Origin of the sequence: Nocardia sp. NPDC059236, from assembly GCF_042754085.1 — a bacterium.
In the GTDB taxonomy this organism is placed as follows: Bacteria; Actinomycetota; Actinomycetes; order Mycobacteriales; family Mycobacteriaceae; genus Nocardia.
This window is the reverse complement of sequence record NZ_JBHZAF010000014.1, coordinates 1-57,671: the sequence shown is the minus strand read 5'-3', so window position 1 is coordinate 57,671 and position 57,671 is coordinate 1. Positions and strand designations below refer to the sequence as shown.

Genomic DNA, 57,671 nt, shown 5'->3' with positions numbered 1-57,671 from the left:
CCTGGTGCACCAGCTCCCCGAGCGTGCGCAGATCGATGTTCCGCTGCAGGAACAGCTGATCGTCGAGTTCTACTCGAAGTAATAGGTGCGCGTACGCGCGCCGCTGGTTGCGGCCCCGGTGTAACCGCCAGGGCCGCAACAGTTCCCAATCGTGAGCGTCAAATGGTGGGCGCTCGAAGGAGGAAGAAATGCTGATTTCACAGCGACCGACGCTGACCGAAGAGGTCGTGTCCGAGAACCGGTCGCGGTTCACCATCGAACCGCTGGAGCCGGGCTTCGGTTACACCCTCGGCAACTCGCTGCGCCGCACGCTGCTGTCGTCGATTCCTGGTGCCGCTGTCACCAGCATCCGCATCGACGGCGTGCTGCACGAGTTCACCACCGTCCCGGGCGTGAAGGAGGATGTCACCGACATCATCCTGAACCTCAAGGGCCTGGTCGTGTCGTCCGAAGAGGACGAGCCGGTCACCATGTACGTGCGCAAGCAGGGCCCGGGCACCGTCACCGCCGGTGACATCGTCCCCCCGGCGGGCGTGACCGTGCACAACCCGGATATGCACATCGCCACCCTGAACGACAAGGGCAAGCTGGAGATCGAGCTCGTGGTCGAGCGCGGTCGCGGCTACGTCCCGGCCGTGCAGAACAAGGCGTCGGGTGCGGAAATCGGCCGGATTCCGGTTGACTCGATCTACTCGCCGGTTCTGAAGGTGACGTACAAGGTCGAGGCCACCCGTGTCGAGCAGCGCACCGACTTCGACCGGCTCATCCTGGATGTCGAGACCAAGAACTCGATCTCCGCGCGGGATGCGCTGGCGTCGGCGGGCAAGACCCTGGTCGAGCTGTTCGGTCTCGCGCGCGAGCTGAACGTCGAGGCCGAGGGCATCGAGATCGGCCCCTCGCCGGCCGAAGCGGACCACATCGCTTCGTTCGGCCTGCCGATCGAGGACCTGGATCTCACCGTGCGGTCGTACAACTGCCTCAAGCGTGAAGGCGTGCACACCGTCGGCGAGCTGGTCGCCCGCACCGAGTCGGACCTGCTGGACATCCGCAACTTCGGTCAGAAGTCCATCGACGAGGTCAAGGTCAAGCTGCACTCGCTCGGCCTGTCCCTCAAGGATTCTCCGGCTTCCTTCGATCCGTCCTCCGTCGTCGGCTACGACGCGGCCAGCGGCACCTGGAGCGACAGCGGTTCGTTCAGCGACACCGACAACGGCGAGCAGGACTACGCCGAGACCGAACAGCTTTAGGTCATTCGGGGTGTAGCGCCCCGAATCGGCCTTCAACACAGGAGATTCAAACAATGCCCAAGCCCAAGAAGGGTGCCCGCTTCGGCGGGACGGCGTCGCACCAGAAGGCGATCTTCGCCAACCTGGCGACGGCGCTCTTCGAGCACGGTCGCATCACGACCACCGAGGCCAAGGCCAAGGCGCTGCGCCCCTACGCCGAGAAGCTTGTCACCAAGGCGAAGGGCGGCACCCTGGCCGACCGTCGCGAGGTCATGAAGGTGATCCGCTCCAAGGACGTCGTGCACGCCCTGTTCGCGGAGATCGGTCCCTCGTTCGAGGGCCGTGAGGGTGGCTACACCCGCATCATCAAGACCATCCCCCGCAAGGGTGACAACGCTCCGATGGCGATCATCGAGCTGGTCCGCGAGAAGACCGTGACCAACGAGGCCGACCGTGCCCGTCGTGTCGCCGCTTCGCAGAAGGCTGCCGAGGCTCCGGCCGAGGCCAAGGCCGAAGAGGCTGTCGCCGAGGCTCCGGCCGAAGAGGCTGTCGCCGAGGACAAGGCCGCGGAGTAAATCCGGTCCTTCGGACTCGACAAGGGGTTTCAGGGGCATCCCCTGAAACCCCGAGGGTGAGATTCCATGAGTGAGCCCGCCGTCCCCTCCGGGTCGGCGGGCTTTCTCCATGTTAACCAGGAGATCGCTGTGACCGTGGAGGATCCGACGCCCGAACCGGTTTCGATTCGGGTACGGCTGGACATCAGTTACGACGGCACCGATTTCACCGGCTGGGCGCGCCAGCCCGGCCTGCGCACCGTGCAGGGCGTCCTGGAGGATGCGCTGAGCAAGGTGCAGCGCGAGCCCATCCAGCTCACCGTGGCCGGGCGCACCGACGCGGGCGTGCACGCGGAAGGTCAAGTCGCGCACTTCGATACGCACACCGAGGTGGACGGCCCCAAGCTGGTGCACCGGCTGGCGCGCTTCCTGCCGAAGGATGTGCGCGTCAAGGCGGCCCGCCTCGCGCCGCCCCAGTTCGACGCCCGCTTCTCCGCCATCCGCCGCCACTACGCCTACCGTCTGACCACGGCTCCCTTTGGCGCGGAACCGCTTCGGGCGCGCAGTGTCGTCCCCTGCCGCCCGGGCCCCGATATCGAGGCCATGCGTGAGGCGTCCCGAAAACTGTTGGGCCTGCACGATTTCGCCGCCTTCTGCCGCCGCCGTGAGGGCGCGACCACCATCCGCGAACTGCAGCGCTTCGACTGGGTCCAGGAGGGCGACCTGCTGACCGCCTATGTCAGCGCCGACGCCTTCTGCTGGTCCATGGTCCGGAGCCTGGTCGGCGGTGTACTGGCCGTGGGGGAAGGCCGCCGCACGCCCGCCTGGATCGCCGGTCTGCTGAACGAGCGTGAGCGCTCGAGCTCCGTCACCGTGGCCCCGGCCCACGGCCTGTCGCTGATCGCGGTCGACTACCCCGACGACGCCGACCTGGCCGCCCGCAATGCCCAGACCCGCGAGGTCCGCACCGTTCCCGACCCCGAAGGTTGCTGCGGCGACTGACTCGTCCTGAACCCGTGTGGCACACGCCAACCGGCCTGCCGAATACTGACAAGCGACCGCGCTGACGCCGTGTTCCACCAACTGGTGTGCGGTCTCGGCCGTTTCGGCCTTCGGAAGCAGCCGCGCACCAGGGCCGGACCACATGCGTCGGCTGCATCGTCCAACCACAGGTTGGTCGGCGGCGCGTTCGGCCGCACCGTGAGTGGGCACGAAATATAAAGGGCGACCTTCTTTTTGGTTCGGGGGTGCGAAGTTTCGCTTTGCGGCGTGTTGGCCGGGGTGCGGGCGGATAGTCCTCGGTATGGGGAAATCGAAGCGAGGCCGTGGGGGTCGAAAGCACAAGGGCGGGCGTGGCGGCGTGCGACGGCCGGAGCGGGCGCTCGTACCGGACGAGGATGAGTTCGCCCGGTTCGACGGACAGGGGTTCGATCTGCGGGAGCCGATCGACCGTGTGCTGGCGGAGGCTGCCGAGTTGGCGGACGACACCGATCCTCTGGAGGTCGAATTCCTGGTCGCCGGTCTGCTCGCCGGGGGCGACGAGGATCTAGGCTTCGCCAAGCTGTTCGGCGCGTGGGCTGTGCTCGTGCTCGAGGAGCGGGCGACCTCGGATGCCTTGGGCACGCTGCGCGCCCTGGCCCGGCTCTCGACCGCCGAGCTGTCGCGTGCGGCACGAGCCGCGGCGGATCGGCTCGAGGCGCAGGGGGTGAGCGTGCCGGTCTGGTCCGTCCGGTCGGCCGCCCCGCTGCGGGCGGTCGCGTGCACCCGCTCGACTGCCATCGGCGCTTCGGTGCTCGTCGGCAGTTTCGAACGCGCGGACCGCATCCATACCTTCCTGGTCTGGATGCTCCATGACGGTGAGGAGACCGCGGAGGTCATCGACCTGCTCCCGGGCGATCGGACGGCCGTGGCGCAGCAGTTGGCCGGCGCGGACCTGCCCGGCGTCACGGAGCGGCTGTCGCCGTGGGAGTTTCGCCGGCAGGTGGAGGCGGCGCTGGATCGGCGGGCGCGTCGGGAGCGTGCGGCGCTGATGGCGGATCTCGACGTGTTCGACAACCCGGACGACGACGACCCGGAAGCCGATCTGCCGCCGTATGCGCTCGCCGCGACGGTACTGCGCGCGCAGCTGCGGACGATCGACGCGACCGTTCGATGTGGTCCGGCCTGCACGGCGGGCGGGGCGGCGAATTCGATGTCGGGTGGAAATGACAGGCATGTGATTGCGGATGGGGGTATGAGTGAAAGTGCAAGTCCGGGATGAAGATTCGTGGTGCGAGTTGCGGGGAATGGGGAAATTCGGGCGATGTGATGAAAGTTGGATGTTGTTAAGGGAATTCGCGGATCGGGGCGGGCGTGGGGTGCGAGAATCGGGCGATGAGGGGCGGCGTCGAGCCCGCGGTGATGGAGGTTCGGTCCACACCGGAGGTTTCGCAGCAGGAGACTTTCGAGGAATGGGAGGCCGTTGTCGCAGCGGCCTACGTTCCGCTGGTGGTGACACCGGTGCGGTCGGGGGAGTTCCGGGCGCGCATCGTGCAATCGCGATTCGACGGCATCGATGTGTCCATGGTGACGGCCAGCGGTCAGCACCTCAGCCGGATACCGCGGCTCCTCCACGAGCCCGAGGAACCCATTCTGTTCGCCAGCGTGACCACGCACGGGCACGGCTGGCTGGAGCAGGACGGGCGGGTCGGGGAACTCGCCGACGGCGGGCTCACCCTGCACGTCAGTTCCCGGCCCTTCAGCGCGCATTTCGAGCAGTCCTGGGGCGTGGTGGCGGTGCAGGTGCCGCTGGCGGAGGTGGTGGGGGCGTCGGGGGTGCCGGCGGACCGGCTGCCGACCGCGGTGCGCTTCCCGCCCGAGGGGGCGGCCGGCATCGTGGGCCGCTTCTTCTGCGGCCTGGCGCAATTGCAGTACACCGCACCGGACCAGGCGGCGGTGCTGGCCAAACACGGTACGGGACTGCTCGCTTCGGTGGTGCAGCTGGCGGCGGGCGATCTGCCGCGCGACGAACCCGCGCAGGCGCTGGCCAAACAGCGGGCGCTGGCGTTCATCCAACGCCATTACGCCGACCCGGAACTCACCGTCGATCAGGTGGCCGGCGCCTGCGCGGTGTCACGCCGCACCCTGTACCGGTTGTTCGAGCACGGCGAGGACGGTGTGGCGGCCATGCTCCGGCGCATGCGGATCGAGCGGGCCCTGGCCCTGATCCGCACCGATCCGACTCGGCCGCTGCTGTCCGTGGGCCGGGCATCGGGCTTCGTGTCCGAGCGGCAGTTCTATCGGGCCTTCAAACGCGAGATGGGGATGACCCCTGGCGAATTCCGGTCGAGTCATGCCTGATCAGGAGGTGTGTCGGGGCTGACGTCAATTGGCAGTGATCTGGCACGCGCGGGCAGTCACAGCGGCGCGGCGGATGGGAATACTGGTGAGGCGCCACCCGGTCGCCGCCTTCGAGCCGCCGGCGACCGGGCAGGCGGCCTATCCGGATCGGCTTGATTACCAGGACAATCCGGACGACTGGTCCGTTTTGTCGCATCGGTCGGCTTCATTCGCAGTTTCCCGGCGTCCGGTAATGGAATGATGCACGGTGTGGGTATCGCGTCCACTGCCAGCGCCGAAGTCCGTACGACCTCAGAGGTTTCCGCGCGGCAGGCATTCGAGCAGTGGGAGGCCATCGTGGCCGACGCGGTGCTGCCGTCGATCTGTGAGCCGCTCGGCAAGGGTCAGTGGCACGGCAAGCTGCGCTTCACTCAGTTCGATAACTCCAGTCTCACCATGATGACCTCCAGCGCGCAGCGGGTGGTGCGTAACAAGCGCCAGCTCGATCAGGCCGCTGGGGACTTCCTGCTGGTGAACATTGTTGTGGAGGGCGCGAACTGGACCGAGCAGAACGGCCGGATCACCGAGGGCGGGGCCGGGACCATCGCCTTCTACGACAGCGCCCGCCCGATCGAGAGCCGCACCACCGAGAACGCGGTGTCCACGATCGTGCGCGCGCCCATGAGCGCGGTGCTCGATCATGCCGGGCTGGTGCGCGACGAGCTACCGATCGCCAAGGCGCTACCCGCCACCGGCGCGATGGGCGTGGTGGTCGATTTCTTCCGCGGCATGGCGGCCCTCCCGGTCAAGGAAACCGACCGGGCCGCACATGCCCTCGAATCGCAGATCACGGCCATGCTCTCCTCGGCGGTGCTGCTGGCCAACGGGCAGAACTCGCCGGCGCCGGCCGATTCGCTCTACACGCGCCAGCAGGTGCTGTCGGTGCTGCGCCAGCGCTACACCGATCCGGATCTGACCGTCGATGAGGTAGCGCACGCCTGCCTGGTATCACGCCGCACGCTCTACCGGGTGTGCGAGGACATCGGCGGCCCCGCCGCACTGGTCCGCCGCATGCGGGTCGAGCATGCCCGGCGGCTGTTGCGGGCCGACCCGGCCCGGCCGCTCTCGGCGATTGCCGCGGCTTCCGGATTCTCCACCGATCGCCATTTCTACCGCGCATTTCGCCAGGAAACCGGCCTGACGCCCGGTCAATTTCGGTCACAACTGGACGCAGGCACGTGCGGTCGGTAGCCCGGCACGGTATGTCGCTGTGACCGGTTCACGTTCGGCGAAGGGTGATTGCACATCATCCGATACCCGTCGAAGGAGCCGACGTGCCGACGAAGGTGCGAGTCGCAGCCGTCCAAGCCGAGCCACGATGGCTGGATCTGCGCGCCGGTGTCCAGCAGACCATCGAGTTGATCGAGGACGCGGCTGAGGGCGGCGCGCAGCTGGTGGCCTTCCCGGAGACCTTCCTGCCCGGATATCCGTGGTGGTTGTGGCTGGAATCGGTGAGCTGGGGCCAGGGGTTCTTCGCGCGGTATCGCACGCATTCGATGACGGTGGGCCGCACCGAGTTCCGGCGTATCGCCGACGCCGCGCGGCGGCATCGCATTCACGTGCTGCTCGGCTTCAGCGAGCGCAGCGCCAGCGCGCTCTACATGTCGCAGTGCCTCATCGATGACCGCGGGGTACTGCTCGGAGTCCGTCGCAAGCCCCAGCTGACGCCGCTGGAGCACAAGATCTTCCGCAGTGGCGAGCCCGGCGAGTCGCAGGTTTTCCACACCGGCATCGGCCGCATCGCGGTGCAGGGCGGCTCCGAGCAATTGCATCTGCCGACGCGGCGGGAGCTGGAGCGCACCGGCGCGCAGATCCACGTGGTGTCCTGGCCGGGGTTCATCGTGGCGCGAGACGTGGATTGGGGTGTGCGCGTGAACAATGCGGCCACGCTCTGGTACGCGGTGGTCGGGCAGTTGAACGTGATCGCGGCGTGTGCGGTGATGGATGTGGCGGGCGGTGAGAGCCGCCGGGGTTCGGAGCCGGCCAAGCAGCTGGTACCCGGGCCGGGCGGGCATGCGCGCATCTTCGCGCCGGGCGGCGAGGAACTGGCGTCGCCGCTGGCCGGGCACGAACAGGGTTTGCTGTACGCCGATCTGGAACTGGACCTGAGTTTCGAGTCCGCGGCCTAGTGGTATCACTGCGTACCGCTCGGGGGTATTGGCTCGAATTCCCCTGATCTGACACACTCTCCCGAGTATTCGGCCGTACATGGGCCGACCATTGTCATCGAGGGATGGGGAGTGGAACGGTCAGAAGCGGTCGATCGGATCGAGGTGCGGTCCGGACCGGAGCAGTCGGCGGCGGAGGCGTTCGAGCGCTGGGAAGCGCACGTGAGCGATGCCTATGTGCCATTGGCGGTTTCACCAAAACCGACCGATCGTTTTGTTGGCCATATCGAACACGCTCGATATGGCGACCTCGATCTGACCGTTGCCGGATCCTCCACTCAGTTCATCCGCCGTACCGATCGGCTGATAGCGCAGGCGAATGACGAGTATCTGATTGCGAGTATTCCGCTTTCGGGTCACGCCCGCTTGCAACAGGACGGCCGCGTAGCCGACGTCCGTCCCGGTTCGATCGTGTTCTACGACACCACTCGTCCCTATCAGTGGGACTTGCAGCAGGAGTGGGAACAGGTCGTGGTGCAGGTCCCGCTGAGCCGGCTGCGCGATCACTACGGCGTCTCCGATCCCGAAGTCCCCACGGCCACCGTGTTTTCCAGTGGAACCGCGCCGGGAATCGTGGCGCAATTCTTCCGGGGTGTCGCGGGATTGCAGCGCACCGATCCGGCCGGGGCGGCACTGCTGGCCGAACCGGGGATGGATCTGCTGGCGGCGGCGGTGATCGCGGCGTCCGGGCGCACCCCGCACGACCAGTCCGCGGACGCCCTGAATCGGCAGCGGGTGCTGGCCTTCATGCGCAGCAACTGTGCGGATCCGGATCTCGGAGTCGATCGAATCGCCGAGGGCTGCCGCATGTCGCGGCGTACTCTCTACCGGGTGTTCGGCGAGTTCGAGGGTGGACCGGGAACGGTGCTGCGCCGCATGCGAATCGAACGTGCTTGCGACCTACTACGAAATGCGCCACAGTTGCCGCTTTCTGCCGTTGCGAAAGCGTCGGGATTCCTCACCGAGCGTAGTTTCTACCGAAGCTTCCGTTTGGAAATGGGCACGACTCCGGGGGCTTTTCGTACCCTGGCATGATCAGTCGGTGATTCGGCACTCGTCGCCATTGTCTGGCCGGATACTCTTGGCAAGCATCACGTTCCATGAGGGAACAGCGATGAGGATTACGGTGCGAATCGCCGCCGTCCAGGCCGAACCCAGCTGGCTGCGGCTGTCCGACGGCGTGGAACAGGTCGTCGGACTGATCCGAGCAGCAGCGACGCAGGGCGCGCGGCTGATCGCATTCCCGGAGGCGTTTCTCCCGGGATATCCCTGGTGGCGCTGGATCGATACCAATCAGTGGAATGTCGAGTACTCGACTCGGTGTCGCGAGAATTCGATGACTCGGGATGGCGTGGAAATGCGCGCGATCACCGGGGCCGCCGCCGCGCACGGCATTCACGTCGTCCTCGGATTCGGTGAACGGCAGGATCGGCGAATCTATATGTCGCAGGCCGTGATCGACGATTCCGGCGAGTTGCTGTCCGTACGCCGCAAGGCCGGGTTGAACAGCGTGGAACGCAAGATATTCGCCTCCGGAACTCCGAATCTGCCTGCGGTGCAACACACTCCGATCGGCAAGTACGGCGCGCTGTCCGGGCAGGAGAACCAGCGGCCGCTGCTCACCCGTGCGCTACGCGCCGACGAGGAGCAGATCCATGTGGCCGCCTGGCCCGGCAGTCCGTACGCCGATGCGGCAGGGCCGGATTCGAGCATCACGGTCAGCCGGATGTACGCGCTGGAGGTCGGCGCCTTCGTGCTCGCGCCCACCGCGGTGGTGGGGGAGCGGGCGTTCGACGGTATGGGCGGCGCCCCTCGGGTCAGCGGCCCCACCGGCCGCGCCCGCATCTATGCCGCGGACGGCAGCGAAGTGGTGACCCCGCTCGAGGAGGGCGAGGAGGGCATTCTCTACGCCGATCTGGACCTGGACGCCGGCAGCGGCGACACCCAGCAGTGCGAACCCGCCCCGGCCGCGCGTGACCGCAAGGACCGCGTCCCCGTCCGCCGCGGGTCCCGTCGGCTCGCCTCCGGCTGGCAGTCCGGCCCGGATCGCTGGGCGCTGCCCGTGTCCTTGGGTAGGTATCCCGGCGGCATCGCCGCCTGCTGAGGGCTAGCTCCGCACCAGGCGGGCGATGGCGTCGGTGGCTTCCTTGATCTTGGCCTCGGCCTCGGGGCCGCCGGCGACGGCCGCGTCGACCACGCAGTGGCTGATGTGATCCTCGAGCAGGCCCATGGCGACGGCCTGCAGGGCCTTGGTCATGGCCGAGACCTGGGTGAGGATGTCGATGCAGTACTTCTCCTCGTCGACCATGCGCTGCAGGCCGCGGGCCTGGCCTTCGATGCGGCGCAGGCGCTTGAGGTAGTCGTCCTTGGCGGTGATGTAGCCGTGGGTGGCGTGGTCGTGGCAGGACTCGGCGGTTTCGGCGGGTGCAGCCGGGTCTGTGGTCGCGGTCTTGTCGTTGGTCACCTGCGCTGTCCTCACTCCCGGGCGTTAATACCCCCCTAGGGTACATGGTTTGCCCTGGTCCCACCACTCGTGCGCGGATGCGCGAGAATCGTGGGCATGAGTGAGGATCCACGGGCAACGCTCGCCATCATCGGAGGCAGCGGGTTCTACGACTTCTTCGGCGATGATGCGACCACGGTCGAGGTCGAAACCCCCTACGGCGCGCCGAGCGCGCCCATCACCATCGGTCAGGTGGAGGGGCGGGCGGTGGCGTTCCTGCCGCGGCACGGCCGCAAACACGAGTTCTCGCCGCACACCGTGCCCTACCGCGCCAATTTGTGGGCCCTGCGTTCGCTGGGCGTGCGCCGCATCTTCGGCCCGTGCGCGGTCGGCAGCCTGCGTGCCGACTGGGGCCCGGGCACCGTGTCGGTGCCGGACCAGCTGGTGGACCGCACCTCCGGTCGCGCCCAGACCTTCTACGACACCGGCGGGGTGCACGTGGCCTTCGCGGACCCGTACTGCGAGGAGCTGCGTTCGTCGGCGATCGGCGCCCTGGGCGACGAGCTGCCCGCGCACGATCACGGCACCATGGTCGTGGTGGAGGGCCCGCGCTTCTCCACCCGCGCCGAGAGCCGCTGGTACGCCGGACAGGGCTGGGCGCTGGTCAACATGACCGGGCACCCGGAGGCCGTGCTCGCCCGCGAGCTCGAAATGTGCTACGCCGCAATCGCTCTCGTGACCGATCTGGACGCGGGCCTGGAGACCGGTGAGGGCGTCAGCGCCGCGGCCGTCTTCGCCGAGTTCGAGCGCAATCTGGTGCCCTTCAAGGCGCTGGTGCGCCGCGCCGTCGCCGCCGTCGAGGGCGACGACACCTGCGACAAGTGCTGCGTGCTGACGGGCACCGGCGTCCAGCTCCCCTTCGAGCTGCCCTGAGCTCCCCCGCCTCCCCGCGCCTTCGGCGGACGGCTGAGAGCCGTCCGCCGTTGGCAACCCGTGCCGACGGTTGGGTGCGAAACCGATTCTGGGCGTCCCCGGCGAGTTACCCTGATCGGCGCGAAATCAGTTGTTGCGTCTGATTCGAAGAGACCTGAATGAGAATGTGGTCGCGACGTTGTCCAGCGGACCTGAGCGTCGGAGGCCGGTCGAATAGGCTGGAACCATGAATGCGGGCGGTCCCGACCCCGTGCGCGTGTTGCTGACCGGTGCGGCCGGTTACTTGGGCTCCCATGTGCACCGCGCTCTGCTGGCGGCCGGTCACGAGGTCGTCGCGATCGATGCGTTGCTCGACAGCGTGCACGGTGCGAATGCCGCTGGCCCCGAGGATGTTTCCCGCCTCGATGTCCGTGATCAGGACGCGCTCGAACCCCTGCTCGCCGATATCGACGTGGTCTGCCACCTGGCGGCGGCCGTGCCGCTGCCGCCGTTGCGGGGCGCGATCGAGCTGGTGCCCGCCGACTCCTCGAATCTCGCGGCCTCGCAGGACCTTCCGCATCTGGGCCGCGTCTCGGTGGACAGGAAGCGCGGTCGCGACGATGCCGCCCGGGCCGGCGCGGCGCGGCCGGGCGCGGAGGGCATGCGCTGGGCTGCGCTCTACGGTGCGCACAATGACGTCGGCACGGCCGTCCTGCTGGCCGCCATGGAACGGGCGGGGGTGCCGCGGCTGGTGCTCGGGTCCTCGGTGGCCGTGTACGGCGAGGGCCGGTATCGGGGCGTGCGCAGCGGACCGTTCTATCCGGGGCTGCGGCGGCGCGGTGACCTGGATCGGGGACTGTTCGATCATCGCGCGCCGCGGTCGGGGGAGGTGCTGACCTGGGAGCCGATCGGGGAGGACGCACCGCTGCGGCCCCGGAGCGCCTATGCGGCAAGCAAAGTCGCACAGGAGCACTACGTGCTGGCGTGGGTGGCCAATACCGGCGGGGATGCCGCGGTGCTGCGGTATCACCAGCTCTACGGCGAACCGGTGGCGGACGGCCGCAGGGTGCGGTCGGCGGAATCCGGTGTGGTGGCGCGTTTTACGGCCGAATTGGTGGCGGGCCGCCCGCCGCAGGTGTTCGAAGACGGCGGTCAGGTGCGGGATTTCGTGCATGTGCGGGACGCGGCGGTGGCCACCGTTGCGGCTGTGGAACGCCGACTGCCCGGTTTCGTGCCGTTGAATATCGCCTCGGGACGGCCGCTCACGCTGTGGGAGGTGGCCTCGGCCATGGCCAACGCGGTGGACGGGCCGACCCCGGTGGTGACGGGGCAGTGCCGCGTCACCGATATCCGCCATATCGTCGCGCATCCGGAAAGAGCCCGGCACGCGCTGGATTTCACCGCGCGCACCCAGCCCGCCAAGGGGTTGGCCGACTATGCCGCGCGCGGGATCGGGCGGCGCTGACGGCCCAGCCGATAGGCTCCCGGCATGGACACCCCGCTGCGGCTCGAGGTCATCATCGCCAGTGTGCGTCCCCAGCGGTTCGCGCCGGTGGTCGCGGACTGGTTCCTGCGTCGCGCCCGCGCCGACGCGGATTTCGAGGTGGGCGTCATCGACCTCCTCGACACCCCGCTACCGCTGAACCTCACGGATTCCCCGGAGGTGCAGGCGTTCCGGCAGCGGGTCGGGGCCGCGGATGCGTTCGTGGCCGTCACCTCCGAGTACAACCACGGCTACCCGGCCTCGCTGAAGACGGCCTTCGACAGCGTCAAGCGCGAATGGCGCGGCAAGCCCATCGGTTTCGTCAGCTATGGCGGTCTGTCGGGCGGGCTGCGCGCGGTCGAGCAGCTGCGGCAGGTGGTCGCCGAGATCCATATGGTCTCCATTCGCGAGACCGTGAGTTTCCATGAGGCCAAACGCAAGTTCGACGCCGAGGGCGAGACCCGGGACGGCGCGGCCATCGACGCCGCCGATCGCATGCTGCGCCAGCTCGCCTGGTGGGCGGCGGCGTTGCGCACCTCCCGCGCCGCGGATCCGTATCCGGGCAGCTAGCGCGCGAGCGCGACGGCGGCGCGGGGCTGTCCGATGTAGGTGGACTCGCGGGGGATGGAGACCAGGGTCAGGGGCACCTCGGTGGTTCCGGTGCGCAGGACGATCCGGTTGCCGGCGGCGGCGGGCTGGTGGATGGACAGGTCGGGTCTGGTGCCGGGCCAGCCGAGCGGGTCTCCGGTCAGGTAGATGGTGGTGACGCCGGCGTGGGGTGCGGGAGCCAGCACGCCGTCTACCAGGGTCGCGGTGAAATCGGCGTCGGACTGGTGGGTTTCTATGGCGACGGTGAGGCGGTCCGGATTGCCGATGGTGGTGACCAGCTGCTGCCAGGCCTGTGGGCGGTCGGTGCGGATGAGGATGCGTTCGCCGACGGCCAGGGCGCGGAAGACGATCTGCTGGGCGAGATAGAGCTCCCCGGCCAGATGGACGCTCGAAATACCCTGCCCGACAAGGCGGATGGCGACGCCGTTGCCGTCGTCGTCGGAGCCGAGCAGCTGGCCGCATCCGGCGGAGGGCAGCTGCAGGGCCCCGATGCCGGCGATGTCGCGGATCTCGGTGGGCACGGTGGTGTCCAGGCCCGGTACGGCGAAGGGGAGATGCGCGAGCAGCCCCTCCCGGTGGCGGCCGTTCATGGAGATCATGTGCTGCTGCACCGGTTCCGCGGGCAGCTCCCGGGCGGTGAGCCGCCAGGCCGCGCCGATGCGCACCGTGTCGGCGCTGTGGCCCGGGCGCAGCCGCACGGCCACCGTGGTGCCGCGTGAGGCGGGCACCCACAGCTGGGCGAGCAGATCGGCGGCCAGCTGCCGGGGATCCACGGCCGCACCGATATTCACGCCGTTGCCGAGTTCGGCGTAGCGCCAGCGCTGGGTCAGCGCGCCCGGATCGACGCCCGCGGTGACCTGCAGAGCGGCCTGCCGGATCTCGGGCGCGGTGAGCAGCCGGGCCGAGCAGTCGGCGTCCTCGAGGGTGCGCATGATGCGCTGGGTGGCGATGGTGACCGCCCGGCACGCGCCGGTCAGCCCGCCGCCGCGCCGGGTAGCGGCCTCGGGACAGGCGATCGGGTCGAAAGCGATGGCCAGCCATACCGTGCGGTGCGCGGTGGCGGGCAGCGGGCCGAGCAGGGTGTCGTAGATCGCGCCCGCGGGTGTGCCCGAGCGGCTGCGGAAGCCGTGCGAGACGATGTCGATGCCGGACAGCAGAATGTCGTGCCGGCTCAGGCTTTTCGCGAGTTCCGGCAGTGGCAGCAGGTGGGTGGACTGCACGGTGCGGCGCCCGAGCCGGGTCAGTCCACCCCTGGGTGCGAGCACCTCGACGACCGCCACCACGCGGCTGCCGTCCCGGTAGAGCCCGAGCGAGCGCCCGTCGGGGGCGCGGAAATCGATGAGGTCGGCGGGCGGGTGGCCGCGCCGGGTGCGGAAGCGGCCGCCGGTGGCAATCCAGTCGGAAACGGTGCGTTTGCCAAGAGGTAACAGAAGAATCAGACCGACCACTATGCCGAGAGTGAGTGCGCCCCACCATGCCAGCCCGCACCGTATGCCGAGGACCAGAACGACCAGTCCGGCAACCTGGGCCCAGATCAGGCTCGCGAGGGAGATCCGGCCGAGCAAAGGCCGCGTCGCCGTCTCCCCGGATTCGATTGCCATCGTCGGTCCCCGGCTCCCCGATGTCGGCCGCGCGCGCTGCCCGCGCCGCGGCCGAGTGCGAATGAATGTCCTTGTCAATGTACTGTGTTCGGCGAACGCACCGACTTGCCGGGGACTTGAATGCCTTCGAAACCCACGACGCGATGGCAGGTGAGCGGCTATCGCTTCCTGGTCCGTCGCATGGAGCACGCCCTGGTTCGCCGGGACGTGCGAATGCTGCACGATCCCATGCGTTCACAGTCGCGGGCGTACGCCACCGGACTCATCCTCGCGTGTGTCGCACTGGCGGGTTGCGGAGTGTTGGCTCTGCTGCGGCCGCAGGACCGGATCGGGTCCAACAAGATCGTCATCGGCAAGGACTCCGGTGCGGTCTACGTGGTGCTCGGCAATGTGGTCCATCCGGCGCTGAACCTGGCCTCGGCGCGCCTGGCCGCCGGCGACGCGGTCAAGCCCGCGACCGTGCGGGAGTCCGAGCTGGCCGAGAAGCCGCGCGGGCAGCTGATCGGCATACCGGGCGCGCCGACCTCCTTGAACTTCACCGGCGGCGACGGTCGCAGCTGGACGGTGTGCGACGTGCTGTCCAATGACGGCAGCCGCTCTCTCACCACCTCGGTGCTGGCCGGCGATACGGGCCGGGCGGACAAGGCATCTCCCATGGCATCCGGCACGGCGCTGCTCGTGCAGGGCCGGGACCACACCTACCTGATCTACGACGATCGGCGTGCCCGGATCGATCTGGACGATCGGGCCGTGGTCGATGCCCTCGATCTGCGCGGCCGGACCCCGCGCCCGATCAGCGACGGCCTGCTGAACGCGATTCCCGAAGTGCCGCCGCTGGTTCCGCCGCGCATCGAGAATGCCGGCGCCGCACCGGATTACCCGCTCGGCGATCACCGGATCGGCGATGTGGTGCAGGTGCGGACCGACGACAGGTACTACGTGGTGCTGCCCGACGGCCTGCAGCCGGTCTCGGTGCTGACCGCCGACATCATCCGGAATGCCTACCGCACCAGCGCCGCCGACGACTACATCGCGCAGGCCGACCGCACCGGCGCGCCGGTCTCCTCGGCGCTGCAGGTGTCGAAGTATCCGGACCGGGCCCCGGTCCTGGTGGACGGCAAGGATCAGCCCGTCGACTGCCTCTCGTGGAAGCCGGTTGGTTCCGCCGATACATCCGATGGCAGCAAGCACGCCGAGCTGGCCGTGCTCACCGGGCACGCGGTACCGATTCCCGACCGCGCCAGGCTGGTTCCGCTGGCGCAGGCCGACGGCAGCGGCCCGAATGTGGACAGCTTCTATATGAATCCGGGCTCGGGGGCGTACGTGCAGTCCACCGGTATCGAGCCGGACAGCCGGCGCCACGACAGCCTGTTCTTCGTGTCCGACTATGGAGTGCGGTTCGGGATCAAGAATCAGGATTCCGCCGAGGCGCTCGGCATGGGCCCGGAGCGGGTGCGACCGGAACCGGTGCCGTGGCAGATTCTCGGATTGCTCGCTCCCGGACCGACTCTCAGCCGGGAAGCGGCCATGGTCGCCCACGACGGGGTTGCGGCCGATCCGAATCCCGCCAGGGAGCCGGTGAAAACCTCAGCGCCGAACGGGAACTGAGCTCAGGCGGCGGTCTCACCGAGTCAGGCGTCGGTGTCGCGCACGCCGAACCTGCGGCGCAGGGGGAACGAGGCCAGAAAGCCGAGCACCAGCAGCAGCGCGACGACGCCGGTGCCGATCAGGGCGACATTGCGCGGTGTGCGGTCGGGTGCGGGCGGCGGCGTGGGCAGGGCGAGCTGCCGATTCCGCGGTCCGGCGGGATGCTTGGGCGGCAGGCTGTTTCGCACCTGGGCGGTGAGCGCGGCCACGGGATCGACTGTGCCGTAGCCGATGGACGGATTCCAGCCCTCGCCCGGCGCGTGCGCGGTGGCCTCGATGCGCTCGATGACCTCGGCGGCGCGCATATCCGGGTAGCGGGCCCGCACCAGCGCGGCCACGCCCGAGACCTGCGGTGCGGCGAAACTCGTTCCGTTGTAGGGGACGACCTGTCCCTGATTGGTTACCTTGGCCGTGGTGAGCCCGGTGTTGCGGGGGTCCAGCGAGACGATGTTCTCGCCCGGCGCGGCCACCCCCACCCACGGTCCGGGGACGGTGAACTTCGACGGCTGACCGAAGGCGTCCACCGAGCCGACCGACAGCACATAGGCGTCCCACCAGGCCGGCACCACATACGACGTGACGTGATCCCACGGATCGTCGGCAGGGTGCAGGGGATCCAGGCCCGGATTGCTCGCCTTGCAGGTATCGGTATTGCCCGCCGAAGCCACGATGACCACGTCCTTCTCGACGGCCGCGTACTGCACCGCCGCGCCCAGCGCGCCCATTTCCGCGCTGGCGGGCTCGGTGGTCGGGCAGGCGACCAGGGAGATATTGACGACCCGCGCGCCCGCGTCGGCGGCCCGGCGCACCGCCGCGGCGAGCGCGGAGATCTTGCCGTAGCCGTCGGGCATATCGTCGGGGCCCTTCTCCCGGCCCGCGCCCTTGGGTTGGTACAGCGCGCTGGTCTGGCGGATGGTCATGATCCGCGCTTCGGGCGCGACCCCGGCGAAGCCCTGGCCGCCGACCTCGGAAGCGGCGATCAGGCCCGCCACGATGGTGCCGTGGGCGTCGCAGTCCTCGGTGCCGTCGCCGCCCGCGGCCACATAGTCGCCGCCGGGAATCAGGCCGGGCAGCCGCGGGTGCGGGGACACCCCGGTATCGATGACTGCCACCAATTGCCCTGCGCCCCGCGAGAATTGCCACGCATCGGGGAGGTCGAGGGTGCGCTGGGTGGGCGGAATGGTCGGCCCGCCACCGCCCGCCTGGGTGCTGGAGCACGGCGAGTTCGCGGGGTGTTCGGTCTCGGTCGGCGGCACGGCCGGACCGCCGGGAGGCAGCAGTCCCGCGTCGATGGGCGGCGGCCGGTCCGCGAACGCGACACCCGGCACGGCTCCCGTTCCGACTGCCGTGCCGAGCGCCAGTACCGCCGAGGCCGCCGCGACCCGCAATCCCCGCACGCCGGGAGCCGCAGCGCGATCGCGGGAACCGTTGGCGTTCAGTACTTTATCCGGCATGGCCGACGACAATTACAGTCCGCGTACGAGGGCGTAGAGATCGGCCACCCAGAAGGCCAGCGGCACCACGGCTGCCACGAAGCCGTATTCGAGCAGTTCCACCGCCCGCCGCGCGGGCGGGGTCGCCTGCCGGCGGGGCACGATGATGCCCAGGACCAGCGCCGCGGTGAAAAGCGCCAGTGCCACACCGAAAATCGTGAGTGGCTGTCGCTGGGTGAGGGCCGCGCCGAGGAGCACCAGCAGCACGATGGTGGTGCCGCCCGCGATCAGGACCACGGCTTGTTCCGCGCCCGCATAGGTGCGGCTGCGGAACATCAGCACCACGGCGCAGACCAGCGCGAGGGCCCAGCCCGGCCAGTACGGGGTGCCGGCGCTCGGATCCACGGCGGCGACCGCCCCGGCCACCACCACCGTGGTGGTCGCCGCGACCAATCCGGCCAGATAGTCGCGCGCCCGTTCGGATTTCGCGCGCAAGACCTCCATGGTGGGCAGGGCGCGATGGTCGTCGGGGTCGTCCTCGGTGGGGTCGATCGGGGTGCCGGGTGCGGGGACGGGCGGCAGCGGCAGCTCGGCCAGTAGCATGGAAAGCCTTGGAGCCAGGGACAATCCGGCCAGACCCAGCGCCGCCGCGCCGGCGCCGATGGCGTGCACGGGCAGATCTGTCAGCAGGCCCGCCAGCGTCGCGGGGATGGCGAAGACCGCCAGCGCCGCCACGCCGATGAACAGGCCCAGCCCCACGCCGCTCGCCCGCCAGGCCAGCATCGCGGTGGCCCCGGCCAGGACCGCGCCCAGTAACGCGTTGGCCCAGCCATAGTGGCTCGGCACGAACAGCATGCCCGCGCTGAAGGCGGTGGGCAGTGCGCAGCCGCCCAGCACCAGCGCGCTCGCGCGGTGGCGGTACATGCGGCTGAGCACCGTGCTCGCGGTGACCAGCAGCAGGGTGACGACGGTGGCCACGATCGCGCTCACCCAGCCGGGAAAGGCGGCGGGCGCGGCCAGCAGGCCGAGGCAGCCGGTCAGCATGATGGCCACCGCCAGCGCCGATCCGGTCAGCCGGGCCGTGCATGGCGTCCAGCCGCGGAAGTGGTCGGCGTCGGCGATGGCGACGTTGTCCATGATGTCGTCGAAAAGCGGTGTGGGCGCGATGTGTTCGGCGCACTCCAGCATGAGCAGTTCCCCGTCGCGCACGCCCTGCTCGGTCAGGCTCAGGGAGTTGGAGAAGGGCGGCTGCCCGACGCGGGCCAGCACCCACTCGTGCGGTTCGAACGGTTCGCCGTCGTGGTCGAAGTCATTGACGCGATTGTGCTGATCGACCATGTCGACCACGCTCGGGATGACCAGTGCCACCGGCACATCGACGGGGATGGCCATGTCGACCTGAGTGTGCTTGGCCAGAATGGTGACTCGCGCCAGGTCGGGCGCGCGGACCGTGCCGCGGAGTTCCTCGAGGTGATCGGTCCGCGACTGCGCCACGCCCGCACTGTACGGCATGATGGTTGCCGTTCGTACACTGAGCCGCAATTCAATTCGAATTCGTGGGGGACTTTCCGCGATGAGCACCGTACGGTTCCAGCGCCGGCCGCGCCGGGTGATGCCCCGCTCACCCGGCGGCGAGGTGACCCTGCAACCGCCGCCGGAGATTCCGCGGACGGTTCCGGCCAATCTCTTCACCAAGCTCATGCCGGTGGTGATGGGCGTGGGCATGCTCGGAATGGTCGCGCTCATGATCACCTCCGGGAGTGGTCTCGCCGCCAATCCGATGAGCCTGATGTTCCCGATGATGATGGTGTTCTCCATGGTCGGGATGTATGCGGGGCAGGGCGGCAAGGGGCAGAAGGCGGCCGAGGCCGACGAGGATCGCAAGGACTATCTGCGCTATCTCGACCAGGTCCGCCGGGATGTGGAGGAGACGGCCGCGCAGCAGCGGGCGGTCGTGGAGTGGAGTCATCCGGAGCCCGGGCTGATCTGGATGCTGGCGGGGACCACGCGGATGTGGGAGCGCCGGCCGGGGGACAAGGATTTCTGTCACGCCCGCATCGGGATTGGTAGCCAAAGGCTTGCTACGAGACTGGTCGCCCCGGAAACTGGGCCCGTCGAGGAGCTCGAACCCATTGCCGCGGTCTCGCTGCGGCGCTTCGTGCGCACCCACTCCACCGTGCCCGATCTGCCCACCGCCCTCGCCGTCAAGGGCTTCGCCGCCGTCCAGCTCACCGGCGACCGCGCCCAGGCTCGCGACATGTCCCGCGCCTTGCTGTTGCAGCTGGCCATGTTCCAGGGCCCCGACCAGGTGTTGATCGCCGTGGTCTGCGGACCGGACACCGTCCGCGAATGGGAATGGACCAAGTGGCTGCCCCACACCCAGCACCCCGAATCCGAGGATGGCGTCGGCAGCGGGCGCATGGTGTACGGCTCCATCCGTGAGGCGCACTCCGATCTGAATCCACTGCTGCACAACCGGGTTCGGTACTCCCGCAATCAGCCGCCCAATCCGAACCTGACCCAGATCGTGCTGGTGGTGGACGGCGGACTACTCGAAGCCGAGGAAGATCCCCTGCGGGAGCACGGTTTCGAGGGCGTGACGGTCATCGACCTGTGCGGGTACGCGCCGCGGCTGGCCGGCTCCCGGGGCATTCAAATGGTGGTCGAGAATGGCGAGTGCGCCGGACGCGGAGCCTCCGGAGCGATGGAGCGCTTCGCCGTCGTCGACCGCATCACCGCTCGCGAGGCCGAGCGGGCCGCGCGCCGGCTCGCGCCGTATCGGGCCGCCGTCGCGCGCACCGCCGAGACCAGCGGCGAGGAGGGTGAGGTCATCTCGAGCTGGTCGCAGCTGCTGGGCCTGGGCGATATCGGCGCCTTCACCCCCGAGACGGCGTGGAAGCCGCGCTACGGCCGGGCGCGGCTGCGGGTGCCCTTCGGTGTCGGGGCCGACGGGCTGCCGGTGGTGCTCGACATCAAGGAGGCGGCCGAGGGCGGCATGGGGCCGCACGGGCTGTGCATCGGCGCTACCGGGTCGGGTAAGTCGGAATTCCTTCGGACGCTGGTGCTTTCGCTCATCGCCACGCACTCGCCGGATCAGCTGAACTTCGTGCTGGTGGACTTCAAGGGCGGCGCGACCTTCCTCGGACTGGAGGGGGTGGCGCATGTCGCGGCCATCATCACCAATCTGGAGGAGGAGGCCGATCTGGTCGACCGGATGCGCGACGCGCTCGCCGGCGAGATGAACCGCCGCCAGGAACTGCTGCGCGCGGCGGGCAATTTCGCCAATGTCTCCGAGTACGAGAAGGCGCGGGCGGCGGGCGCGGATCTGGATCCGCTGCCCGCACTGTTCGTGGTGCTCGACGAGTTCTCCGAATTGCTCTCGCAACATCCGGATTTCGCGGAACTGTTCACCATGATCGGCCGGCTGGGCCGCTCGCTGCATGTGCATCTGCTGCTGGCTTCACAGCGGCTGGAGGAAGGGCGGCTCAAGGGGCTGGAAAGTCACCTGTCCTACCGGATCGGCCTGAAGACGTTCTCCGCCAATGAATCCCGGCAGGTGCTGGGCGTGCCCGATGCCTACAACCTGCCCAATAATCCCGGCGGCGGCTACCTGAAATCCGATTCCGGGGAGATTCAGCGGTTCCAGTCCGCCTATGTCTCCGGACCCTATGCCGGCGGCGGGTCACGGCGCGATGCCGCGGTGGCCACCCGGTCCGGCGACGTCGATGTGACCGCACGCCCGTTCACCGCGGGTCGCGTGGACTTCCGTGCCGCCGACCGGATTCCGCTGCCCGACCTGCCGGAACCGATGGCGGCCCCCGCCGACGCGGATCAGATCTCCAACCTGCAGATGCTGGTGTCGCGGGTGCGCGGGCACGGTCGTCCGGCCCACGAGATCTGGCTGCCGCCGCTCGGCGCTGCCTCCACGCTGGATCAGCTGCTGCCGCGGTCGATCCTCACCGGGGACTGGAATCCCATTGCGGCCCTGCGCGCCCCGATCGGCATCGTCGACCGGCCCTACGATCAGCGCCGCGACCCCATGGTGGTGGACCTGTCCGGGTCGCGCGGCAATGCGGCGATCGTCGGCGGTCCGCAGTCGGGGAAGTCGACCGCGCTGCGCGCGCTGGTCATGGCGATGTCCTTGACACACACCGCCGAACAGGTGCAGTTCTACCTTCTGGACTTCGGTGGCGGCACCATGATCGGTCTGGAGGGACTGCCGCACGTGGGTGCGGTCGCCAGCCGCATGGAGGAGGACAGGGTGCGGCGCATCGTGGCCGAGATGGTGGGCATCGTGCGCCGCCGCGAGGCCACCTTCCGGCGGCTCGGCGTGGAGTCCATGGCCGATTACCGGCGGTTGCGCGCCGACCCGGGGGCCGGTGATCGCGCCACCGGCCAGGGAACCGGTCCCACCGCCGCGGGCGTGCACGAGGATCCGTTCGGCGACGTGTTCCTGGTCATCGACGGGTACGGCGCGTTCCGGCAGGAGTTCGAACTGCTGGATCAGACCGTCGTGAACCTTGCGGTGCAGGGACTTTCGTACGGCGTGCACGTGGTGATGTCGCTGAACCGCTGGGCCGAGGCGCGGCCCGCGCTCAAGGATCAGATCGGCACCCGCGTCGAACTGCGGCTCGGCGACCCCATGGACTCCGACCTGGGGCGCAAGTTCGCGGCGCTGGTGCCCATGGGCCGCCCGGGCCGCGGCATGACCGCCGACGGGCTGCACATGCTGACCGCGCTGCCGCGCGTGGACGGCGAACCGGATCCGGTGTCGCTGGGAACCGGTGTGGCGCAAGCAGTTTCTAGCATCGCGCAGTTCACTCCGGGACGTCGGGCACCGGCGGTGCGCATGCTGCCCGACCGGCTGCCGCGCGCGGAACTGGTGCGGCTGGCAGGGGACTGGCCCGCCGAGGTGGATAACACCCAGCCGTGCATGCGCTTTCCGCTCGGCATCGATGAATCCGGGCTGGCCCCGGTGTATCTGGATCTGGCGGCGAGCCGGCATTTCGTCGTCATCGGCGATTCCGAGTGCGGCAAGACCACCCTGCTGCGCGCGCTGGTGCAGTCCATCTGCGCGTCCAATACCACCGATCAGGCGCGCATCATCATGGGCGACTACCGCCGGACCATGCTCGGCACCGTGCCGCAGGGCTATCTCGCCGGCTATGGCACCACCGCCCCGCAGTTCAGCCAGAACATGGCCGACCTGGCCGCGTACGTCACCCAGCGCATGCCCGGCCCCGAGGTGACCCCGCAGCAGCTCAAGGACCGGTCCTGGTGGCGCGGCCCGGAACTCTACGTCGTCGTCGACGACTACGACCTGGTCGCCACTGCCGGCGGCAACCCGCTGCACGCCCTGGTCGACCACCTGGCCCACGCCCGCGACCTCGGCTTCCACCTGATCCTGGCCCGCCGCTCCGGCGGCGCGGGCCGGGCCATGTACGAGGCAACCTTCAACCGCCTCGAGGAACTCGACTCCGCATCCCTGATCATGAGCTGCAGCCGCGACGAGGGCACCCTCTTCGGCAACACCCGCCCCGCCCTCATGCCCCCGGGCCGAGGCACCTACGGCACCCGCGCAAGCGAGGACCTGATCCAAACCGCCTGGCTGCCCGCGGCCGATCTGTGACTGCGAGCTGCCCGAGACGCCCACCTACACGCCTCGCTCTCGACCACGAGCGTCGTCGTTTGATAACTTGAATTGGTTACTCGTTGAACACGAGGTGGTTCCATCGCTATGGTCCGCACAACGTGGTGAACGTCGGCTGCGACAGTCCGGAAAACCCCGCACTGTTGATAGCGGGGGCCATCGACCGGTTTGCTTCCGCGTGGAGGGATCGGGGTTCGCCGCCGGATCCACACGCATTCCTCGCGGAGAGCGGCGGGTATCGTCGAATTCTGCTGATCGAACTCATCAAAGTCGACCTCGACTACCGTTGGGTCCACCACAGATTTCCGAAACGGTTGGCCGACTACCAAGCCGAGTATCCCGAGCTGAATACGGCTCCGTTGCCACCCGATCTCGTTTACGAGGAGATTCACGCTCGCCTCAAAGGCGGCGACGCACCGGATCCGGACGAGTACAGTGCAAACCCCTCTTTGCAGGCGACTCGACTGACGCCGAATCTCGCGGAACCCGATTACCGCAGCACTCTGATCGTGCAACCAGGCATTCTCGACGCGCTCGAGGAATTCGAATCGGGCGGCCGAATTGACGATTTCGACTTGCTGATGAGATTGGGCAGCGGCGCGTTTGCCCGCGTTTTCCTCGCGAGGCAGCGGTCTTTGCAGCGGTTCGTGGCCGTGAAAATCTCACGCAACCACGGCAGGGAGCCGGAAACCCTGGCCCAGCTCGACCACGACTACATCGTCCGGGTATTCGATCAACGAATCCTCCACGACGGTGCCCTGAAACTCATGTACATGCAGTTCCTGCCGGGAGGCACGCTTCTCGACGTGCTGCGCCACATAGAGGCCACGAAGCCCGAGCAGCGGAGCGGTCGACTATTGCTGGAGGCAATCGACGGCACGCTATCGCGTCGAGGCATCGTCGAGCCGGCGGAATCCGCGCTCCGGCGTGAGATAGCAGAACTGAGTTGGCCCGACACTGTTGCATGGCTCGGGGTTCGACTGGCAAGCGCGATCGACTACGCACACCGCTGCGGCATTCTCCATCGCGACCTGAAACCCGCGAACATACTGTTGACCGCCGAGGGCATCCCCAAGCTTGCGGACTTCAACATCAGCTTCAGCCGGCACATTGCGGGAGCCAGCCCCCTCGCCTACTTCGGCGGCTCGCTGGACTATATGTCCCCTGAGCAGCTGCAGGCATGTCATCCCGACATGTCGACGACTCCTGCCGACATCGACACCCGCAGCGATCTGTATTCGCTTGCGGTCGTGTTGTTCGAACTGCTGACCGGTCGTCGACCATGCAGTGACCCACCCGACGCCGGGCTCTCGGCGACATCTCTGGAGCAGATGATCGCGGTTCGCAAACGTGCCATCACCGGCGAGGTCCTGGCGGGCATCCCCTCGGATTGCCCGGCCGTACTTCGCCACACGCTGCTGCGGTGCCTTTCACCACGACCGGGCGATCGCTATCCCTCCGGAGCCGGACTCGCGCGTCAGCTCGAGCTCTGCCTCGATCCACGCGCCCGCGACCTGGTCGATCCGCCATCAGGTACGTGGCGCTCCAGGCTCGCCCCTTGGGTCCTGATCGCGCCGGTCGTGTTGTTCGTAGCCGGCGACGCGATGGGCATGCTGTACGACTTCTTCCACAACTCGCCGATTCTCAACAAGTACCTGTCATCGACGCAGTGGGACTACCTGCGAAACGTTGTCTGGATGATCATCCTGGTAGTCATGCCGCCCGCAACTGGCCTGTATCTGTTCACATGTCGGTACGCGATCCGAGTTCCGCACGGGCTGCGCCGGGGTAGGCAGTACGACTGTGCGACCATCGTTCGTGCGAGAGTGGACCTGCTTCGGCTCGGCGACCGAGTCGCCCTCATGACTCTGGGCGGCTGGGTACTCGGAGCCGTTGTCGCGACCGTCGCCGTCGCCGGGCTTTCAACACTGCGGCCATCATTGATCGCGCATCTGGTTTTCGCGAACATCCTCGGCGGTCTGGTGGCCGTCAGCTACACCTTCCTGTTCCTGACCTTCTACCTGGTCAGGTGTGTTTATCCGCCGCTCCTGCTGCGCAGCGACATCACAGCCGCCGACGTGCACCAGCTCCGCGCCCTCTCCCGCCGTTGCCCGAGCTACCTCGCGATCGCGCTTTCGATCCCGCTCCTGAGCGTCTTCTTCGGGTTGACCTTTGTCGATTCGGCTGATGCGGTGGCTGTTATCGGTCCGATTCGGTGGTTGAGTGTGGGTGCGGTGCTCGGCTCATTGGGTTCGTACCTGCTCTTCCGTCGGTTGGAGGGCGACTTGTCTGCACTCACCCGAGTGGTAGTACGTCTCTGGTTCGACAGTTCTGATCGCCATAACAATTAGTCGGCTCAAAGGTCCTGCGGGGCAAGTCCTTTCAGTTTTCAGAACCCAGCGTGACAATGCGTTCGTATGGCACACGGTTCAACCCGGCAGTGGGGCCCCGGCCCGGGCCGCCCGGCCCGCCCCCCCCCCCCAAACACCCCCGGGGGGTTTGGGGGCCACGCCCCCCAACCTCCAAGGGTTTTCAGGGGCGTAGCCCCTGACGAACTACCGCTCGACGATGGCCACGACGCCCTGGCCGCCTGCGGCGCAGATGGAGACCAGCGCGCGGCCGCCACCCTTCTCGGCCAGCTGCTTCGCGGTCTGGGCGATGATCCGGCCGCCGGTGGCGGCGAACGGGTGGCCCGCGGCGAGCGAGGAGCCGTTCACGTTCAGCTTGGCGCGGTCGATCTTGCCGAGCGCGCCGTCCAGGCCCAGGCGCTCCTTGCAGTACTGGTCCGACTCCCAGGCCTGCAGGGTGGCGAGCACCACGGAGGCGAAGGCCTCGTGGATCTCGTAGTAGTCGAAGTCCTGCAGGGTCAGGCCGTTGCGGGCCAGCATGCGCGGCACCGCGTAGGTGGGGGCCATGAGCAGGCCGTCGGGGCCGTGGATGTAGTCCACCGCGGCGACCTCGGAGTCCACCAGGTAGGCCAGCGGCGACAGGTTGCGCGAGGCCGCCCACTCCTCGGAGCCCAGCAGCACCGCGGACGCGCCGTCGGTGAGCGGGGTGGAGTTGCCGGCGGTCATGGTGGCGTCGCCCAGCTTGGTGCCGAAGACCGGCTTCAGGGTGGCCAGCTTCTCGATGGTGGAACCCGGGCGCAGGTTGTCGTCGCGGGTCAGGCCCAGGAACGGGGTGACGAGGTCGTCCATGAAGCCGCGGTCGTAGGCGGCGGCCATGTTCTTGTGCGACAGGTAGGCCAGCTCGTCCTGCGCCTCGCGGGAGATGCCGAATTCCTTGGCGGTGATGGCGGCGTGCTCACCCATGGACAGCCCGGTGCGCGGCTCGGCATTGCGCGGGATCTCGATGCCGACCATCGAGGGACGCAGCCGGCCGACGAGCTTCACGTAGTCGGAGTTCTTCTTGGCGCGGTTGGCGTCGAGCATCCACTCGCGCATGCCCTCGCTCACGCCGATCGGCGCGTCGGAGGTGGTGTCGGTGCCGCCGCCGACGCCGTTCTCGATGCGGCCCAGGGCGATGCCGTCGGCCACGGTGACGATGGACTGCAGGCCGGTGCCGCAGGCCAGCTGCAGGTCGTGGGCCGCGGTGTAGGGCGACAGGGTGGAGCCGAGCACGCTCTCCCGGATCATGCCGTGCTCGCCGACGCGCTTGAGGACCGCGCCGCCGACGACCATGCCCAGGCGCTCGCCCTGCAGGCCGAAGCGGGCGACCAGGCCGTTCAGGGCCGCGGTGAACATGTCCTGGTTGGAAGCGTGGGCGTACTTGCCGTCGGAACGAGCGAACGGGATGCGGTTACCGCCGAGGATGGCAACCGGGCGGGCCTGCTTGGTGGTCTTGGCCGCGGCCTTCGCCGAACGGGCTTTGGTGGTCACTCGAGTCTCCAGTGTCTCGTCGGTGGGATTTCCGGCACGCGCGATCCGGTGGATGCGCGCCACTCGGTTTACATTAAACTTACTCTGGAGTAAGTTCATTGTCGACACCGTACCCCGCACATGTGCGCAACGCCGCTCCCGAGGCCGGTGCGCAAGGCCCGAGCGGGCGCGGACCACTCACCCACACAAGAGAAGGTAGGAAACGTGGCTGCCAGCAAGAGCAAGGGCGCTCCCAACCTGTACGGATCGTTCGTTCACTCCGCGCCGGGCGCGTTCCTGGCCTCGAAACTGGGCCTGCCGCAGCCGGAGACGCTGCGCCGCTACAAGGCCGGCGAGGCCGCGCTCCCGGGCCCGGTGCTGGTGGGCGGCAAGGGCCGCGTCGCCGATGCCGTGCGGAACCTGCTGAGCGACTACACCTTCGTGGATGCGGTCACCCCGGGCGTGAAGTTCGGCGCGCTGGTCTTCGACGCCACCGGCATCCGCACCATCGAGGAGCTGCAGCAGCTGTTCGAGTTCTTCCAGCCCGCCATGCGCAGCATCGCCGCCTCCGGCCGCGTGCTGGTCATCGGCACCACCCCCGAGCTCACCGATTCGGTCGACGCCCAGATCGCGCAGCGCGCGCTGGAGGGCTTCACCCGCTCGGTCGGCAAGGAGCTGCTGCGCGGCGCCACCAGCAACCTGGTCTACCTGCACCCCGAGGCCGCCACGGCCGCAACGGGTCTGGAGTCCACCCTGCGCTTCGTGCTGTCCGGCAAGTCGGCGTTCGTCGACGGCCAGGTCTTCCGGGTCGGCAAGGACGACTCGACCGCCCCGGCCTCGTGGGACAAGCCCCTGGAGGGCAAGGTCGCCGTGGTCACCGGTGCCGCCCGCGGCATCGGCGCCACCATCGCCGAGGTCTTCGCCCGGGACGGCGCGACCGTGATCGTGGCCGACATCCCGGCCGCCGGTGAGGCGCTGTCGGAGACCGCCAACAAGGTCGGCGCCACCGCGCTCGCCCTCGACGTCACCGCCACCGACGCCGCCGAGAAGCTGGCCGCCTTCGCCACCGAGCGCTTCGGCGGCATCGACATCGTCGTCCACAACGCCGGCATCACCCGCGACAAGCTGCTCGCCAATATGGACGAGGGCCGCTGGAACTCGGTCATCAACGTGAACCTGGCCGCGCCGCACCGCATTACCGAGGGTCTGGTGGCCGCGGGCGCGCTCCGCACGGGTGGCCGGGTCATCGACGTGTCCTCCATCGCGGGCATCGCCGGCAACCGTGGCCAGACCAACTACGGCGCCTCCAAGGCCGGTGTCATCGGCATGGTGAACGCCGAGGCCCCGAAACTGGCCGAGCAGGGCATCACCATCAACGCGGTGGCCCCCGGTTTCATCGAGACCGCCATGACCGCCGCCATCCCGCTGGCCACCCGCGAGGGCGGGCGCCTGCTGTCCTCGCTGCTGCAGGGCGGTCAGACCGTGGACGTCGCCGAGACCATCGCCTACTTCGCCTCCCCGGCGTCGAACGCGGTGTCCGGCAATATCGTTCGCGTCTGCGGCCAGGCCCTGATCGGAGCATGATGACGCAGACCGTCAACCTCACCGAGGTGCCCAAGAACAGCGGCCTGTTCGTCAAGGCCGCCCTGGGCGCGCTGCCGGTGCCGGGTCTGTCGGCCCGCAAGGCCACCCTGCCGGACCGCAGTGTCCGGCTCGAGGGCTTCAAGGTCGACCCGGACCACCTCGCCGCCTACTGCCGGGCCACCGGCCTGCGCTTCAGCGACGCACTGCCGCTGACCTACCCGTTCGTGCTCAGCTTCCCGCTGGCCATGCAACTGGTCGTCGCCCGCGACTTCCCGTTCGTGGCCGTGGGCGCGGTGCACGCGGAGAACGTCATCGAGCGCACCCGCGAGATCTCGGTGTCCGAGCCGCTGGACTTCGAGACCCACATCGAGAACCTGCGCGAGCACCCCAAGGGCCTGCTGGTGGATGCCGTCACCGAGGTCAGTGTGGGCCGGGAGCTGGTGTGGCGTCAGGTCACCACCTTCCTGCACCAGCAGCGCACCTCGCTGTCGGGCGGGCCCAAGCCCGAGCCCAAGCCGGACGAGGTGCCGCCCCCGCCGCTGCGCGCGCTGCGCGTCGATCAGAAGATGATCAACCGCTACGCGGGCGCCTCGGGCGACCACAACCCGATCCACACCTCGGCGCTGGGCGCCAAGGCCTTCGGGTTCCCGAAGCCGATCGCGCACGGCATGTGGTCGGCCGCCACCGTGCTCGGCGCGCTCGAGGGCCGGATCCCCGACCAGGTCACCTACGCGGTGAAGTTCGGCAAGCCGATCTTCCTGCCGTCCACGGTGAACCTGTATGCGGACCAGGTGTCCGGTCGGTGGGACCTGTCCTTGAAGAACCCGAAGAAGGGCTACCCGCACCTGACCGCTACGCTGCGCTGAAACCTCGCCGTGCGGGTAGGGTCGAAAACCCGCAGTGCGAGGAAGTGTCGAGCCTGACACCCGAAGGTTCGGGCGCGGCCGCCATCCGGCGGTCCGCCCGACGGGGGTGAAGAGCCGCACACCGTTTCGAATTCGGATGTCGCCACGCAGGGGTTTCTACATCCGGCCGAAACAGTGTGCGGCTCTTGTATTTCCGGAGCGGGTCAGGCGATGGGCGAGCGCATCGGCGCACTGCTGCCGTCCACCAGCAGCGTCAGCACGTCACCGAGCCAGTCCGGCGTCAGCCCGGAATCGGGACCGGCCGCGATGTGGTGATCCGGCCGGACCAGCAGGGCTTCGCCCGCGGCCAGCCCGGCATGCGTCGCGCAGTCGGCCGCCGGCAGGGCGTGCACGGCCAGGTCGATACCGGTGGCGCGCCGCGCCTGCGCGGCGGCCGTGCGCCACGCCCCGGCCGGACCCGCGACCAGCAGGGTGAAGCCCGGGCCGCACAGGTCCAGGGTGGAGGGGGTCCACCAGCCGGCGTCGACGCACCAGTGCGGGAGGCGGGTTCCCGTCCGGCCCTGCAGAGTCGCGACATACGGGGCTGCGCCGGGAGCGGTGAGGACGGCTGTCGAGGTATAGCGGTAGCGGGTCATCACCGTCGCCGTATCCAGCCTGCGGGCCAGATCGTCGGCATTGCCAGGGGTTTCGATGCCGTAGCGGGTCCGGAAGTCGGTGCCCAGACGCGACTGCTCGACCGCCACCTCGGCGCGCGGGCGGCGCTCGGCCACATAGGAATCCAGCAGCGCCGGACCGGCGTTCCCGTGCAGGGTGGCCGCCAGTTTCCAGACCAGATTGTGCGCGTCGGCGACGCCGGTGTTGCCGCCGTAGCCGCCCCAGGGCGCGTGGCGGTGCGCCGCATCGCCGACCAGGAAGATTCGATCGCGGCGGTACTCGTCGGCCACGAAAGTGCCGGTGTCCCAGGCGCTGCGGGCCAGGATCCGCACCTCGAGATCGGGCGCGCCGACCATGGCGCGAATGGCCGTGACACAGCGCGCATCCGGCCAGTCGGCGGGCGATTCGGTGGCCGGGTCGTATTCGATGTGGAAGGACCATTCGTCGGTGTTGTTCTTGGACAACACGAGTCCGCGCACCGCCGGGCCGGTGATCTCGCACTGGCTGAAGGCGCGGCCGTCGAGCAGGCCGGTGAGGTCGGTGCGGGCGAACACATTCAGATAGTGGTGGGTCGGTGGCAGCTCCCGGCCGGTGATGCCCAGCGCCCGGCGGATCGGACTCCCCGCACCGTCCGCCGCGATCAGGTAATCGGCCCGCAGCGGCGACCGCGCACCCGAGGCGTCCCGCAGCAGCGCGCTGACACCCGTCCCGTCCTGCTCGAATTCCACCAGCTCGGTATCGAATCGGAGGTCGCCGCCGCGCTGCCGGGCGGCCTGCGCGAGCACCGGTTCGAGCTGCACCTGCGGCAGGAACACGAACTGCGACGGACTCGGATCCGCGGCCGCCATGGCCGCGCCCAGCCCCGACAGATCCAGCGACTCCGCGGTCCGCACCGACTCGCCGGTCCACGCGCCGCCGAACTTCCCCGCCCGCAACGCGCTCGCCGCCGCCTCCAGGATCTGTGCCTCGACCCCGGCCTGCCGGTACATCTCACCGGTGCGGGTGTGCAGCCCCCGCGAACGCGGCAGCGGCGAGGCGGTCGCCCGCCGCTCCACCAGAACGTAAGGGACGCCGTGGTATTCGAGGAACAGCGCGGCGGACAACCCGACCAGACCGCCGCCGGCCACCAGGACCGGAACATGTGCCGTTGTCATGCCCCCAGCCTGGGCACGACCGCTTGCACGCCCCTTGCACGGCGATCACACGACGCAACCGGGGCGGCCGTGCCGGTCTCGGCTCGCGACGTTCAGCAGCTGCAATCGCATCCGCAGCAGTCACAGTCGCAGCAGTCGCCGTCGCAGCAATCGCAATCACACCCGCCGCAATTGCAGTCGCAGCAGCCGTGTCCGTCGCAGCAGCCGCCACCGCCACCCGCGGCGTGGTGATGGCCGCCGCCGCAGTTGCAGTTGCTACAGCAGTCGCAGCAGTCGCAGTCGCAGCGGTCGATCCACGGCGCCTTGTGATGCCCGCTGCACGGGCGGGTGTGCCACTTGAAACACGCATAACCGGTGCAGTACTGGGTGCCGATGATCCCCAGCCCCTCGAGCAGGCTCGGCCGCTGCATCGGCGGTCCTCCCGGCCCGGGCGGCACCAGCCCCGGCTGCGGCGTGAACGGCGCGCCCGGCTGCCACGGCGGCTGAAACTGCGGCTCCGGGCCGGGATACTGCGGTCCGCCGGGCCCGGAGTAGTGCGGTCCGGGACCCGGCTGCCAGGGCTGCCCGCCGCGCGGTGCCGCCTCGGATGCCGTCGCGGAGTGCGTGCGACAGGTGTGGGTGGTGCAGGTGTGCGCGATGCCCGCGGCCCGGCCCAGCTTGCGGACCACGCCTCCCAGCGGGTCGAGCAGGATCCAGCGGACCGTGGCGGCGCGGTCCAGGGCGACGCGGGCGAGGGCCGCGCGCAGGAGTGAATTCGATTCGGCCACAAGGGCGTGCGCCTGTTCCGGGGTGGTTCCGGTGGCCGACAGCGGGTTGAAGTGACCCTCGGCATCGTCCGCGTCGAGGTCTTCGAGCGCGTCGGCCAGGTGCGCGATACGGCCGAAATGCCATCCCGCCGCACGCAGGGCGTCGGCGTTCTCGGGCCGGTTCGCGAGAATCGCGGTGTGCGCGAACAATTCCGCCGCGCAGAGCTGGGTCGGCGCGGTCAGCTCGGCGAGCGTGCTCTCGGGTGAATTCTCCAGCCGCAGCTGCGATTCGATCGCGGCGATCAGCGGTTCGACGTCGAGGCCGAGGGGCTCGGCGGCGGCGCGCGCCCGGGTGTGCCACCGGGTGGAGACGCGGGCGAGCGGGCGGCGCGCCAGGCGGTGGGCATCGCCGTCGTCGACATGGTCGCGAATCTTGGCCGCGCCCAGCAGCAGTGAGGCGGTCGCGGCGAGGCGCACGCCGGGCGCGTCGGCGGCGACCACCTCGGCGCGGCGCATGCCGCGCAATGGGCAGGGGCCCGCGCCGGTGCGGGCGGGCGGCTCGGATTGCTGTGCCTCGGTGAGTATTTCGAGGACGATGGCATCGGTATTGGTCGCCGCGCGCGCGAGCTGGCCGTGGCCGTCACGCAAACCCAGGCAGAGACCGCACAGGTGGGTCTGCCAGGCCGACGGGTCGATACCGTGCCGCGCCGCACTGTGCGCACACGGCTTCAGCAAGCCGAACAACGACGATCCCCATCCCCGGCCGAAGCGGCCGTCCTGCAACACGATCGCAGCGAACTGTGGCAGCCGAGAGGCGCGGCGGCAAGTCGGCCGGGCGATGGACGGTCCGGGCGCCGGGTCAGACCGGTTCGGTCTTCTTCTTGCTGCCGGACAGACCGCGCCAGGCCAGATCGTCGAGCAGGTTCACGGCCTCGGCCATATCGATCTGCCCGCTGGCGACCCGGTCGGCGATGGCCTCGCCCGCGCCGATCACGGCCACCGAAACCACCTCGAAATTGGTGCTCGGTTCGGCGTATTTGGCGCTGGATTCCAACAGCTTCGCGGTGAGTTCGATGACCCGGTCGCGGCTGTTGGCGATCTCGGAGGCGAAGGGCTGCTGGCCCAGCGCCTGCCGGTAGAGGACCTGCCACGACAGCCGGTTCTGGTCCACGTAGGACAGGAAGGCCTCCAGGCCCGCGCGCAGCTGCTCGTGCGGGGTGAGCTTGGGGTTGCCCGCGACCGCGACCGCCTCGATGAACCGCATGCTCTCGCGGTGGATGCAGGCGCGGAAGAGCTCGTCCTTGGATCCGTAGTAGAGGTACAGCATCGGCTTGGAGATCTTCGCCTCGGCGGCGATGGCGTCCATGGAGGTGTCGTGGTACCCCTTGCGCGAGAAGACCTCCACGGCGGCGTCGAGCATCTGCTGCTCGCGCACCGCGCGAGGAAGCCGTTTCGTTCCGCCTGCCATTCACTCTCCTAAGACCGGACAGTCGACGCTCTCGACGAGCGTCGAAGTCCTTATCTTACTCCATGGTAAGTTCCATGAGCGTGAATTGCCGGTCCTTCGCCAATACCGCGCTCAACAGCGCTTTCGCGCCGCGGCGGGCCGATCCGTGAGATGTACTCGAAACCGGAAGTTTGCTCAGCAGTGCGGCGCGGAGCCCTTGAACTTTGCCATGCGAAGGACCGAGGCATCCACCTGGGCTCCCGGTAAGCGGCCGCTGCTGACCGCGTCGACGAGCCGGTCGAGCACCTTCGGCACCGCGTCCGTGGTGATCCACAGCGCATTGTCGGCGCCCGCGACCAGGGCGGCCTCCACCGCGTCCTCGATGCTCATGCGATTGGTGATGGCCGCCATGCCGCCCAGATCGTCGGTGAAGATGACGCCGTCGAAGGGTGCTGCGCCGTAGCCGGTGCCCTGCCGCAGCAGTGCCATGGCCTGCGGGCTGATGCTGGCCGGCACATTCGGGGTGGTGAGCCCAGGCACGTCCAGGTGGCCGACCATGACCGCCGCACCCGAATCGACCAGCTGCCGGAACGGCACCAGGTCCTTGTTCTGCAGCTGATCCAGTGGCGGGGTCTGCACCGCGCCGGTGTGCGAGTCGCCCGAGCCCGAACCGTGGCCCGGGAAGTGCTTCATGACGCTGCCCACCCCGGCGTCCTTGAAGGCCCGGATGAACGCGCCCGCGTACTGCACCACCACGTCCGGGTCGTCGGAGAAGGAGCGGTCGCCGATCACCGAATCGTCGGGCTGGCTGCTGACATCGGCGTCGGGCGCGAAGTCCACGGTCACGCCGAGCGCCTTCAGCTTCTGCGCCCGGTCCAGGCTGAAGGTGTAGAACTCGTCCGGGCTCATGGTCTGCGCGATCACCCGGGACGAGGGCGCGGCCCCGATCAGGTCCTTGGCGCGTGAGACCCGCCCGCCCTCCTCGTCGATGGTCACCATGAGCGGTGTCCGCGAGGCCTTCTGGACCGCGTCCACCTGGTGCTGGGCCAGCATGGCCTTGTCGGTCCAGCTGCCGATGAAGATGCCGCCGATCTGCTCGGTCTTCACCACGTTCTCGGCATCGGCCTCGCCGGTGACGCCGACGGTGAGCAGCTGCGCCAGCTTCTGCCGCAGCGTGAACTGCGACAGGTAGCCGGCCGCGCAATCCTGCTGTGCCGGAGTCGTGGCAGGCGGTGCGATGGTGGTGGTGCTGCTCGGGGATCCGCTGCTGGTCTGCGCGGATTGAGTGGACGAGTTGTCGCTGCTGGAACAGCCGGACAGCACGAGTGCGGTCACCGCGACGACGATTCCCGGTACAAGGCGCATGCCCCGACCGTAGCCGGAGTTCTTCGATCTCCCGCCATCGACACCGGGTGCGCCACCGCGTGTGGCGCATTCACCCCTGCGGTAGCTCATGATGACCACCGAAGGCCTGGCGCATGGCAGAAAGCACCTTGTCGGCGTAGAGCCCCTCGCCGCGGGAGGAAAAGCGCTGGAACAGGGCCGCGGACAGGACGGGGGCGGGCACGCCCTCGTCGATGGCGGCATCGAGGGTCCAGCGACCCTCGCCCGAATCGGAGACGCGGCCGCCGAAGGAATCGAGGTTCGGGTCGGCGTAGAGCTCGGCGGCGGTGAGGTCGAGCAGCCAGGAGGCGACCACCGAACCACGCCGCCACACCTCGGTGACCTCGGGTACGTCGATGTCGTAGCGGTAGTACTCGGGGTGTTCGAGCGGGGTGACCTCCGCGGAGTGCTCGGTGTCCTGGTGCTCGCCGGCATCGGCCCGGTGGAGGATGTTGAGGCCCTCCGCGTACGCGGCCATCGCGCCGTACTCGATCCCGTTGTGCACCATCTTCACGAAGTGCCCCGCACCCGCGGGGCCGCAGTGCAGGTAGCCCTGTTCGGCGGTGGAGGGCGTACCGGTGCGGCCGGGGGTGCGCGGCGCGGCGTCCACGCCGGGCGCGATCGACTTCAGCAGCGGGTCCAGGTGGGCGACGGTGTCGTTCTCGCCGCCGATCATCAGGCAGAAGCCGCGCTCGAGCCCGAACACGCCGCCCGAGGTGCCGATGTCCACGTAGTGGATGCCCTTGGGCCGCAGGGCCTTCGCCCGCGCGATGTCCTCGTGGTAGCGGCTGTTGCCGCCGTCGATGATGATGTCGCCGGGTTCCAGCAGCCCGGCCAGCGTGTCGATGACCGCACCGGTGGCGCCCGCCGGGATCATCACCCACACCACGCGCGGGGCGGTGAGCATGGCCACGAACTTGGGGAGTTCGGTGCTGCCCTGGAAACTGTCGCCGAGTTCGGCGGAGAGTTCCTCGATGTGCTCCGGGTGGCGTTCGTAGCCGACGGCGGTATGCCCGTCCCGCACGATCCGGCGCACGATATTCGCGCCCATCCGGCCGAGTCCGATCATTCCGAGCTCCATGAGTGGTCTCCTCGCGTCGTACGGTTCCGATCCGTCTCGATTGTCCCCCCAGCGGTGGGCCGCGAAATTTTTTCCACTCGGGCGGAACGGTGTGTAACGCCCTGGAATGGGTGTCGATAGAAGGGATGGCTCCGTGCTGTTGCCAGACCCCCGACCCGGCAACCGCACGGAGCTCTATTTTTGCCCCCGATTATCGTTGCAGAAAATTTGCTAACAGTTGAGTGGGATGATCGTGAGCGGCGGAGTTCCTGGCATTTTCTGACTTCTGAACTCGAAAATCCCCCGCCGCATTGAGATTGCCCCGAGTGTGCTGCTGGTTGCGGCGGGGATCGGATGCCTCATGGACCGAGCAGCCGTGAGGTTCATGCCCGGGAAGTTCGGGGCAACCGTTCGGCATCGGTTGTGGATAGCGTTCTGAGGCATTCATTTTTCAGTACGACAGACGGGTACCCCATGGACTGGCTGGCTCACTTCATCCTCGGCTTCATCAGCACCATCTCCGCCTCCGCCTCGGGTGAGCACTGGTAGACCGCCTCCGAAGAAACGCCGAAAAGCGATGCGGCCCGGAAGATTCCGGGCCGCATCGCTTGGTACTGGGGGTTCGGGGGCACAGCCCCCGGGACCCTGCGTCAGAAGGCCGCTTCGTCCAGCTCCATGATGTCGTTGTCCAGGTTGGACAGGACGGTGCGGATCGAGGTCAGCTCCGGCAGCACGTTGCGGGCGAAGAACTGCGCGGTGGCGATCTTGCCCTGGTAGAACGGCTCGTTGGAGCCGTTGTCGAGGGCGTTGATGGCGACCTCGGCCTGGGCCAGCAGCAGCCAGCCGATGATCAGGTCGCCGACGGCCAGCAGGAAGCGGACCGAGCCCAGGCCGACCTTGTAGAGCTCCTTCGGGTCCTGCTGGGCGCCCATCAGGTGCCCGGTCAGGGTGGCGGCCATGCCCTGCACGTCCTCGAGGGCGGTGGCCAGCAGCTTGCGCTCGGCCTTCAGGCGGCCGTTGCCACCCTCACGCTCGATGAACTTCTGCACCTGGCCGGCCACGTGGGCCAGCGCCACGCCGCGGTCGCGGGCGATCTTGCGGAAGAAGAAGTCCTGCGCCTGGATGGCGGTGGTGCCCTCGTACAGCGAGTCGATCTTGGCGTCGCGGATGTACTGCTCGATCGGGTAGTCCTGCAGGAAGCCGGAGCCACCGAAGGTCTGCAGCGAGTCGGTCAGGTACTGGTAGGCCCGCTCGGAACCGACACCCTTGACGATCGGCAGCAGCAGGTCGTTGACGCGGAACGCGGTGTCCTTGTCGGCGCCCGAGACCAGCTCGGCGATGTCGGCGTTCTGGTGCGCGGCGGTGTACAGGTACACGGCGCGCAGGCCCTCGGCGTACGCCTTCTGCATGGCCAGCGAACGACGCACGTCCGGGTGGTGGGTGATGGTGACGCGCGGGGCGCTCTTGTCGGTCATCTGGGTCAGGTCGGCGCCCTGCACACGGGTCTTGGCGTACTCGAGCGCGTTCAGGTAACCGGTCGACAGGGTGGCGATGGCCTTGGTGCCCACCATCATTCGCGCGTTCTCGATGACGTCGAACATCTGCGCGATGCCGTTGTGGACCTCGCCCACCAGCCAGCCCTTGGCCGGAACGCCGTGGCCGCCGAAGGTGACCTCACAGGTGGCCGAGACCTTGATGCCCATCTTGTGCTCGACATTGGTGACGAACACGCCGTTGCGCTCACCCAGGGTGTCGGTGTCGAAGTCGAAGTGGAACTTCGGCACGTAGAACAGCGACAGGCCCTTGGTGCCCGCGCCGGCGCCCTCGGGGCGGGCCAGCACCAGGTGCATGATGTTCTCGAACAGGTCGTCGGAGTCGCCCGAGGTGATGAAGCGCTTGACGCCCTCGATGTGCCAGGAGCCGTCCTCCTGCTGGATCGCCTTGGTGCGGCCGGCGCCGACGTCGGAGCCCGCGTCGGGCTCGGTCAGCACCATGGTGGCGCCCCAGTTGCGGTCGGCGATCTTCTGAGCCCACTTCTTCTGCTCATCGGTGCCGTTGTTGTAGAAGACCTGCGCGAAACCCGCACCGGCGGCGTACATCTGGGCCGGCGGGTTGGCGCCGAGGACCATCTCGCCCAGGGCCCAGCCGATAACGGACGGGGCACCGAGGCCGCCCAGCTCCTCGCGGACCGGAACCTTGGACCAGCCGCCGTCCTCGAGGGCGCGGTAGGACTTCTTGAAGGAGTCGGGGAGGGTGACCGTGTGGGTCTCCGGGTCGAAGGTCGGCGGGTTGCGGTCGCCGTCGACGAACGAATCCGCCAGCGGGCCCTCGGCCAGACGTCGGACCTCGTTCAGCATCTCCTTGACGGTGTCGGCGTCGAGGTCGCCGTAGGCGCCCGCGTCGAGCAGCTTCTGGATGCCGAGGAACTCGAAGAGGTTGAACTCGAGGTCGCGAACGTTGCTCTTGTAGTGACCCATGGTCGTACTCACTCTCCATTGAGATGGGTGCGGTTCGGTGTGTGCCGTTCCCGCCCGTTAGGTCTCCACCGGGTAGACACCGTAAAGCAGCGCTACTGGCGGGTAACTTATGCGCCATGTTACCGACCGGTAAGAGGTGCGCCAAGGTCATCACGGCCGAATGTGACTGAAAGCACGCGAGTTGCCGGGACCCGGGGTTGCCGGGCTCGTCGCGGCCTGGTCGATCGAGGTCCGGCGGCGGTGGCGCGGTCCGCCGGTGTGCCGCGCGAGCCCGGTCCGTGCCCCTGACTACGGTGCCTATATGCGCATCGAGACGAGTGCCGGACCGGCGGAGGTGGAGATCGAGCGGCGCGGGCGGGCGAAGCCGCGGTTCCTGCTCGTGCTCACCCATGGCGCCGGCGGCGGCGTCGAGGCGAAAGACATACTGGCCCTGCGGGATTCGGCGGTGGAAATGGGCGGCGCGGTGGCGCTGGTGACCCAGCCGTATCGGGTGGCGGGGCGGCGCGCGCCGGGCAAGGCCGACGTGCAGGACGCGGCGTGGCTGGAAATCATTGCGGCACTGCGGAAGAAGGTGCGTGGGGTGCCGCTGGTCCAGGGTGGGCGCAGCAATGGCGCGCGGGTGGCGTGCCGGACCGCGCGGGCGGCCGGGGCACGGGGCGTGGTCGCGCTGTCGTTCCCCCTGCATCCGCCGGGCAAACCCGAGAAGTCGCGCCGCGAGGAACTGCTCGCTCCCGGGGACATCGAGGTCGTCGTGGTCAACGGCGCCCGCGACCCGTTCGGCATCCCGGAGGCCGCCGACGCGACCGAGGTGCATGTCATTGCGGGACAGGCGCATTCGTATCGGGCGGGGTTCGAGGAGATCGTCGCCGTGCTCGCGCCGTGGCTGGAGCGCTGGTCCGCGAGCTGAACGCCGCACCGGGTCAGCGCGCTCTGCCCAGGTAGCCGAGGAGATCGTCGACCAGATCGGCGGGGTCGGCGTGGCCCTTGCCGTTCGCGTCGAGGTGGCCCGAGGAGGCGAGGTCGGCGGCGCCGTGGGCCAGGGCGCGGACCAGTGAGGCCATCCGTTCGGTATCCCCGCCAGGCAGGCTGCCCGCGGCCTGCGCCTGCCCGACCAGGGCGATCAGGGCGTTCTGCGCATTGCGGCCGGTTTCGGCGAGCTCGGGCGTCTCGTCGGCCCAGCGGCCGAAGACGAGCTTGAAGCGGGCGGGGTGCTCGAGCGCCCAGGCGATATAGCCGTGCAGGACCCCGCGCAGCATCTCGACGGGTTCCGGGTGTTCCTGGACGATGCGGGCGAAATCCGTTGCGCGCTCGGATAGTTCGCGGGCGGCGACCGCCGCGAGCAGGGCTTCCTTGTTGGCGAAGTGCTTGTACGGCGCGTTGTGCGAGACGCCCGCGCCATTGCCGACCTCGCGCAGTGTGACGGCCTCGACCCCGCCGGCGTCGAGCAGGCGGAGTGCGGAATCGAGCAGCACGGTGCGAGTGGACGGCGGCATCGGTCCATCGTAGTCGGCGGTTGACAACGTCAACCTGTGTGCTTAGGTTGACGTTGTCAACCTAGGAGGGAGCGGGTATGGACCGGGGAACAACGGCCGTCGTCACGGGCTCGACGAACGGCATCGGAGAAGCGATCGCACGACAGTTGGCCGGCCTGGGAGCGGAAGTGGTGCTGGTTGGGCGGGACCGCGGCCGATTGAACGCCGCACAGCAGCGGATCCGGACGGCCGTTCCGCAGGCCGTGCTGCGAGGCGAACTCGCCGATCTGTCACTGCTGGCCGACGTGCGTCAGCTCGCGGATCGCCTGCGCGACAGTCGAATCGACATTCTGATCAGCAATGCGGCGGTGGTCGCCCACCTCGGCGACCACACGCCCGAGGGCCTGCAGCGCACGCTGGTCACCAACCATCTGGCGCCGTACCTGCTGCTGCGCACGCTCGGCGAGAACCTTGCCGACGCAGGACGATCCGCGCGGCTGGTGGTGGTCGGGGCCTCACCGACGGCCCTGCGGCGAGTGCCCGCCGATCTGGACGATCTGGGTTTCGAGAATGCGCGCGCGCTCGGATTCCCGCCCAGTTTCCGGCCTTTCGTGGCCTACGGGCGCACCAAGAACATGAACGCGATGTTCGTCTACAGCCTGGCCGAGCGTCTGGCGGGCACCGGCGTCACCGTCAACGGCGCGCATCCGGGCATCATCCGGCACACCGGGCTGGGCCGGGAGTCCGCGCGCGGGCTGCTGCGGGCCTTCGCCTGGTCGCAGTGGATCAATCCGATGCTGCCCGGTCCGGATGCCGGGGCGGACACCCCGGTCTGGCTGGCCACCTCGCCGGACCTGAACGGCATCACCGGGCGATTCTTCGTGCGCCGCAAGGATGTTCCGACCGCCGCGCACACCACCGACCCCGACCGCCGCGCACGGCTGTGGGCGGAGAGCGCGCGGCTCACCGGAATTGCGGTCCGCAGCTAGCGTGGGGTGCCGTCAGGAGAGGTCGAGCGCCGGCGGCTGCGGGGCCTCGAGTGCGAGCGGCTCGTCCCGGGGTTCCGGCGCGAGTCTGGTCGCCACCACCAGGGCGTCGATGGCGTCGCGGTCCTCGGTGGGGCGGTGCACGCGGTCGGCGATGCGGATGCGGATATCGGGCTCGGCGGGGGACAGGTCGGCGAGGATGTCGGCCGGGGTGAAGGTCCGGGCCGGATCCTGCTCGCCGCCATAGCCTTCCGCCAGGTTCAGGGTGTCATTGCCGATCACCAGCAGGGTGCCCTCGGGGGAGAGCATCTCGGTCGCGCGCAGCAGCAGGGCGCGGCGGTCCGCGGCGGGCAGGTGCAGGAAGGCGAACAGGATGAGCTCGTAGGGTCCGGTGATGCCGGCGGCGTCCAGCTGCATGACATTCGCGTGGATCCAGTGGATGCGCCCGCGCACCGAGCGCGACAGCCGCGAGGCGACGGTCCGGCCCTTGTCGATGCCGGTCTGGGAGAAGTCGACGGCGTCCACCCGCCAGCCGTGGGTGGCCAGCCACAGCGCGTTCCGGCCCTCACCGCACCCCAGGTCCAGCACCCGCGGCAGCTCCGGCTGCGGCTCGCCGATCCCGCCGCCGACCGGCGCCCGCCGCTCCAGCCCGAAGACCTGTTCGACCACCGTGGCATTCGGAGGTGCGCCCCACACCAATTCGGTATTGGCGTAGTGCTCGTCCCATTCGGCGGCATCCATGGGGACGAGTCTATGAGCTGTGCGCCGAGACGAGTTCGGCCGCGAACACGGAGGCGTTCGCGGCCGGGTGTCTCATCGGGGTTTCCCGAGAATTGAGTTTTCTACAGCGTGGTGTGCATCAGCAGCACGTTGTACTGGCTGTGGACCGTGGTGAGGAAGTACAGGTCACGCCCGGTCTGGTACGGGAAGATGTACGGCGCGTACGCCGTCGGCAGTTCCCGCGTGTCGATGAGCACCGACGGTGCGCTCCAAGGACCTTCGGGACTCGGCGAGGTGTACATGACCACCGAGTTCCACGGATCCGTGGTGAGCATGACGTACTGGCCCAGGTAGTCGTTCCACTGCACCGACATCTCCGCCATGCCGCCGCCGATCACCGGCTGCGCCGCATTGACGTCCTTCTGCCACTTGCCGCCGTCCCAGTACTCGTACGCGCCCATATCGGTGACCGCCCCTTCGGGGACGCGGGCGACGTATGCCGGGTGGTTGCGACCGGATGCGGTGCCGAACTCGTAGAGGAACCCGTCGCGCTTGACGAAGGCGTTCATCTGGAAGTTCGCGTTGCCGCCGTCGTCGGGGCGGCGGGTGGCGGGCAGCTCCACCCAGTTCTCGCCGTTGTCGCCGGACACCGCGAGGCTGGAGTAGTTGGTGGTCCACTCGCCCACATCGTCCCAGCTCTTCACCGACATCAGGCTCATGAACTGGGTGCCGCCGACCGAGACGCCCGCGGTGGGGATGCGGCTGATCTCGATGAACGGGATCTTCGGGCTGGGGATCAGATCCCGCGCCTGGCCGAAGATGTCGCGCACCACCGAGTCGAAATAGATGCCGTTCGCAGGGTCCTGGGTGTGTGAGCGCAGCAGGATGTTCGAACGCCACGCCCAGGTGCTACCGACCAGCAGATTCGGCAGGCCCAGGCCGGCGGTGTCACCGAATGCGGTGAGCATCTCGCCGTTCCCGTCGTCCCACATGATGCCCAGGTCGGTCCCGAGCACGTTGTAGGTCTGGGTGTTGTTGGGGCTGGCCATTCCGGTGACCTGGAAGACCGCCTTGGTGCGGCCCGGCAGCTGCGGCAAACCGTTCGAGCCGTTCAGCACCGGAATCGGGTTGATTGCATTCGGATTGGCTGCAGCCGGCATGGTCACGGTAAGGAGCAAGGCCGTGGCACCTGCTATCGCGGAAAGCAGCAGCGGGGCGGTCTTGGTCAATGCGGTGCTTCCTCCGGGTCTCGCCGAATAATGCGCGGACCACACCGTATGTGACGGGCCGCACAATGCGTTCGACTCGTTGGCAAAGTGTGAAAATGCTAACAGCCATACCCGAAATTCGGGGCTTGCAAACCGGTTTATTTGCCGTGAATTCGCTTACTTTCCATTCCTACCATGCTCGAGCGCCTGCTTCAGGATGAGCGGCAGCTGCGTGGCGCGTTCCACGGCCAGGGTCCGGCGCACCGACGCGTGCCAGGAGCGGTCGAACAGTTTCTTGGCGCTCGCCACCGCCTGCGGGGAGCGGGCGGCGATGCGGTCGGCCAGTTTCTCGGCGGCCGCGCGCGGGTCGGCGGTGACCTCGGTGACCAGGCCGATGCGCGCGGCGTAGGCGGCGTCGACCGGATCGGCGGTCATGGTGAGCAGCAGCGCCTGATCGAGGCCGATGAGCCGGGACAGGGTGGCCGCGCCGGTCATGTCCGGGATCAGCCCGTGCTTGGCCTCCATGACCGCGAACTCCGAATCCGGTGTGACGAACCGGAAATCGGCGGCCAGCGCGATCTGTAGTCCGCCGCCGTAGCAGCGCCCGTGCACCACGGCGATCACCGGCTGCGGCAGTCGCCGCCAGGCCCAGCAGGCCTCCTGGAAGGTATTGGTGCCGCGCCAGGGCAGTGGGACGAAGTTGCGCACCACGTCCAGCGGATTGCCCATGGCCTTGGCGATATCCAAACCGGAGCTGAAGCTGGGTCCGTTGCCGGACAGGATGACGGCGCGAATGTCGGAGCGCTTCCCGATGATCCCGGCGACCCGGACCAGCTCGTTCAGCATGTCGATGGTCAGGCCGTTGTGCTTGTCCGGCCGGTCCAGGGCCACGTACGCCCGGTCGCCGTCGAAGGTGAGGGAAACGTTGTGGCTCACGGTCTTTCCTTATCCGAGCTGGTCCAGGAGCAGGCGCGCACAGCCGGCCGGATCGTCGAAGAAGGGCGTATGGCCGCTGCCGTGCAGGGTGACGTGCCGCGCGCCGGGCAGTTCCGCGCGGGCGCGCCGGGACTGCGTGGCGTACGTGAGCAGAATGTCACGGTTGCCCCAGGCGATGGTGATCGGGATGTCGCCGAGGGCGGTGCGGTCGGGGAGCCGGAAGTCGGTGAAGGAGGCCAGCGCGGCATCGAAGCCCGCCGCGCCGAGCAGGCCCTCGACGGTGTCCACGGCCACTTGGGCGTCGATCGCCCAGGGCTTGCCGAACACCAGCCCGAGGAAAGTGGAACGGCCGACGATGTTTCCGAGCACCGCGGGCACGGCCGGATGCAGCACCCTGGAGAGCTGTTTGGCGCGGCCCAGCGCCTGCTGGCACCAGACGCGGCCCGCGGTGTCCCAGAACGCGATGGGGGAGTAGGCGGTGACCGAGCGCGCCAGGCCCCGCGCGGCCAGGTCCAGCACGATGCCGCCGCCCATGGAATTGCCTGCCAGATGCGGATTCTCGATGCCCTCGGCGGCGAGGAAATCGACCAGGGCATCGGCGAGGGTGGAGACGGTGGTGTGCTCGATCGGTGCGCTGTCGCCGAATCCGGGCAGGTCCACCGCGATCACGTCGAAGGATTCGGCCAGGGCGCCGATGATCGGCTCCCACACCTGCCAGCGGCTGCCGACGCCGTGCACGAGCACGAGGGGGTCGCCGCTGCCGGTCCGGTAATGGTTCAACTTCGTCATGCGCGACTCTCCCCTGTCCTGATCCCCTGCGAGTCTCACCCTACAGTTGTTGACGTGTCGCCAACAGGCGGGAAAACTCTGCTCCGGCGGTACGATAAAAGGTATGGCAACCCGGAAAGTGACACTGTCGCTGGACGAGGCGGCCTGGTCCTATGCACAGGACGCCGCCGCTCGCGCGGGCATGTCGCCGTCGGCGTGGATTTCCCGCGCCGCGCGCCGCGAAGCCGTGCGGCTGGGGTGCGGCCCGGTGCCGGACCCGGTCGAACTCGCCGCGGCCGACGAGGCGGAACAGCTCGCCGCCGAAAAGGAGCTGCGTGCGCAGGGGTGAACTCTGGGTCTACCACCCGCACGGCACCACCCGAACCCGCACCATCATCCTCATCTCGAGCGACGGCATCAACGAGTCGCCGCGCCCCTGGCTGATCGCCGCCGAGGTCGAGGCCGGGGATCCCCGGGACATCCTGGCCGTGCCCATTCCCGGCCACGGCTGGGTCCACGCCGGCAATCTGGGCCGCATCTATCGGGGCTGGTTGGAGCGTCGCATCGCCGAAGTCGACAGCGAAACGGCCGAGCGAATCGACACAGCGCTGCGCGCCGCCATGGATCTGTGAGAGGGTGCCTGCGGCAGTTCTCCCGTCGAACCTCGAGAGTAGAGGCACCAGTGCGCATTTCCTTGTTGGCCGCCGCGCTCGTCGCGCTTCCCCTGCTGGCCGCGTGCGGCGGCAGCGGCGACAAGCCCGCCGATGTCACCCAGGCTGATGTGTCCAAATCCCTGCAGGCCGGTGGTCTCGAAGCCAAGTTCGCCGACTGCGCCGCGAAAGTCTTCGTGGACCAGGGTATTTCGCAGGACGGACTGCGTCGCATGATCAAGAACGACGCCAAGTCCGGCAATGTGACGGACATGGAGTCGGCCGGTATGAGCAAGGACGACACGGACAAGGCGCAGGCCGCGGCCACCAAGATCGTCACCGCCTGCATGCAGTCGGCGCAGTAGCGCCCCGGTCACCGCGGTAGCGCGATCGCCAGGGGCCTTGGTGGCCCGCGGTTTTCGATCTCCGCTTGTTAACTCCCGGGTGCCGGTGTGCAATCTCAGCATCGACCGGGATCGGCCCGGCGTCCGGGAGGGATCACAAATGCGGAAATTCGTCGTCGTGGTGGCGCTGCTGGCGCTGCCGCTGCTGTCCGCGTGCAGCAATGACCAGCAATCGGCCACCCCCGCCACCACGACCGCGGTGACGGCCACCTCGGCGGCCGCGACCAGCGTGTCCGGCGCGCCCACCACCTCGGCGGGGGCGACCACCAGCCCGGGCGGCAGCGCGCTGACCGCCGAGCAGATCTCGAAAGCCTTGCAGGACAAGGGCAAACTCAGTCAGCCGACCGCGGACTGTGTCGCCAATATCTACCTTCAGGAAGGCCTGTCGGACAGCGGCATCCAGAAGATCATCGACAGCGCCAACGGCACCAACCCGGCCAAGGTCAGCCTCGGCACCGAGGATCTGATCAAGGCGGGCAAGGCCACCAAGCGAATCGCCACGGAGTGCGTCAAGTAGCGCGATGACATGCGGAAAGTCCTGCTGTGACATGTAAAAGGCCCCCGTCCGTAGGACGGGGGCCTTTCACATGGAGCCGGTGACGGGAATCGAACCCGCAATTCGACCTTGGGAAGGTAGCGTGTTGCCACTACACCACACCGGCGCGGTCCTGCTTGCGCACGCGACTCTATCAGACCACTTCTCACCCGGTGCAAATTCTCGGATCTCCTCGCAGGTCGCGGGCGAGTGAGTGCGGGTGTGTCCACACCCCAGGTCCCCGTGTCCGGGGCGACGCGCCGAAGATCGCGGAGCTCTTTCGCAGAAGCAGCTGGTTCCGCGTACGGGCGGTCGTAGACTGGCCCGCAGGGTCGAAAACCCGTCCACCACAGGAAGTTTGGATGCGCTGAACGTTAGCTGAAGCGTGCGCTCGGTGCTCCTGCTCGGCGGTCGAGGAGGACGTATGACCGCGGTGCCCGCTCGTGAAGTTCCCGAGCTCGAACCCGTGCGGCCATTTCCACGGCGGATGGGACCCCAGGGGTCGTATCTGTGGAAGGCCATCACCACCACCGATCCCAAAATGCTCGGGAACATGTACCTGTTCACTGCCATGGCGTTCTTCCTGGTCGGCGGCCTGATGGCGCTGCTGATGCGGACGGAGCTGGCGCGGCCGGGCATGCAGTTCCTGACGCCGGAACAGTTCAACCAGCTGTTCACCATGCACGGCACCATCATGCTGCTGTTCTATGCGACGCCCATCGTCTTCGGATTCGCCAATGCGGTGCTGCCGCTCCAGATCGGCGCGCCGGATGTCGCCTTTCCGCGGTTGAACGCGCTCAGCTACTGGCTCTACCTGTTCGGGGCCACCATGGCGACCGCCGGATTCATCACGCCGGGCGGCGCGGCGGACTTCGGCTGGACCGCCTACACCCCGCTCAGCCTGGCCGAACACGCACCGGGCGTGGGCGCGGACCTGTGGATCATGGGCGTGGCGGTGTCCGGCGTCGGCACCATCCTGGGCGGGGTCAATATGATCACCACGGTCATCTGCCTGCGCTGCCCCGGCATGACCATGTGGCGCATGCCCATCTTCACCTGGAATATCCTGGTCACGAGTGTGCTTGTGCTGCTGGCGTTTCCGATTCTCACCGCGGCGCTCATGGGCCTGGAGGTGGACCGGCACCTGGGCGGACACATCTACGACTCGGCCAATGGCGGGGTCATCCTCTACCAGCATCTGTTCTGGTTCTTCGGGCATCCCGAGGTCTATATCGTGGCGCTGCCGTTCTTCGGCATCGTGACCGAGATCTTCCCGGTGTTCAGCCGCAAGCCGCTGTTCGGCTACACCACGCTGGTGTACGCGACGCTGGCCATCGGCGCGCTGTCCATCGCGGTATGGGCACACCACATGTACGCGACGGGATCGGTGCTGCTGCCGTTCTTCTCGTTCATGACCTTCCTCATCGCGGTGCCGACGGGGGTGAAGTTCTTCAACTGGGTCGGCACCATGTGGCGCGGGCAGCTGACCTTCGAGACACCCATGCTGTTCTCGGTGGGCTTCCTGGTGACATTCCTCTTCGGCGGGCTCTCGGGCGTCATCCTGGCCTCGCCGCCGCTGGACTTCCACGTCTCGGACACGTATTTCGTTGTGGCGCATTTCCATTACGTGCTGTTCGGCACCATCGTGTTCGCCACCTTCGCCGGCATCTACTTCTGGTTCCCCAAGATGACCGGGCGGCTGCTGGACGAACGGCTCGGGAAACTGCATTTCTGGACCACGTTCCTTGGTTTCCACACCACGTTCCTGGTGCAGCACTGGCTGGGTAACCAGGGCATGCCGCGCCGCTACGCGGATTACCTGCCGAGCGACGGATTCACCACGCTCAATACCGTTTCCACCATCGGCTCGTTCATCCTCGGATTCTCGATGGTCACGTTCGTGTGGAATGTCTTCAAGAGCTACCGCTACGGCGAAGTGGTAACCGTCGACGACCCGTGGGGTTACGGTAATTCCCTGGAATGGGCCACCACCTGCCCGCCGCCCCGGCACAACTTCTACGAACTGCCGCGCATCCGCTCCGAGCGCCCGGCATTCGAACTGCATTACCCGCACATGGTCCCCCGCATGCGCGCCGAGGCCCACGCCACCTGGGGACTGCGTAAACCGAAACAGGTCATCGAGGTGTCCACGCAGGAAAACCCGCCGGTAGAGTACTGAAAGTTCGCGGCCCGTCTCGTTCTGGACTGAGCGGAGCGACGGAGCGCAGCGGAGGAGCAGAGGGAGGGACGAACGAGACCTTGGGGGCCGCGAACCGCCCGGAGCGAAGCGGAGGGCAAAATGGCACAGTGCTGCTTAGTGATCGCGACATCCGTAAGGAAATCGCCAATGGACGTCTCGGGGTCGAGCCGTTCGACGAGAAGCTGGTGCAGCCGTCGAGTATCGATGTGCGGCTGGACAGTCTCTTCCGGGTGTTCAACAACACCCGCTACACGCATATCGATCCGGCGCAGCGGCAGGACGAGCTGACCACCCTGGTGGAACCGGCCGCGGGGGAGCCGTTCGTGCTGCATCCCGGCGAATTCGTGCTCGGCTCCACGCTCGAGGTGTGCTCGCTGCCCGACGATCTGGCCGGCCGGCTGGAGGGCAAGTCCAGCCTGGGCCGCCTGGGCCTGCTGACCCACTCCACCGCGGGCTTCATCGATCCCGGATTCAGCGGGCACATCACGCTGGAACTGTCGAATGTGGCGAACCTGCCGATCACCCTGTGGCCCGGCATGAAAATCGGGCAGCTGTGTCTTATCCGGCTCACCAGTCCGGCCGAGCACCCGTACGGCAGTGCCGCGGCGGGCTCGAAATATCAGGGTCAGCGGGGGCCGACACCGTCGCGGGCCTATCTGAATTTTCCCGTGTCCAAGTGAGTTGCATTACGGGGTAGCGGTTTCGACCCGGCGCTCGGCGTAATTCGGCCGCTGCCTGGACAGTTGACCGTCGTCCGTGGCGCGAATACGCCGCCCGATGGGCGGGTACGCGGGTGTACGGATGGCCCGGTACGTCGTAAGGTGGCGACGACGGGTGTGTGTCGACGAGATGGGCAGCGGATGAGTTCGGTTCTGGGAGTTTCGGTGGGGGCGGGCGCGGTTCGCGTCGCACGTCCGTTCACCGGCGATTCCGCCGAACAGGCCGCACGCAATTTCGGCGCGCCCCCGCAGCAGCGATACGCCCGGGCCCGCAGCGGATTCGACGGCCCGCCGGACGCGTTCGACGTGCAGGCGGTGCCGGTCGGGGAACGCCGGGTCGACGAGCTGGTCGCCGACGCGGTCGGGGCGGTGCTCGCCGCGGATTCGCGGATCAGCGCCACCGCCATCGCCTACCGGGACGAGAATCACGCGCGGGCCATCCGGGCCGAGCTGGCGCGGCGGCAGTTCACCAATTACGAGCTGGTGCCCGACGTGGTGGCGGCGCTGGAATTCCTCGAATACTCCGGGGAGCTGCAGGGTTTCGGCACCGTCGCGCTCTATGACCTAGGCGCGTCCGGGTTGTCGGTGACGGTCGTCGATACCGGCACCCGGCAGGTCTGCTTCAGCGAACGCACCAGCGATATCAGCGGCGACTACCTCGACGCGCTGATCCGCGAACAGCAGATCGCCTCCGGGCGAATCGCACATCCGCCGGACCACACCGGGCTCATCGCGCTCGACAAGCTCTGCCGCGAGGCCAAGGAGCAGCTCTCCAGCAGCAGCGCGGTGGCACTGCCCTCCACCGAGGGCCTGGTGCTGCTGTCGCAGGAGAACTTCGAGGCCCTCATCATGCTGGCCGTCGAATCCTCCGCACGCATGACGCGCGATGTCATCCTGCGCTCCGAGCAGCCGGTGCAGGCGGTCGCCCTGCTCGGCGGCTGCGCCCAGATTCCGCTGGTGGCAAAGGTTTTACGACGCTGGCTGGGTGTCCCCGTCATCGTCCCGGCCGCCCCCGACACCGTGGTCACCCGCGGCGCGGCCATGCTGGCCCGCCCGGTCCTGCACCGGCCCGCACCCGCGCCGTTCCCCACCGCCCCGCGCGAGGACGCCGTACCCACACCCTCGGAGCCCAGCCAGTCCTGGCCGGCCCACCCGGGTGCGGCGGAGAAATTCGGCCGCCGCCGTGAGGTCAGCCTGGCCGGCGTCGCCGTCGGCGCGCTCGTCGTGGTGGCCGCCATCGGCATCACCCTCGGCTGGGGATCCCAAGTCCTGACCCATGATTCGCAGCGCCAGGACGCCGTCACCAGCTCGGTCCCGGCCAGCACCACCCGCCCCGCCACCGAACCCGCGGCCGCGTCGCCCACCACCACCACCGACGCCACCAACGAGTCCCTGGCCGCACCCCAGCCTCACCTCTACACCACCACCACCGAGGCCCCCACCACCACGCCCGGCCCGAACACCATCACGATCATCCCGGGCCTCCCGCCCGTGGTCGTCCCCACCCTCCCCCCGCTCTTCCCCCCGGCCCCGCCCCAGCAGGCGCGCTGACGTCCTTCGCTCCCTGTCGAGCCCGAAAGCCGTTGTGGGCCAGACTCATCGAAAAGAGCCGAGTCCGCCCCGTCGACTGCCAGGAGGGGCGGACTCGGTGGTGCGAGGACCGGCTGCGTTCAGTCCTCGCTTTCCGCTCCCACCGCCAGAGCTGTCGTGATGATCGCCGACAGGGGTGGGAGTTCGGAATCACGTGCGGGTGGCGTCACCCAGTGGCAGCCCTCGCGCGTCCAGCGGCCGAGGCCGGTGGGGAGCATGACCGCGCTGCCGATGGCCGGAATGCCGATATCGAGCCGGTTGAGCGCCATCATGATCTGGTCGCCGGGCCGCGAATCCGGTTCGGCCAGAAAGCTCCAGCGAATCTGCCGGGCCAGCATGGGCCCGCCGCAGCGTTGCTGTTGCAGTGCGCCGCGCACCATTTCGGCCCGCGCGACCGGTAGGTGTAGCACCCCGATCTGCGCGGTGACGGGAAGCATGACGAATCCGCCGCGTTCGATGACCGGCAGCCCGAACTCGTGCCGGTAGTAGGAAACCCAGTCCTCGACTGTCCTGAGCCTGTCCGCGTTCACGTCCCCGCCTCCTTCCCCCGGTCACCAGGGTCGCCTGCCGGGGGCCACGGTGAGAACGCCCGTACACCCGCATTCCGCTGCCTTTCCGCCGCCACTATTACCGGTGCGTATAACGCCTGGTACCGAGAAGGTTTCGGATGTGGTCGCGGCCACTTTCCGCTCGTACCCTGGAGTTCGGAGTTCGTTCGGAAGGGATGGCACCGTGGTCCGGCACTGGTCAGGCAAAGAGGCCCGGGCCCTCCGCGATGCCAAACGCATGAGTATCCGGGAGTTCGCCGCCCACCTGGGTGTGCACGAACGACTGGTCTCGAAATGGGAGGCCGGGGGCGATCGGGTGCATCCCCGCCCCATCAATCAGGCCGCCCTCGATACTTCCCTTGCCAGGTCCGACGATGTTGTGCGGGCACGGTTCGCGGCCTTGATCGACCAGCCCTTGATCGACCGCCCCGCCGTTCCCGGTTTCGATGTGCGCCAAGGCGGTTCCGAGTTTCGGAGCGGGATGCCGGCGCAGGCCAGTTATTCCAGCGACGCGGAACTGCTGGCACTCGTCGATACGGGTGCGATGAGGGGCGATGCGTTAGCGGCGATTTCGGAGAGGGATCTGATCATGGCGGCTGCTCACGAAGCAAGCGAGCACGCGGGGAGGGCCGAGGGCACCAATGTGGGTGCGACCCTGCTGGAACAGCTCGATGCGGATGTCACGCGCATCGCCAACGATTACGTACACATGCCGCCGGTGCCGATGATGGTGGAGATGCTGCGGGTGCGGCGTCGGGTCTACCGGTTGCTGGAAGGCCATCAGCGTCCGTCCGATACGGCGCACCTGTACCTTTTGGCGGGCACCCTGTCCGGTCTGCTGGCGAATGCCAGTACGGATCTGGGCTATTTCGACGCGGCCGGTGAACAGGCAAGGGCCGCTTGGGCTTACGCCGAACTGTGCGAGCACGATCCGCTGCGCGCCTGGACCCGCGGCATGCAGGCGCTCATCGAGTACCGGTCCGAGCGGCCGCGCCGCGCGGTCCTGCTGGCCCAGAGCGGCCAGCGCTACGCCGAATCCGCGACCTCGCGGGTGCGGCTGCTGAACATCGAGGCCCGCATCTGGTCGCGGCTGGGCAGCACCGCCGACACCGAGCGCTGCATCCGCGCCGCCGACGACGCCCGCGACAGCGAATCCAGCGACAACCTGCACGACGACGTCGGCGGCGTGTTCGGGTTCGACCAGCCCAAGAGTCACTACTACGCCGGCGCCACCTATATCCATCTGGGCCAGGCCGAGCCCGCCCTGGACGCCACCAGCCGGGCCATCGACCTGTACGTGAACGGCCCGACCGACAAGCGCTCCTACGGCGCGGAGTCGCTGGCCCGGGTGGACAATGCGGCCGCCCACCTGATCAACGGCAGCCTCGACGGCGCCGCCGCTGCCCTGGAGCCGGTGCTGGAACTGGACGAGGACATGCGGATCGCGCAGTTGGAGGAACGGCTCAGCGCGGTGCGCCAGCGGCTGGCCGGCCCGGAGTTCCGGGACGCCGGTGAAGCGCAGGACCTGGACGAGAGGATCGAGGACTTCTGCGGCTCCACCGCCGCCCGCAGCGTGCTGCCGCCCGATACCTCGAGGTAGCCGCCCCGCTACCGTTCGGTAGCCCTGTGCTGGACACGAAGAAACCTGGTTGCGGGCGAATGGCACCATTAACGGGGTGAGCCCATCGAGTCACCTTCCGCATCGGTCCCCCCGCGTCCTGGAACAGTCCACCAAACTCCAGAACGTGCTCTACGAGATCCGGGGTCCGGTACACGCACACGCGGCACGGTTGGAGGCCGAGGGGCACCGGATTCTGAAGCTGAACATCGGCAATCCCGCGCCGTTCGGATTCGACGCGCCCGACGTCATCATGCGCGACATGATCGCGGCGCTGCCCTACGCGCAGGGCTACTCGGAGTCCAAGGGCATCCTGCCGGCGCGGCGGGCCATCTTCACCCGCTACGAATTGGTGCCCGGCTTCCCGGAATTCGATGTGGACGACGTCTACCTGGGCAACGGCGTCTCCGAGCTGATCACCATCGTCATGCAGGCGCTGCTCGACAATGGCGACGAGGTGCTCATCCCCGCACCGGACTATCCGCTGTGGACGGCCATGACCTCGCTCGCGGGCGGCACCCCGGTGCACTACCTGTGCGACGAGTCCAATGGCTGGCAGCCGGACATCGCCGACATGGAATCCAAGATCACCGACAAGACCAAGGCGATTGTCGTGATCAACCCCAACAACCCCACCGGCGCGGTGTACTCCGCGGAGGTGCTGCAGCAGGTGGTGGACCTGGCCCGCAAGCATCAGCTGCTGCTGCTGGCCGACGAGATCTACGACAAGATCCTCTACGACGGCGCCAAGCACGTCTCGCTGGCGACGCTCGCCCCGGACCTGCTGTGCCTCACCTTCAACGGCCTGTCCAAGGCGTACCGGGTGGCGGGCTACCGCTCGGGCTGGCTGGTCATCACCGGTCCCAAGGATCACGCGGGCGGCTTCCTGGAGGGCATCGACCTGCTGGCCTCCACCCGGCTGTGCCCGAATGTGCCCGCGCAGCATGCCATTCAGGTGGCGCTGGGCGGACATCAGAGCATCGACGATCTGGTGCTGCCGGGCGGGCGGCTGCTCGAGCAGCGGGATGTGGCCTGGGAGAAGCTCAATACCATTCCGGGCGTCTCGTGCGTGAAGCCCACCGGCGCGCTGTACGCGTTCCCGCGGCTGGACCCGGAAGTCCATGAGATCCACGACGATTCGAAGCTGGTGCTGGATCTGCTGCTGCAGGAGAAGATCCTGATGGTGCAGGGGACCGGGTTCAACTGGCCGCACCATGACCACTTGCGCATCGTCACGCTGCCCTGGGCCCGCGATCTCTCGGTCGCCATCGAGCGATTCGGGAACTTCCTCGCGAGCTATCGCCAGTAATTCCAGCCGGAAATTCTCGACCACCGAGTACGCGCGGGGTACGGCGGGGTACCGGCGCGCCTTCGCGAATACCCGGTCTGACCTGTGGTTATTCGGTCTTGTCCGCCTGTGGACACTCCTGCTCGGGGTGGATGGCGCGGGTGAGACCCTGGCTAAAACAAACCGCTGGTACGAAAAAGTTGGGTTTTTAGAGACTTAGCTAGCGCAAAGAACCGTCTTTTGTGTACAGTGGTCCTCGGCACTCAGGTGCCCGGCCGGACCGCCTACCCCCCCTGGGCCGTCCGGCCCTGGTTAGCCGGCCTACCCCCCCTGGGCCGCTGACCCGGGCGGCGGAGACATCCCCCTGCTCTCCGCCGCCCCTCCCGCTCCCCCGCCTCCCCGCGTATTTAGCGGACAGCTTGGAGCCGTTGTCGGTTTCGCATCCGTGCCTGCGTTGGGAGCCGAGATGATTTTGGGGGTGCCCGGTGAGTTACCCCGAACGTTGCGAAATCAGTTGTCGCCTTGGGGGTCGGGAAGAAACCTTCGTTTGACGGGCGGGGCGAACCTCTCAGCATGTCAGGAATGGTTTTCGTTTAGGCTCTGCGGGTGAGCGATCACCAGCACTCTCATCACCATCATCATGACCACTCCGGACCCATTGCTATTGGGACGAATGCGGCCCGTGTCGTTGTCGGGCTATTGGCGGTGATCGGGGTGGCGGTGGCTGTTGGGCTGGTTTGGCTTTGGCCTAGTTCTCAGCACATCGATATTCCGTTGCCCATGCAGAATGGGGGCGGGGGTGCGGTGCACTCCGAGGCGGGGACCGTGGTCAAGCAGGATCTCGGGCCCTGTGGGGATGTGTCGAACGGGAAGGTCTTCACTGTCGAGCCGGAGTTGCTCGCGGCGGCTCAGCGGCAGTGTGCGCGGAGTGTGATCTCGATCGATTCGGGGGCGGACAAGGGGAGTTGGACGGTCTTCGTCAATTCGCCTACGCCGGATCAGCCGAATTTGAGTGTGGGGGACAAGATTCGGATTGTGCCGCAGGCGGCGCCGAAGACGCCGCAGGATCCGGGTGGGGCGACGCTGTACTCGTTCGATGATTTCGCGCGTGGGTTGCCGTTGAGCATCATCGGGATCGTTTTCGCGGTGGTCATCATCGCGGTGGCGCGGTGGCGGGGGTTGCGGGCGTTGATCGGGCTCGTCATCGCATTCGGGGTGCTGGTGATGTTCCTGCTGCCGGCGCTGCTGGACGGGAAACCGGCGATACCGGTGGCGTTGGTCGCGGGGGCGGTGATCCTTTACTCCGTGTTGTATCTGGCGCACGGGGTGAATCTGCGCACCAGTTCGGCATTGCTGGGGACGCTGACCTCGATGGTGCTGGCGGCGGTGCTGTCCTGGGTGTCGTTGAAGGTCACCCATCTCACCGGGTTGTCCGAAGAGCAGAACACCAATGTCGCCGCCTACATCCAGCACGTGAGCATTACCGGGCTGCTACTGGCCGGATTCATCATCGGCTCGCTCGGTGTGCTCAACGATGTCACCATCACCCAGGCCTCGGCCGCCTTCGAGCTGGCGGCGCTGGACCAGCAGGCCAACCGCCGCAGCATCTTCTCCGCGGCCATGCGGGTCGGCCGGGACCATATCGCCAGTACCGTCTACACCCTGGTGCTCGCCTACGCCGGTGGAGCGCTGCCGCTGCTGCTGCTGTTCAGCGTGGCCGGACGGCCCATGCGGGACGTGCTGACCGGCGACGCGGTGGGCATCGAGATCGCGCGGTCGGCGGTCGGCGGTATCGCGCTGGCCCTGTCGGTGCCGCTCACCACCGCCATCGCGGTACTGCTGGCCCGGCCGCTGGGCGCCAAGCCGGCCGAGGTGCGCGCGGGTGCGGGCGCCAAGCGGACGCGAAGTGCGGGGGCGCAACGGAATACGCCGCGCCGCGCGGGTGGGCCGCGCACCGGATCCCGGCCCGCGATGCGTAGTGCCGGCGAGTACGCCTCGGGATCGCAACCTGTGGTGCGCCGAGGTGCTCAGCAGAGCGGACCGTACAGCGGGGAGCAACAGGCCGTGCCGAGAACCGGTGCACAACAGCGGGATTCGTGGACCGGGGAACAGCCGGTGGCGCGAACCGGTGCCCAGCCCGGCGTGTCCGGTGGGAGTGAGCCGCCGACGGTGCCGAGAACCGGTGTGGTGCAGCCGAATCCGAATCCGCCGGAGGAGCGGCAGTACACGACCTCGTCGTGGTTCAATCCGAGCGAGCCGTGGTCGGATTCGGGAACGCGGGGCCAGGCCCGGCAGCAGGATCAGGGGCGGCAGCAGGATCAGGGCTTCTCCGATGATCAGGGATGGCCGCCCGAGCCGCCGCGTGGCGGACGGCACTCCCGGTCCTGATTTCTGGGCGGCGACCGTCAGTGCGTGTTCCGCGCCGCCTCACAGAGCGCCGATACGCCGTCGGCGTCCGTGGCGAAATGATCGAAGCCACTGGGCACTCCGAATTCGGCGAAGGAGACCTCGGAGTCGGACTGCGGGCGGCCGGGCACCGGAATGCGCACGGCCGCATGCAGATCGCGGGTTCCGGTCAGCTCGATCACCCGGCGGGCATTGTCGGCCCGCAGGCCGCCGCAGGCCATCACGTCGATGCGGCCGTCGGCCAGCGTCACCAGCCGGCCGATCAGGGCCGCGCCGTCGAGCACCGACTCCTGGCGGCCCGAGGTGAGCAACCGGGTGAAGCCCAGCTCCAGCAATTGGTCGAAACCCGCATACGGATCCGCGCACACATCGAACGCGCGGTGGAAGGTGACCTCCAGCTCGTCCGCGGCGGCCAGCAGCTCGGTATTGGCGGCCGGGTCGACATGGCCGTCCTCGTCGAGGACGCCGATCACCACCCCGTGCGCACCCGCCGCCCGCACCCGCTCGATATCGGTGCGCATCAGCGCCACCTCGTCGGCCGAGTAGCGGAAATCGCCCGGTCGCGGCCGGATCAGCACGTGCACCTGCGTGTGCCCCGCCGCCTCGACCGCCGCCTCGATGAGCGCCGGCCCGGGTGTGAGTCCCCCGACCGTGAGCCCCGTACACAATTCCACCCGTGCGGCCCCCGCCTGTTCGGCGATCCGGACCCCGTCCAGAGACTCCACCCCGATCTCGACCCGCACCGCCCGCGCATCCGTCATACCTTGCAGTATGGCGAACTCCGGCCCGTCATGTTGCCTGAGATTAGCCAACGGGCTGCGAATGGCCCGTGAATTGCCGCCGCAGCGCCCCGGCGAATCGGCGCGAACGGGCTGGTACGCGGCGGGAACGACGAGGGCGGCGCTACCACTCGGTAGCGCCGCCCACGTCGATCAGGTTCGGCTGCCCGCTGTTTCGGGCCGGGGCCTAGTTCTTCCGGCCCGGAGCCTTCATGCCCGACTTGAAGCCGAGGCCACCCGGCTTGGCGGCCGGCGGCTTGGCCGCGCCATTGCCCTCCGAGGTGCCATTGCCCTCCGTCGCGGCCGTAGCGGCCGGGGCGGCGGGCTCGGCGGCCGGAGCCGGAGCGGCCTCGGCCGGAGCCGAATCCGCCGGAGCCGCAGGCGCTTCCGGAGCCGGAGCGGCGGCCGGGGCCGCGGCGCCGGGAGCCTTCGGGCCGGGGCGCTTGAGGCCGGACTTCATGGCCAGACCCTTGGGCGCGATGGACGGCTTGGCCTCGGCGGCCGGAGCCGAC

General features: G+C 68.4%; 47 protein-coding genes, 1 tRNA gene and 2 pseudogenes (1 of these 50 running past the window's edge). 30 read left to right on the top strand and 20 right to left on the bottom strand.

Annotated features, from left to right (window positions below; genetic code table 11):
* From rpsD to ACFXIV_RS31370, 10 genes are all read left to right on the top strand, one after another.
* Positions 1 to 82, top strand: partial view of a 30S ribosomal protein S4 gene (gene rpsD, locus ACFXIV_RS31415; protein ID WP_213557958.1) — the final stretch only. Its footprint begins 524 nt before the window's first position; the window shows 82 of its 606 coding nt (coding positions 525–606); the start codon falls outside the window, past its left edge; its stop codon occupies positions 80 to 82.
* 106 nt (positions 83 to 188) lie between these two features.
* Positions 189 to 1,247 carry a DNA-directed RNA polymerase subunit alpha gene (locus tag ACFXIV_RS31410; RefSeq protein WP_040855475.1) on the top strand — a complete coding sequence of 353 codons (1,059 nt, stop codon included), beginning with the start codon at positions 189 to 191 and terminating at the stop codon, positions 1,245 to 1,247.
* 53 nt (positions 1,248 to 1,300) lie between these two features.
* On the top strand, positions 1,301 to 1,801 hold the full coding sequence (gene rplQ / locus ACFXIV_RS31405; RefSeq protein ID WP_379394634.1) for a 50S ribosomal protein L17: 501 nt from the start codon (positions 1,301 to 1,303) through the stop codon (positions 1,799 to 1,801).
* Between the two features lie 66 nt (positions 1,802 to 1,867).
* Positions 1,868 to 2,782 (top strand): tRNA pseudouridine(38-40) synthase TruA, encoded by a 915-nt coding sequence (gene truA / locus ACFXIV_RS31400; protein ID WP_379394636.1) that lies wholly within the window; start codon positions 1,868 to 1,870, stop codon positions 2,780 to 2,782.
* A 301-nt stretch (positions 2,783 to 3,083) separates the two neighbouring features.
* Entirely contained in the window at positions 3,084 to 4,040 is a 957-nt protein-coding gene (locus ACFXIV_RS31395; RefSeq protein WP_379394638.1) for a hypothetical protein, read from the top strand.
* 113 nt (positions 4,041 to 4,153) lie between these two features.
* On the top strand, positions 4,154 to 5,119 hold the full coding sequence (locus tag ACFXIV_RS31390) for a helix-turn-helix domain-containing protein (protein WP_379394640.1): 966 nt from the start codon (positions 4,154 to 4,156) through the stop codon (positions 5,117 to 5,119).
* Positions 5,120 to 5,368: 249 nt separating this feature from the next.
* Entirely contained in the window at positions 5,369 to 6,349 is a 981-nt protein-coding gene (locus ACFXIV_RS31385; protein ID WP_379394642.1) for an AraC family transcriptional regulator, read from the top strand.
* Positions 6,350 to 6,432: 83 nt separating this feature from the next.
* Positions 6,433 to 7,287 carry a nitrilase-related carbon-nitrogen hydrolase gene (locus tag ACFXIV_RS31380; protein WP_379394644.1) on the top strand — a complete coding sequence of 285 codons (855 nt, stop codon included), beginning with the start codon at positions 6,433 to 6,435 and terminating at the stop codon, positions 7,285 to 7,287.
* A 111-nt stretch (positions 7,288 to 7,398) separates the two neighbouring features.
* Complete coding sequence (locus tag ACFXIV_RS31375; RefSeq protein WP_379394646.1) at positions 7,399 to 8,361, top strand: helix-turn-helix domain-containing protein; 963 nt, start codon at positions 7,399 to 7,401, stop codon at positions 8,359 to 8,361.
* A gap of 79 nt (positions 8,362 to 8,440) precedes the next feature.
* Positions 8,441 to 9,430, top strand: coding sequence for a nitrilase-related carbon-nitrogen hydrolase (locus ACFXIV_RS31370; protein ID WP_379394648.1), 990 nt, complete (start codon positions 8,441 to 8,443; stop codon positions 9,428 to 9,430).
* A gap of 3 nt (positions 9,431 to 9,433) precedes the next feature.
* On the opposite strand, the gene ACFXIV_RS31365 is transcribed toward ACFXIV_RS31370, so the two are convergent.
* On the bottom strand, positions 9,434 to 9,703 hold the full coding sequence (locus tag ACFXIV_RS31365; protein ID WP_379382092.1) for a metal-sensitive transcriptional regulator: 270 nt from the start codon (positions 9,701 to 9,703) through the stop codon (positions 9,434 to 9,436).
* A 183-nt stretch (positions 9,704 to 9,886) separates the two neighbouring features.
* Between ACFXIV_RS31365 and ACFXIV_RS31360 the strand changes: the two genes are divergently transcribed.
* From ACFXIV_RS31360 to ACFXIV_RS31350, 3 genes are all read left to right on the top strand, one after another.
* A complete protein-coding gene (locus ACFXIV_RS31360) occupies positions 9,887 to 10,702 on the top strand; it encodes an S-methyl-5'-thioadenosine phosphorylase (protein WP_379394650.1) in 816 nt (271 codons plus the stop codon).
* Between the two features lie 250 nt (positions 10,703 to 10,952).
* Entirely contained in the window at positions 10,953 to 12,146 is a 1,194-nt protein-coding gene (locus ACFXIV_RS31355; protein ID WP_379394964.1) for an NAD-dependent epimerase/dehydratase family protein, read from the top strand.
* Positions 12,147 to 12,170: 24 nt separating this feature from the next.
* Positions 12,171 to 12,734, top strand: a complete 564-nt coding sequence (locus tag ACFXIV_RS31350) for an NADPH-dependent FMN reductase (RefSeq protein ID WP_379394652.1) — start codon at positions 12,171 to 12,173, stop codon at positions 12,732 to 12,734.
* On the opposite strand, the gene eccE is transcribed toward ACFXIV_RS31350, so the two are convergent.
* Positions 12,731 to 14,374 carry a type VII secretion protein EccE gene (gene eccE / locus ACFXIV_RS31345; protein ID WP_379394654.1) on the bottom strand — a complete coding sequence of 548 codons (1,644 nt, stop codon included), beginning with the start codon at positions 14,372 to 14,374 and terminating at the stop codon, positions 12,731 to 12,733. The two genes, ACFXIV_RS31350 and eccE, sit on opposite strands and share 4 nt — an antisense overlap.
* A gap of 120 nt (positions 14,375 to 14,494) precedes the next feature.
* Here eccE and eccB point away from each other — a divergent pair, with 120 nt between their 5' ends.
* Entirely contained in the window at positions 14,495 to 15,982 is a 1,488-nt protein-coding gene (eccB, locus tag ACFXIV_RS31340) for a type VII secretion protein EccB (protein ID WP_379394656.1), read from the top strand.
* A gap of 23 nt (positions 15,983 to 16,005) precedes the next feature.
* On the opposite strand, the gene mycP is transcribed toward eccB, so the two are convergent.
* Both mycP and eccD read right to left on the bottom strand, forming a co-directional pair.
* Positions 16,006 to 17,475, bottom strand: a complete 1,470-nt coding sequence (gene mycP / locus ACFXIV_RS31335; protein WP_379394658.1) for a type VII secretion-associated serine protease mycosin — start codon at positions 17,473 to 17,475, stop codon at positions 16,006 to 16,008.
* 12 nt (positions 17,476 to 17,487) lie between these two features.
* Positions 17,488 to 18,948 carry a type VII secretion integral membrane protein EccD gene (gene eccD / locus ACFXIV_RS31330; protein ID WP_379394660.1) on the bottom strand — a complete coding sequence of 487 codons (1,461 nt, stop codon included), beginning with the start codon at positions 18,946 to 18,948 and terminating at the stop codon, positions 17,488 to 17,490.
* A 79-nt stretch (positions 18,949 to 19,027) separates the two neighbouring features.
* Between eccD and eccCa the strand changes: the two genes are divergently transcribed.
* Both eccCa and ACFXIV_RS31320 read left to right on the top strand, forming a co-directional pair.
* Complete coding sequence (gene eccCa, locus ACFXIV_RS31325; RefSeq protein ID WP_379394662.1) at positions 19,028 to 23,083, top strand: type VII secretion protein EccCa; 4,056 nt, start codon at positions 19,028 to 19,030, stop codon at positions 23,081 to 23,083.
* 122 nt (positions 23,084 to 23,205) lie between these two features.
* Entirely contained in the window at positions 23,206 to 25,455 is a 2,250-nt protein-coding gene (locus tag ACFXIV_RS31320; protein WP_379394664.1) for a protein kinase, read from the top strand.
* A gap of 204 nt (positions 25,456 to 25,659) precedes the next feature.
* Here ACFXIV_RS31320 and ACFXIV_RS31315 read toward each other — a convergent pair whose 3' ends face one another.
* Positions 25,660 to 26,982: an acetyl-CoA C-acetyltransferase gene (locus ACFXIV_RS31315; RefSeq protein ID WP_379404236.1), complete on the bottom strand. Its 1,323-nt coding sequence runs from the start codon at positions 26,980 to 26,982 to the stop codon at positions 25,660 to 25,662.
* Positions 26,983 to 27,186: 204 nt separating this feature from the next.
* Between ACFXIV_RS31315 and ACFXIV_RS31310 the strand changes: the two genes are divergently transcribed.
* Together ACFXIV_RS31310 and ACFXIV_RS31305 are read left to right on the top strand one after the other, a co-directional pair.
* Positions 27,187 to 28,545, top strand: coding sequence for a 3-oxoacyl-ACP reductase (locus ACFXIV_RS31310; protein WP_379404238.1), 1,359 nt, complete (start codon positions 27,187 to 27,189; stop codon positions 28,543 to 28,545).
* The gene (locus ACFXIV_RS31305; protein ID WP_379404240.1) at positions 28,542 to 29,411 is read left to right on the top strand and encodes a MaoC family dehydratase; all 870 of its coding nucleotides are present in this window, start codon (positions 28,542 to 28,544) and stop codon (positions 29,409 to 29,411) included. Before ACFXIV_RS31310 ends, ACFXIV_RS31305 begins: the two co-directional genes overlap by 4 nt.
* Positions 29,412 to 29,614: 203 nt before the next feature.
* Here the strand turns inward: ACFXIV_RS31305 and ACFXIV_RS31300 are convergent, their stop codons facing one another.
* From ACFXIV_RS31300 to ACFXIV_RS31275, 6 genes are all read right to left on the bottom strand, one after another.
* On the bottom strand, positions 29,615 to 31,219 hold the full coding sequence (locus tag ACFXIV_RS31300; RefSeq protein ID WP_379404242.1) for an FAD-dependent monooxygenase: 1,605 nt from the start codon (positions 31,217 to 31,219) through the stop codon (positions 29,615 to 29,617).
* 92 nt (positions 31,220 to 31,311) lie between these two features.
* Positions 31,312 to 32,709, bottom strand: a complete 1,398-nt coding sequence (locus ACFXIV_RS31295; RefSeq protein WP_379404244.1) for a DUF5685 family protein — start codon at positions 32,707 to 32,709, stop codon at positions 31,312 to 31,314.
* Between the two features lie 115 nt (positions 32,710 to 32,824).
* On the bottom strand, positions 32,825 to 33,433 hold the full coding sequence (locus ACFXIV_RS31290; RefSeq protein ID WP_379404246.1) for a TetR/AcrR family transcriptional regulator: 609 nt from the start codon (positions 33,431 to 33,433) through the stop codon (positions 32,825 to 32,827).
* Between the two features lie 174 nt (positions 33,434 to 33,607).
* Positions 33,608 to 34,777 (bottom strand): glycoside hydrolase family 3 N-terminal domain-containing protein, encoded by a 1,170-nt coding sequence (locus ACFXIV_RS31285; protein WP_379404248.1) that lies wholly within the window; start codon positions 34,775 to 34,777, stop codon positions 33,608 to 33,610.
* Positions 34,778 to 34,847: 70 nt separating this feature from the next.
* Complete coding sequence (gene gnd / locus ACFXIV_RS31280; protein ID WP_379404250.1) at positions 34,848 to 35,876, bottom strand: phosphogluconate dehydrogenase (NAD(+)-dependent, decarboxylating); 1,029 nt, start codon at positions 35,874 to 35,876, stop codon at positions 34,848 to 34,850.
* A gap of 629 nt (positions 35,877 to 36,505) precedes the next feature.
* Positions 36,506 to 38,332, bottom strand: coding sequence for an acyl-CoA dehydrogenase (locus ACFXIV_RS31275; protein WP_379404252.1), 1,827 nt, complete (start codon positions 38,330 to 38,332; stop codon positions 36,506 to 36,508).
* Positions 38,333 to 38,633: 301 nt separating this feature from the next.
* Between ACFXIV_RS31275 and ACFXIV_RS31270 the strand changes: the two genes are divergently transcribed.
* The gene (locus ACFXIV_RS31270) at positions 38,634 to 39,239 is read left to right on the top strand and encodes an alpha/beta family hydrolase (protein ID WP_379404253.1); all 606 of its coding nucleotides are present in this window, start codon (positions 38,634 to 38,636) and stop codon (positions 39,237 to 39,239) included.
* A 13-nt stretch (positions 39,240 to 39,252) separates the two neighbouring features.
* Here the strand turns inward: ACFXIV_RS31270 and ACFXIV_RS31265 are convergent, their stop codons facing one another.
* The gene (locus ACFXIV_RS31265) at positions 39,253 to 39,825 is read right to left on the bottom strand and encodes a TetR/AcrR family transcriptional regulator (protein ID WP_379404255.1); all 573 of its coding nucleotides are present in this window, start codon (positions 39,823 to 39,825) and stop codon (positions 39,253 to 39,255) included.
* A gap of 77 nt (positions 39,826 to 39,902) precedes the next feature.
* Here ACFXIV_RS31265 and ACFXIV_RS31260 point away from each other — a divergent pair, with 77 nt between their 5' ends.
* On the top strand, positions 39,903 to 40,793 hold the full coding sequence (locus tag ACFXIV_RS31260; RefSeq protein ID WP_379404257.1) for an SDR family NAD(P)-dependent oxidoreductase: 891 nt from the start codon (positions 39,903 to 39,905) through the stop codon (positions 40,791 to 40,793).
* Between the two features lie 12 nt (positions 40,794 to 40,805).
* Here the strand turns inward: ACFXIV_RS31260 and ACFXIV_RS31255 are convergent, their stop codons facing one another.
* The 4 genes from ACFXIV_RS31255 to ACFXIV_RS31240 form a co-directional block, all read right to left on the bottom strand.
* Positions 40,806 to 41,531, bottom strand: coding sequence for a class I SAM-dependent methyltransferase (locus ACFXIV_RS31255; protein WP_379404258.1), 726 nt, complete (start codon positions 41,529 to 41,531; stop codon positions 40,806 to 40,808).
* A gap of 101 nt (positions 41,532 to 41,632) precedes the next feature.
* A complete protein-coding gene (locus ACFXIV_RS31250) occupies positions 41,633 to 42,739 on the bottom strand; it encodes a DUF4185 domain-containing protein (protein ID WP_379404260.1) in 1,107 nt (368 codons plus the stop codon).
* 156 nt (positions 42,740 to 42,895) lie between these two features.
* Positions 42,896 to 43,654: a crotonase/enoyl-CoA hydratase family protein gene (locus tag ACFXIV_RS31245; RefSeq protein WP_379404262.1), complete on the bottom strand. Its 759-nt coding sequence runs from the start codon at positions 43,652 to 43,654 to the stop codon at positions 42,896 to 42,898.
* A gap of 9 nt (positions 43,655 to 43,663) precedes the next feature.
* On the bottom strand, positions 43,664 to 44,443 hold the full coding sequence (locus tag ACFXIV_RS31240; RefSeq protein ID WP_379404264.1) for an alpha/beta fold hydrolase: 780 nt from the start codon (positions 44,441 to 44,443) through the stop codon (positions 43,664 to 43,666).
* Between the two features lie 103 nt (positions 44,444 to 44,546).
* Here ACFXIV_RS31240 and ACFXIV_RS31235 point away from each other — a divergent pair, with 103 nt between their 5' ends.
* The 4 genes from ACFXIV_RS31235 to ACFXIV_RS31220 all read left to right on the top strand — a co-directional run bounded on the left by ACFXIV_RS31235 (position 44,547) and on the right by ACFXIV_RS31220 (position 45,993).
* Positions 44,547 to 44,771, top strand: a complete 225-nt coding sequence (locus ACFXIV_RS31235; RefSeq protein WP_379404266.1) for a hypothetical protein — start codon at positions 44,547 to 44,549, stop codon at positions 44,769 to 44,771.
* Positions 44,758 to 45,054 carry a hypothetical protein gene (locus tag ACFXIV_RS31230; RefSeq protein WP_364609652.1) on the top strand — a complete coding sequence of 99 codons (297 nt, stop codon included), beginning with the start codon at positions 44,758 to 44,760 and terminating at the stop codon, positions 45,052 to 45,054. The genes ACFXIV_RS31235 and ACFXIV_RS31230 overlap by 14 nt, the downstream gene beginning before the upstream one ends.
* A gap of 50 nt (positions 45,055 to 45,104) precedes the next feature.
* Positions 45,105 to 45,437: a hypothetical protein gene (locus ACFXIV_RS31225; protein WP_354841288.1), complete on the top strand. Its 333-nt coding sequence runs from the start codon at positions 45,105 to 45,107 to the stop codon at positions 45,435 to 45,437.
* A gap of 139 nt (positions 45,438 to 45,576) precedes the next feature.
* The gene (locus tag ACFXIV_RS31220) at positions 45,577 to 45,993 is read left to right on the top strand and encodes a hypothetical protein (protein WP_379404268.1); all 417 of its coding nucleotides are present in this window, start codon (positions 45,577 to 45,579) and stop codon (positions 45,991 to 45,993) included.
* A 71-nt stretch (positions 45,994 to 46,064) separates the two neighbouring features.
* Here the strand turns inward: ACFXIV_RS31220 and ACFXIV_RS31215 are convergent.
* A tRNA-Gly gene (locus ACFXIV_RS31215) sits at positions 46,065 to 46,138 on the bottom strand.
* Between the two features lie 297 nt (positions 46,139 to 46,435).
* Between ACFXIV_RS31215 and ctaD the strand changes: the two genes are divergently transcribed.
* The 3 genes from ctaD (at position 46,436) to ACFXIV_RS31200 (ending at position 50,481) form a co-directional block, all read left to right on the top strand.
* Entirely contained in the window at positions 46,436 to 48,190 is a 1,755-nt protein-coding gene (gene ctaD / locus ACFXIV_RS31210) for a cytochrome c oxidase subunit I (RefSeq protein WP_379404270.1), read from the top strand.
* A gap of 128 nt (positions 48,191 to 48,318) precedes the next feature.
* Positions 48,319 to 48,891, top strand: a complete 573-nt coding sequence (dcd, locus tag ACFXIV_RS31205) for a dCTP deaminase (protein ID WP_379404272.1) — start codon at positions 48,319 to 48,321, stop codon at positions 48,889 to 48,891.
* Between the two features lie 180 nt (positions 48,892 to 49,071).
* Positions 49,072 to 50,481, top strand: coding sequence for an Hsp70 family protein (locus ACFXIV_RS31200; protein WP_379404274.1), 1,410 nt, complete (start codon positions 49,072 to 49,074; stop codon positions 50,479 to 50,481).
* Between the two features lie 119 nt (positions 50,482 to 50,600).
* Here ACFXIV_RS31200 and ACFXIV_RS31195 read toward each other — a convergent pair whose 3' ends face one another.
* Positions 50,601 to 51,050 carry a hypothetical protein gene (locus ACFXIV_RS31195; protein WP_379404276.1) on the bottom strand — a complete coding sequence of 150 codons (450 nt, stop codon included), beginning with the start codon at positions 51,048 to 51,050 and terminating at the stop codon, positions 50,601 to 50,603.
* A 256-nt stretch (positions 51,051 to 51,306) separates the two neighbouring features.
* On the opposite strand from ACFXIV_RS31195, the gene ACFXIV_RS31190 reads away from it, so the two are divergent.
* The 3 genes and pseudogenes from ACFXIV_RS31190 to ACFXIV_RS31180 all read left to right on the top strand — a co-directional run.
* Complete coding sequence (locus ACFXIV_RS31190) at positions 51,307 to 52,668, top strand: XRE family transcriptional regulator (protein ID WP_379404278.1); 1,362 nt, start codon at positions 51,307 to 51,309, stop codon at positions 52,666 to 52,668.
* Between the two features lie 67 nt (positions 52,669 to 52,735).
* Positions 52,736 to 53,995, top strand: coding sequence for a pyridoxal phosphate-dependent aminotransferase (locus tag ACFXIV_RS31185; RefSeq protein WP_379390644.1), 1,260 nt, complete (start codon positions 52,736 to 52,738; stop codon positions 53,993 to 53,995).
* 585 nt (positions 53,996 to 54,580) lie between these two features.
* Positions 54,581 to 55,882, top strand: a pseudogene (locus ACFXIV_RS31180) (YibE/F family protein); the annotation flags it as partial.
* A gap of 497 nt (positions 55,883 to 56,379) precedes the next feature.
* Here the strand turns inward: ACFXIV_RS31180 and ACFXIV_RS31175 are convergent.
* Both ACFXIV_RS31175 and ACFXIV_RS31170 read right to left on the bottom strand, forming a co-directional pair.
* On the bottom strand, positions 56,380 to 57,141 hold the full coding sequence (locus ACFXIV_RS31175; RefSeq protein WP_379404280.1) for a copper homeostasis protein CutC: 762 nt from the start codon (positions 57,139 to 57,141) through the stop codon (positions 56,380 to 56,382).
* A 205-nt stretch (positions 57,142 to 57,346) separates the two neighbouring features.
* A pseudogene (locus ACFXIV_RS31170) lies at positions 57,347 to 57,671 on the bottom strand (Fe-S oxidoreductase); the annotation flags it as partial.

Coding starts and splice junctions, on each gene's coding strand:
- ACFXIV_RS31255 (WP_379404258.1), bottom strand. CDS start 41,531: ATGGATGCCGCCGAATGGGACGAGCACTACGCCAATACCGAATTGGTG.
- ACFXIV_RS31200 (WP_379404274.1), top strand. CDS start 49,072: ATGAGTTCGGTTCTGGGAGTTTCGGTGGGGGCGGGCGCGGTTCGCGTC.
- ACFXIV_RS31240 (WP_379404264.1), bottom strand. CDS start 44,443: ATGACGAAGTTGAACCATTACCGGACCGGCAGCGGCGACCCCCTCGTG.
- ACFXIV_RS31270 (WP_379404253.1), top strand. CDS start 38,634: ATGCGCATCGAGACGAGTGCCGGACCGGCGGAGGTGGAGATCGAGCGG.
- ACFXIV_RS31275 (WP_379404252.1), bottom strand. CDS start 38,332: ATGGGTCACTACAAGAGCAACGTTCGCGACCTCGAGTTCAACCTCTTC.
- ACFXIV_RS31350 (WP_379394652.1), top strand. CDS start 12,171: ATGGACACCCCGCTGCGGCTCGAGGTCATCATCGCCAGTGTGCGTCCC.
- ACFXIV_RS31285 (WP_379404248.1), bottom strand. CDS start 34,777: ATGCGCCTTGTACCGGGAATCGTCGTCGCGGTGACCGCACTCGTGCTG.
- ACFXIV_RS31220 (WP_379404268.1), top strand. CDS start 45,577: ATGCGGAAATTCGTCGTCGTGGTGGCGCTGCTGGCGCTGCCGCTGCTG.
- ACFXIV_RS31370 (WP_379394648.1), top strand. CDS start 8,441: ATGAGGATTACGGTGCGAATCGCCGCCGTCCAGGCCGAACCCAGCTGG.
- ACFXIV_RS31410 (WP_040855475.1), top strand. CDS start 189: ATGCTGATTTCACAGCGACCGACGCTGACCGAAGAGGTCGTGTCCGAG.
- eccCa (WP_379394662.1), top strand. CDS start 19,028: ATGAGCACCGTACGGTTCCAGCGCCGGCCGCGCCGGGTGATGCCCCGC.
- ACFXIV_RS31360 (WP_379394650.1), top strand. CDS start 9,887: ATGAGTGAGGATCCACGGGCAACGCTCGCCATCATCGGAGGCAGCGGG.
- ACFXIV_RS31260 (WP_379404257.1), top strand. CDS start 39,903: ATGGACCGGGGAACAACGGCCGTCGTCACGGGCTCGACGAACGGCATC.
- truA (WP_379394636.1), top strand. CDS start 1,868: ATGAGTGAGCCCGCCGTCCCCTCCGGGTCGGCGGGCTTTCTCCATGTT.
- ACFXIV_RS31300 (WP_379404242.1), bottom strand. CDS start 31,219: ATGACAACGGCACATGTTCCGGTCCTGGTGGCCGGCGGCGGTCTGGTC.
- eccB (WP_379394656.1), top strand. CDS start 14,495: ATGCCTTCGAAACCCACGACGCGATGGCAGGTGAGCGGCTATCGCTTC.
- rplQ (WP_379394634.1), top strand. CDS start 1,301: ATGCCCAAGCCCAAGAAGGGTGCCCGCTTCGGCGGGACGGCGTCGCAC.
- ACFXIV_RS31235 (WP_379404266.1), top strand. CDS start 44,547: ATGGCAACCCGGAAAGTGACACTGTCGCTGGACGAGGCGGCCTGGTCC.
- ACFXIV_RS31175 (WP_379404280.1), bottom strand. CDS start 57,141: ATGACGGATGCGCGGGCGGTGCGGGTCGAGATCGGGGTGGAGTCTCTG.
- eccE (WP_379394654.1), bottom strand. CDS start 14,374: ATGGCAATCGAATCCGGGGAGACGGCGACGCGGCCTTTGCTCGGCCGG.
- ACFXIV_RS31390 (WP_379394640.1), top strand. CDS start 4,154: ATGAGGGGCGGCGTCGAGCCCGCGGTGATGGAGGTTCGGTCCACACCG.
- ctaD (WP_379404270.1), top strand. CDS start 46,436: ATGACCGCGGTGCCCGCTCGTGAAGTTCCCGAGCTCGAACCCGTGCGG.
- gnd (WP_379404250.1), bottom strand. CDS start 35,876: ATGGAGCTCGGAATGATCGGACTCGGCCGGATGGGCGCGAATATCGTG.
- ACFXIV_RS31305 (WP_379404240.1), top strand. CDS start 28,542: ATGATGACGCAGACCGTCAACCTCACCGAGGTGCCCAAGAACAGCGGC.
- mycP (WP_379394658.1), bottom strand. CDS start 17,475: ATGCCGGATAAAGTACTGAACGCCAACGGTTCCCGCGATCGCGCTGCG.
- ACFXIV_RS31395 (WP_379394638.1), top strand. CDS start 3,084: ATGGGGAAATCGAAGCGAGGCCGTGGGGGTCGAAAGCACAAGGGCGGG.
- ACFXIV_RS31265 (WP_379404255.1), bottom strand. CDS start 39,825: ATGCCGCCGTCCACTCGCACCGTGCTGCTCGATTCCGCACTCCGCCTG.
- ACFXIV_RS31290 (WP_379404246.1), bottom strand. CDS start 33,433: ATGGCAGGCGGAACGAAACGGCTTCCTCGCGCGGTGCGCGAGCAGCAG.
- ACFXIV_RS31190 (WP_379404278.1), top strand. CDS start 51,307: ATGAGTATCCGGGAGTTCGCCGCCCACCTGGGTGTGCACGAACGACTG.